Annotated in this window: 57 protein-coding genes (2 of these 57 running past the window's edge); 32 read left to right on the top strand and 25 right to left on the bottom strand. The window is 52.5% G+C overall.

The window, feature by feature from the left end; genetic code table 11:
- A protein-coding gene (locus tag Q3O06_RS02620; protein WP_301817517.1) for an ABC transporter ATP-binding protein/permease crosses the window boundary here: on the bottom strand, positions 1–194 show its beginning. It extends 1,576 nt beyond the left edge of the window; only the first 194 of its 1,770 coding nucleotides appear in the window; it begins with the start codon at positions 192–194; its stop codon lies beyond the left edge, outside the window.
- A gap of 21 nt (positions 195–215) precedes the next feature.
- Here Q3O06_RS02620 and Q3O06_RS02615 point away from each other — a divergent pair, with 21 nt between their 5' ends.
- Positions 216–341 (top strand): hypothetical protein, encoded by a 126-nt coding sequence (locus tag Q3O06_RS02615; RefSeq protein WP_301817516.1) that lies wholly within the window; start codon positions 216–218, stop codon positions 339–341.
- 141 nt (positions 342–482) lie between these two features.
- Here the strand turns inward: Q3O06_RS02615 and Q3O06_RS02610 are convergent, their stop codons facing one another.
- Genes Q3O06_RS02610 through Q3O06_RS02600 form a run of 3 tightly spaced genes read right to left on the bottom strand, consistent with a single transcriptional unit; the run spans position 483 to position 2,176 of the window.
- On the bottom strand, positions 483–1,130 hold the full coding sequence (locus tag Q3O06_RS02610) for a DUF799 domain-containing protein (protein WP_301817515.1): 648 nt from the start codon (positions 1,128–1,130) through the stop codon (positions 483–485).
- Positions 1,127–1,495: a DUF4810 domain-containing protein gene (locus tag Q3O06_RS02605; RefSeq protein WP_164731519.1), complete on the bottom strand. Its 369-nt coding sequence runs from the start codon at positions 1,493–1,495 to the stop codon at positions 1,127–1,129. The genes Q3O06_RS02610 and Q3O06_RS02605 overlap by 4 nt, the downstream gene beginning before the upstream one ends.
- A 9-nt stretch (positions 1,496–1,504) precedes the next feature.
- Entirely contained in the window at positions 1,505–2,176 is a 672-nt protein-coding gene (locus Q3O06_RS02600; RefSeq protein WP_301673703.1) for a CsgG/HfaB family protein, read from the bottom strand.
- 462 nt (positions 2,177–2,638) lie between these two features.
- Here Q3O06_RS02600 and Q3O06_RS02595 point away from each other — a divergent pair, with 462 nt between their 5' ends.
- From Q3O06_RS02595 to Q3O06_RS02580, 4 genes are read left to right on the top strand one after another with little or no spacing between them, the layout of a single operon-like run.
- Positions 2,639–2,935: a hypothetical protein gene (locus Q3O06_RS02595; protein ID WP_301817512.1), complete on the top strand. Its 297-nt coding sequence runs from the start codon at positions 2,639–2,641 to the stop codon at positions 2,933–2,935.
- A gap of 17 nt (positions 2,936–2,952) precedes the next feature.
- Positions 2,953–3,195 carry a peptide ABC transporter permease gene (locus tag Q3O06_RS02590; RefSeq protein WP_301817511.1) on the top strand — a complete coding sequence of 81 codons (243 nt, stop codon included), beginning with the start codon at positions 2,953–2,955 and terminating at the stop codon, positions 3,193–3,195.
- On the top strand, positions 3,189–3,467 hold the full coding sequence (locus Q3O06_RS02585; RefSeq protein WP_301817510.1) for a hypothetical protein: 279 nt from the start codon (positions 3,189–3,191) through the stop codon (positions 3,465–3,467). The genes Q3O06_RS02590 and Q3O06_RS02585 overlap by 7 nt, the downstream gene beginning before the upstream one ends.
- Positions 3,468–3,483: 16 nt before the next feature.
- Positions 3,484–3,786 (top strand): hypothetical protein, encoded by a 303-nt coding sequence (locus tag Q3O06_RS02580; protein WP_301817508.1) that lies wholly within the window; start codon positions 3,484–3,486, stop codon positions 3,784–3,786.
- A 79-nt stretch (positions 3,787–3,865) separates the two neighbouring features.
- Here Q3O06_RS02580 and Q3O06_RS02575 read toward each other — a convergent pair whose 3' ends face one another.
- From Q3O06_RS02575 to hpnD, 3 genes are all read right to left on the bottom strand, one after another.
- Positions 3,866–4,585 carry an SDR family oxidoreductase gene (locus Q3O06_RS02575; RefSeq protein WP_301817506.1) on the bottom strand — a complete coding sequence of 240 codons (720 nt, stop codon included), beginning with the start codon at positions 4,583–4,585 and terminating at the stop codon, positions 3,866–3,868.
- 83 nt (positions 4,586–4,668) lie between these two features.
- Positions 4,669–5,982, bottom strand: coding sequence for a hydroxysqualene dehydroxylase HpnE (gene hpnE / locus Q3O06_RS02570; RefSeq protein ID WP_301817504.1), 1,314 nt, complete (start codon positions 5,980–5,982; stop codon positions 4,669–4,671).
- A gap of 78 nt (positions 5,983–6,060) precedes the next feature.
- Positions 6,061–6,933, bottom strand: coding sequence for a presqualene diphosphate synthase HpnD (gene hpnD, locus Q3O06_RS02565; protein ID WP_301817502.1), 873 nt, complete (start codon positions 6,931–6,933; stop codon positions 6,061–6,063).
- A gap of 170 nt (positions 6,934–7,103) precedes the next feature.
- Here hpnD and hscA point away from each other — a divergent pair, with 170 nt between their 5' ends.
- The 4 genes from hscA to fdx all read left to right on the top strand — a co-directional run bounded on the left by hscA (position 7,104) and on the right by fdx (position 10,891).
- Positions 7,104–8,966, top strand: coding sequence for a Fe-S protein assembly chaperone HscA (gene hscA / locus Q3O06_RS02560; protein WP_301817500.1), 1,863 nt, complete (start codon positions 7,104–7,106; stop codon positions 8,964–8,966).
- A 75-nt stretch (positions 8,967–9,041) separates the two neighbouring features.
- On the top strand, positions 9,042–9,698 hold the full coding sequence (locus Q3O06_RS02555; RefSeq protein WP_002244130.1) for a GIY-YIG nuclease family protein: 657 nt from the start codon (positions 9,042–9,044) through the stop codon (positions 9,696–9,698).
- A 35-nt stretch (positions 9,699–9,733) separates the two neighbouring features.
- A complete protein-coding gene (locus Q3O06_RS02550) occupies positions 9,734–10,495 on the top strand; it encodes a DUF2314 domain-containing protein (RefSeq protein ID WP_301817499.1) in 762 nt (253 codons plus the stop codon).
- Positions 10,496–10,549: 54 nt separating this feature from the next.
- Positions 10,550–10,891: an ISC system 2Fe-2S type ferredoxin gene (gene fdx / locus Q3O06_RS02545; RefSeq protein WP_002219289.1), complete on the top strand. Its 342-nt coding sequence runs from the start codon at positions 10,550–10,552 to the stop codon at positions 10,889–10,891.
- A 183-nt stretch (positions 10,892–11,074) separates the two neighbouring features.
- Here fdx and Q3O06_RS02540 read toward each other — a convergent pair whose 3' ends face one another.
- Entirely contained in the window at positions 11,075–11,662 is a 588-nt protein-coding gene (locus Q3O06_RS02540; protein ID WP_301817497.1) for an amino acid permease, read from the bottom strand.
- A 197-nt stretch (positions 11,663–11,859) separates the two neighbouring features.
- On the opposite strand from Q3O06_RS02540, the gene iscX reads away from it, so the two are divergent.
- On the top strand, positions 11,860–12,057 hold the full coding sequence (gene iscX / locus Q3O06_RS02535) for a Fe-S cluster assembly protein IscX (protein ID WP_118792638.1): 198 nt from the start codon (positions 11,860–11,862) through the stop codon (positions 12,055–12,057).
- Between the two features lie 67 nt (positions 12,058–12,124).
- On the opposite strand, the gene Q3O06_RS02530 is transcribed toward iscX, so the two are convergent.
- On the bottom strand, positions 12,125–12,526 hold the full coding sequence (locus tag Q3O06_RS02530) for an RNA-binding S4 domain-containing protein (protein ID WP_014582432.1): 402 nt from the start codon (positions 12,524–12,526) through the stop codon (positions 12,125–12,127).
- A 212-nt stretch (positions 12,527–12,738) separates the two neighbouring features.
- Here Q3O06_RS02530 and Q3O06_RS02525 point away from each other — a divergent pair, with 212 nt between their 5' ends.
- From Q3O06_RS02525 to bioB, 7 genes are all read left to right on the top strand, one after another.
- On the top strand, positions 12,739–13,698 hold the full coding sequence (locus Q3O06_RS02525; RefSeq protein WP_301817496.1) for an acetyl-CoA carboxylase carboxyltransferase subunit alpha: 960 nt from the start codon (positions 12,739–12,741) through the stop codon (positions 13,696–13,698).
- 67 nt (positions 13,699–13,765) lie between these two features.
- Complete coding sequence (gene tilS / locus Q3O06_RS02520; protein ID WP_301817495.1) at positions 13,766–15,076, top strand: tRNA lysidine(34) synthetase TilS; 1,311 nt, start codon at positions 13,766–13,768, stop codon at positions 15,074–15,076.
- Positions 15,077–15,149: 73 nt separating this feature from the next.
- Positions 15,150–15,935: a TrmH family RNA methyltransferase gene (locus tag Q3O06_RS02515; protein WP_301817493.1), complete on the top strand. Its 786-nt coding sequence runs from the start codon at positions 15,150–15,152 to the stop codon at positions 15,933–15,935.
- Positions 15,936–15,944: 9 nt separating this feature from the next.
- On the top strand, positions 15,945–16,142 hold the full coding sequence (locus Q3O06_RS02510) for a hypothetical protein (protein WP_301817491.1): 198 nt from the start codon (positions 15,945–15,947) through the stop codon (positions 16,140–16,142).
- A 12-nt stretch (positions 16,143–16,154) separates the two neighbouring features.
- The gene (locus Q3O06_RS02505; protein ID WP_301817489.1) at positions 16,155–16,457 is read left to right on the top strand and encodes a DUF4124 domain-containing protein; all 303 of its coding nucleotides are present in this window, start codon (positions 16,155–16,157) and stop codon (positions 16,455–16,457) included.
- Positions 16,458–16,518: 61 nt separating this feature from the next.
- Positions 16,519–17,895, top strand: coding sequence for a UDP-N-acetylmuramate:L-alanyl-gamma-D-glutamyl-meso-diaminopimelate ligase (gene mpl, locus Q3O06_RS02500; RefSeq protein ID WP_301817487.1), 1,377 nt, complete (start codon positions 16,519–16,521; stop codon positions 17,893–17,895).
- A 206-nt stretch (positions 17,896–18,101) separates the two neighbouring features.
- Positions 18,102–19,154 carry a biotin synthase BioB gene (bioB, locus tag Q3O06_RS02495; RefSeq protein ID WP_301817532.1) on the top strand — a complete coding sequence of 351 codons (1,053 nt, stop codon included), beginning with the start codon at positions 18,102–18,104 and terminating at the stop codon, positions 19,152–19,154.
- 96 nt (positions 19,155–19,250) lie between these two features.
- Here bioB and Q3O06_RS02490 read toward each other — a convergent pair whose 3' ends face one another.
- The 4 genes from Q3O06_RS02490 to Q3O06_RS02475 form a co-directional block, all read right to left on the bottom strand.
- Positions 19,251–20,483 carry a CapA family protein gene (locus tag Q3O06_RS02490; protein ID WP_301817485.1) on the bottom strand — a complete coding sequence of 411 codons (1,233 nt, stop codon included), beginning with the start codon at positions 20,481–20,483 and terminating at the stop codon, positions 19,251–19,253.
- Between the two features lie 47 nt (positions 20,484–20,530).
- Positions 20,531–22,390 (bottom strand): dihydroxy-acid dehydratase, encoded by a 1,860-nt coding sequence (gene ilvD, locus Q3O06_RS02485; RefSeq protein WP_301817531.1) that lies wholly within the window; start codon positions 22,388–22,390, stop codon positions 20,531–20,533.
- Positions 22,391–22,482: 92 nt separating this feature from the next.
- Positions 22,483–22,605, bottom strand: coding sequence for a hypothetical protein (locus Q3O06_RS02480; RefSeq protein ID WP_301817484.1), 123 nt, complete (start codon positions 22,603–22,605; stop codon positions 22,483–22,485).
- Positions 22,606–22,617: 12 nt separating this feature from the next.
- Positions 22,618–23,274 (bottom strand): cytochrome b/b6 domain-containing protein, encoded by a 657-nt coding sequence (locus Q3O06_RS02475; RefSeq protein ID WP_301817483.1) that lies wholly within the window; start codon positions 23,272–23,274, stop codon positions 22,618–22,620.
- Positions 23,275–23,338: 64 nt separating this feature from the next.
- On the opposite strand from Q3O06_RS02475, the gene Q3O06_RS02470 reads away from it, so the two are divergent.
- From Q3O06_RS02470 to Q3O06_RS02455, 4 genes are all read left to right on the top strand, one after another.
- Positions 23,339–24,229, top strand: a complete 891-nt coding sequence (locus Q3O06_RS02470; protein WP_301817482.1) for an NAD(P)H-hydrate dehydratase — start codon at positions 23,339–23,341, stop codon at positions 24,227–24,229.
- A 268-nt stretch (positions 24,230–24,497) separates the two neighbouring features.
- On the top strand, positions 24,498–26,309 hold the full coding sequence (gene typA, locus Q3O06_RS02465) for a translational GTPase TypA (protein WP_003751895.1): 1,812 nt from the start codon (positions 24,498–24,500) through the stop codon (positions 26,307–26,309).
- A 462-nt stretch (positions 26,310–26,771) separates the two neighbouring features.
- Positions 26,772–27,806 (top strand): phosphoribosylformylglycinamidine cyclo-ligase, encoded by a 1,035-nt coding sequence (gene purM, locus Q3O06_RS02460; protein ID WP_301817530.1) that lies wholly within the window; start codon positions 26,772–26,774, stop codon positions 27,804–27,806.
- Positions 27,807–27,997: 191 nt separating this feature from the next.
- The gene (locus tag Q3O06_RS02455; protein ID WP_301817481.1) at positions 27,998–31,345 is read left to right on the top strand and encodes an autotransporter family protein; all 3,348 of its coding nucleotides are present in this window, start codon (positions 27,998–28,000) and stop codon (positions 31,343–31,345) included.
- Positions 31,346–31,480: 135 nt separating this feature from the next.
- On the opposite strand, the gene Q3O06_RS02450 is transcribed toward Q3O06_RS02455, so the two are convergent.
- Positions 31,481–32,137, bottom strand: coding sequence for a response regulator (locus Q3O06_RS02450; RefSeq protein WP_301817480.1), 657 nt, complete (start codon positions 32,135–32,137; stop codon positions 31,481–31,483).
- Positions 32,134–33,903, bottom strand: a complete 1,770-nt coding sequence (locus tag Q3O06_RS02445; RefSeq protein ID WP_301817479.1) for a histidine kinase — start codon at positions 33,901–33,903, stop codon at positions 32,134–32,136. The genes Q3O06_RS02450 and Q3O06_RS02445 overlap by 4 nt, the downstream gene beginning before the upstream one ends.
- 205 nt (positions 33,904–34,108) lie before the next feature.
- Between Q3O06_RS02445 and Q3O06_RS02440 the strand changes: the two genes are divergently transcribed.
- From Q3O06_RS02440 to Q3O06_RS02430, 3 genes are all read left to right on the top strand, one after another.
- Positions 34,109–34,723, top strand: coding sequence for a molybdenum cofactor guanylyltransferase (locus Q3O06_RS02440; RefSeq protein ID WP_301817529.1), 615 nt, complete (start codon positions 34,109–34,111; stop codon positions 34,721–34,723).
- A 161-nt stretch (positions 34,724–34,884) separates the two neighbouring features.
- Positions 34,885–35,502, top strand: a complete 618-nt coding sequence (locus Q3O06_RS02435; RefSeq protein WP_301817478.1) for a riboflavin synthase subunit alpha — start codon at positions 34,885–34,887, stop codon at positions 35,500–35,502.
- Positions 35,503–35,509: 7 nt separating this feature from the next.
- Positions 35,510–36,373 (top strand): ATP-binding protein, encoded by an 864-nt coding sequence (locus Q3O06_RS02430; protein WP_118792623.1) that lies wholly within the window; start codon positions 35,510–35,512, stop codon positions 36,371–36,373.
- A gap of 12 nt (positions 36,374–36,385) precedes the next feature.
- Here the strand turns inward: Q3O06_RS02430 and Q3O06_RS02425 are convergent, their stop codons facing one another.
- Entirely contained in the window at positions 36,386–36,820 is a 435-nt protein-coding gene (locus Q3O06_RS02425) for a Spy/CpxP family protein refolding chaperone (RefSeq protein WP_118792622.1), read from the bottom strand.
- A 259-nt stretch (positions 36,821–37,079) separates the two neighbouring features.
- Between Q3O06_RS02425 and rpe the strand changes: the two genes are divergently transcribed.
- Complete coding sequence (gene rpe / locus Q3O06_RS02420; protein WP_301817476.1) at positions 37,080–37,763, top strand: ribulose-phosphate 3-epimerase; 684 nt, start codon at positions 37,080–37,082, stop codon at positions 37,761–37,763.
- Between the two features lie 82 nt (positions 37,764–37,845).
- Here rpe and Q3O06_RS02415 read toward each other — a convergent pair whose 3' ends face one another.
- From Q3O06_RS02415 to leuC, 8 genes are all read right to left on the bottom strand, one after another.
- A complete protein-coding gene (locus Q3O06_RS02415) occupies positions 37,846–40,131 on the bottom strand; it encodes a TonB-dependent receptor (protein ID WP_301817474.1) in 2,286 nt (761 codons plus the stop codon).
- Between the two features lie 115 nt (positions 40,132–40,246).
- A complete protein-coding gene (locus Q3O06_RS02410; RefSeq protein ID WP_301817473.1) occupies positions 40,247–40,810 on the bottom strand; it encodes a YceI family protein in 564 nt (187 codons plus the stop codon).
- Between the two features lie 348 nt (positions 40,811–41,158).
- A complete protein-coding gene (gene leuB, locus Q3O06_RS02405) occupies positions 41,159–42,229 on the bottom strand; it encodes a 3-isopropylmalate dehydrogenase (RefSeq protein ID WP_301817471.1) in 1,071 nt (356 codons plus the stop codon).
- 33 nt (positions 42,230–42,262) lie between these two features.
- A complete protein-coding gene (locus Q3O06_RS02400; RefSeq protein ID WP_118811655.1) occupies positions 42,263–42,994 on the bottom strand; it encodes an NgoBV family restriction endonuclease in 732 nt (243 codons plus the stop codon).
- A 15-nt stretch (positions 42,995–43,009) separates the two neighbouring features.
- Positions 43,010–44,281 (bottom strand): DNA cytosine methyltransferase, encoded by a 1,272-nt coding sequence (locus Q3O06_RS02395; RefSeq protein WP_003688809.1) that lies wholly within the window; start codon positions 44,279–44,281, stop codon positions 43,010–43,012.
- Between the two features lie 173 nt (positions 44,282–44,454).
- Entirely contained in the window at positions 44,455–45,096 is a 642-nt protein-coding gene (gene leuD / locus Q3O06_RS02390; RefSeq protein ID WP_118792721.1) for a 3-isopropylmalate dehydratase small subunit, read from the bottom strand.
- A 61-nt stretch (positions 45,097–45,157) separates the two neighbouring features.
- The gene (locus tag Q3O06_RS02385) at positions 45,158–45,412 is read right to left on the bottom strand and encodes a hypothetical protein (protein ID WP_118792617.1); all 255 of its coding nucleotides are present in this window, start codon (positions 45,410–45,412) and stop codon (positions 45,158–45,160) included.
- 95 nt (positions 45,413–45,507) lie between these two features.
- The gene (leuC, locus tag Q3O06_RS02380) at positions 45,508–46,917 is read right to left on the bottom strand and encodes a 3-isopropylmalate dehydratase large subunit (protein ID WP_118792616.1); all 1,410 of its coding nucleotides are present in this window, start codon (positions 46,915–46,917) and stop codon (positions 45,508–45,510) included.
- 259 nt (positions 46,918–47,176) lie between these two features.
- On the opposite strand from leuC, the gene gshA reads away from it, so the two are divergent.
- Positions 47,177–48,526 (top strand): glutamate--cysteine ligase, encoded by a 1,350-nt coding sequence (gene gshA / locus Q3O06_RS02375; protein WP_301817464.1) that lies wholly within the window; start codon positions 47,177–47,179, stop codon positions 48,524–48,526.
- Here gshA and Q3O06_RS02370 read toward each other — a convergent pair.
- Positions 48,500–48,622: a hypothetical protein gene (locus tag Q3O06_RS02370; RefSeq protein ID WP_255294323.1), complete on the bottom strand. Its 123-nt coding sequence runs from the start codon at positions 48,620–48,622 to the stop codon at positions 48,500–48,502. The genes gshA and Q3O06_RS02370 overlap by 27 nt on opposite strands.
- Positions 48,623–48,649: 27 nt before the next feature.
- On the opposite strand from Q3O06_RS02370, the gene radC reads away from it, so the two are divergent.
- The 6 genes from radC to Q3O06_RS02340 form a co-directional block, all read left to right on the top strand.
- Positions 48,650–49,327 carry a RadC family protein gene (radC, locus tag Q3O06_RS02365; protein ID WP_301817458.1) on the top strand — a complete coding sequence of 226 codons (678 nt, stop codon included), beginning with the start codon at positions 48,650–48,652 and terminating at the stop codon, positions 49,325–49,327.
- 70 nt (positions 49,328–49,397) lie between these two features.
- A complete protein-coding gene (locus tag Q3O06_RS02360) occupies positions 49,398–50,117 on the top strand; it encodes an epoxyqueuosine reductase QueH (protein ID WP_301817456.1) in 720 nt (239 codons plus the stop codon).
- Between the two features lie 152 nt (positions 50,118–50,269).
- Complete coding sequence (locus tag Q3O06_RS02355; protein WP_301817454.1) at positions 50,270–51,550, top strand: CAP domain-containing protein; 1,281 nt, start codon at positions 50,270–50,272, stop codon at positions 51,548–51,550.
- 4 nt (positions 51,551–51,554) lie between these two features.
- Positions 51,555–52,733, top strand: a complete 1,179-nt coding sequence (gene hflX, locus Q3O06_RS02350; protein WP_301817453.1) for a GTPase HflX — start codon at positions 51,555–51,557, stop codon at positions 52,731–52,733.
- Positions 52,730–55,210 (top strand): heavy metal translocating P-type ATPase, encoded by a 2,481-nt coding sequence (locus Q3O06_RS02345; protein WP_301817452.1) that lies wholly within the window; start codon positions 52,730–52,732, stop codon positions 55,208–55,210. The genes hflX and Q3O06_RS02345 overlap by 4 nt, the downstream gene beginning before the upstream one ends.
- A gap of 676 nt (positions 55,211–55,886) precedes the next feature.
- A protein-coding gene (locus tag Q3O06_RS02340; protein WP_002244108.1) for a hypothetical protein crosses the window boundary here: on the top strand, positions 55,887–56,019 show its 5' portion. It continues 11 nt past the right edge of the window; the window shows 133 of its 144 coding nt (coding positions 1–133); the start codon lies at positions 55,887–55,889; the stop codon falls past the right edge of the window.

Below are 56,019 nucleotides of genomic sequence, written 5' to 3'. Positions count from 1 at the left end.
ATCGCCGTAATCAGCAGCAAGACTTTGACCGCGCTTTTGGGTGTCAGGCAAAGGCGCAGGATATAGGCAAACTCGCGACCGAAGCGCGTTTTCCGTGTCAAAAACAGAATCACCGCCGAAGCGGCGGAAATTATCAAGAGAGTCTGTAAAAGCCAAAGCGGTGTGGAATAAAGCTCGGTTTGCCATTTTTGCATGGAAAATCTCTTACGGTATCAATGCCGTCTGAAAAAGACGGGTACAGTCGATTTTTTGATGAAGTTTGGGGAAGTTTTGCCGGTCAGGGCATATTGCGTGTTAATTTACCATACAACCACGCCGAAATTAAGTTTAAATTTGAATAAAAGGTTCGGGTTCTGCAAAATACAGAACCCGAACCTTGTTCGGATATTGAAACCGGCCGCCCGATTTTGGGCGGTGCGGCTTGCAAGTATCAAGATTCGCATATGCCGTCTGAAGCTCGGAGAGGTTCAGACGGCATATGCTTATTTAGGCTGCTCTTCGACGAATCTCGGACCTTTCAAGATGCCGTTGTGGGAATAGGGCGACAGCAGGTTGTATGCGGCGGTTTTGGAAACCTGATAACCGCGGTCGGTCAGGCTGTTGGCAATCTGATTGACCACTGCGCCGACCAAAGCCCCCAATAGGCCGCTGTTGCTGTTGTTGCTGCCTTCGCGGATGCTGACCGAACCTGACCACAACTCTTTTCCGTTGCGGGAATCGACCAGCCGTGCTATGGCGGATACGGTGGTTACGCTGTCTAAAATTTGATATGAAGTGCCGTATTCGGTAACCGTAATGTACAAAACTGCATCATTGCCGAAAATCTGATGCAGTTTTTCCGGCCGGACGGCGTGAATATCGGCGGCATTGGTCAAGCCGTTTTGTTTGAAGGTTTCCTCTACGACTGCGGCGGGGAAGACGTAATAGCCGGCTTCGGAAAGCGGCTCGGCGGTCGAAGCCAGCATCCCCCAAGTGCCGTTGACATCGGGCGACTCGTTCAGCGGCGGAACCACCAAAATTGAAGCCGGTTTGCTTTCCTTGAATGACGTGTAGTCGAAATCGGGCGCTTTTTGAACTTGGCAGGCAGACAGCGTCAACACGGCGGCAAGCCCTAAAATCAAAGGTTTCATCGCTTGCCTCCTTTACCGGTTTTCATCAGGAAGTCCATAAATACGCCCGATTCGGGAAACAGCCTTTTCTCTTCTTCAAACTGGCGGAACGCGCCCTCTTTGTCTCCGGAACGGGAAAGCAGCAGTCCCAGATGGGCGTGCGCACCCGGGGCGGCATTCATTTTTTTGTTGCCGGCTTCCACAAAGTATTTTTCCATCTTTTCGGTCTGCTTGCCCAACGAAGTGTCGTCGTTTTTCAAACCTTCATAGACGGTGTCGGGATAGCCGCCGTAATAATACAGGGATTTTTGCCCGTTGCCGCCGCAGGCGGTCAGAGCCAAGACCGCCGCACACAGCGACAAACGGCTCAAGGTTTTCAGATTCATCATTTGTCCTTAACGGTTGGGTTGCCATACGCCGTTGTCGACAGCCTGAACCAGATTGTTGACGGCTTCGCGGATTGCCAAGTCCAAAACTTTGCCGTTCAAAGTCGCATCGTAGCCGGAAGTGCCGCCGAAACCGATGATTTCACGGTTGGAAAGTGCGTATTCGCCCGCGCCCTGTGTGGAATAGACGATTTCGGAAGTATTGACGTTGACGATATTCAGAGCCACTTTTGCATAGGCGATTTGCGATTTGCCGCGACCCAAAATGCCGAAGAGCTGATGATCGCCGACATCTTTGCGTCCGAATTCGGTTACATCGCCGGTAACGACATAATCTGCTCCTTTCAGGTTTTGCATTTTGCCGGAAATGCCGGATTCCTGTTTCAATGCGCTAAGGTTGGTGCGGTTCAGTACGTTGAAGCGGTTGGTTTGTTGCAGGTGCGTTACCAGAATGGTTTTCGCCTGGCTGCCCAAACGGTCTTCCCCGTCGGAGAAAATGCCTTTTTGGAAACTGGAGCGGTTGTCGAATGTTCCAACGGAAATCGGGGTGCGAACACCGTGATATTGCGTATTGTAGGAGGCGACTTTTGCTACCTCGAGGCTGCGTGAGGATTCGGTCGCACAGCCGGTCAGTGAAACGGCAGCGGCGGCAAAAGCGATGGCGGCGGAAATTTTCTTCATGAAAACTACTCCAAAATTGTTAGAGGAATAAAGAGGTTGTTATTATTATTTGCATGTAATTTTTAGTCAAGGTGTTTTTGTCTGTCGGGGTGTCGAAAGATTTGCCTGTGTCGGCATATTGGCGGATATAGCGTGCTTTTTGATGCCGTCTGAAAAGAAGGGCGGGTGTGGAACCTGCCCTTTGATCGCAGGGCACATGGGGCGCGATTATCTACCGCCCGTTCTGCATTGCTTCCATGACGGTTAGCTAGGCTGCCTGAAAAACAAGGCCGTCTGAAACAGGCGGCTTTCCCTGCACCTGAAAAGGCGTGTTTCTGCCGCAGGCAGGCGGTTTTTTTGTTCTATCGGGATATTGAAATATGTTTCAACACACAGGACGACACATAAAGCGTCGCCCTATGTGTTGCCCTGATTTGGGGTGGCGGTGTCGCATCAAACCGCCCCGAGAACATTACTCCGGAAGTGGCTGCCGTAGTAAGCGATGCGGTAAACCAAATCAAAACCTGCTCCAAGCGTCTGTTGGCAGTAGATATTACCTATAACTTTCTCTATACTGCTCCCGGTACGATTTGGGAAGTGATTGAGGGTATGGCTGCCGATATGATTGCAAACCTACGCTATGATGATAAGCGCAATCCGCTTGCCACCTATATCGGTTGGATCAGAGTGCTGCGCGGCCGGCGGCAGTATGCCGCCTGCGTGAATACCGCCGCACTCAACTACCGCTCGCGTTTGGAGCTGGCTTTTCTCGATCTTTGATTCGTCTGGGAGGGCGTATGTCGGACAGGCTGAAACATATTTGGATGCTGTATCGCAAACCGATACTTTTGAATGTTGTTACCGTCATCATCTATATTTTGCTTGACGGGCCGACCAGTGATGGCAGCCGAACGCCTATGCCCCCTATGAACGCTTGGGAAAAAATCCTGTTTATGGCAGCCGGTGTCAGCGGATTTGTCAGCCTCCTGTGGATAATGCTGATTGCCCTGTCCGAGCATTACAGGGACAAGAATTGGTAAACGCGTCCCTTGACCGTCATTACTTGCAAAACCTTTTAAGGCAGCCTGAAACCGTCCGAACCGGCTTTCAGGCTGCTTTTACTTTATCCCTTAGAAAGGAAGCCCTATGGTACAATAAAGCAGTCGGCCTTAACAACGCGCTCAAAGTATTGGAGGCTTTTATTGAAAGCTGGATTAAATACAGCGCGGCAGACCGAAAATTAAGAATGTGTATTGTTACGGCACAAGCCCGCTGGCGTTCAAAAGTCGAAATCGAACTGCTGGGCTTATAACCGCAGGGGGGCAGGTATGAGGGGTAAGTGGTCTCTGCTGTTTTTGCATTGGATATGGGAAAAAGTGGTACCGGAAAGCATCCGCAACAGCAAGCCGGTGCGGTGGGTAGCCAACCATAGAAAGCTCACTATCTGGGTAATTGTGACAGTATGGATCAACTTCTTCCCCGCTACTTACGAATACGACATTATTCCTCGTGGGAGATACAGCTATTGGCATGTCGATCATCCGTGGTATCCCTATGCCCGATTTCTGCTTCCCCTTATTCTCGGTGCGGCTTTTCTTTTCATTCCGCCCGATCCGCCCGAAAAGAAATAGTAACCTGCATATAAGCAGCCTGAAATCTTTCAGGCTGCTTTTTTATTGGAGAACCCAAATGGCAAAACAAAAAGGAGATTTAGAGGTAAACGATTTCGCCGCTCCGCCCTTTGCTTTCGGAACTTGCCCACCAGACAAATTGCGGGAGTACGTCTTCGTAGTTTTTACGTTCGCTTTTGGCTTCACCCGGATGGGATTTGATGCGTTGGGGGGAATTGATGGGGCCGGGGACGAGGACGTTGGCGCGCAGGTTGCCGAAGCGTTCCCATTCATCGGCGGCAACTTTGCACAGATAGTTCAGTGCGGCTTTTGATGCGCCGAAACCGCCCCAGTAGGCTTTTGGGGTTTCCCCGTGGCTTTCGCCGACGAAGATAACGGATGCGTCCGGCGACTGTTTCAGCAGGGGAAGGAGGGCGCGGGTCAGCCCCATCGGGGCGACGGTGTTGATACGGTATTGGTTGACCCATTCGGCGACGGTCTGGAAATCCAGCGGCGAGAGGGCGTAGAAATAGCTGGCGCAATGGACGATACCGTCTAGTTTGCCTTGAGTGGCTTCGGCAATAGTGGCGGCGAAATGTTCAAATTCTTTTTCTTCCGCGCTAATAAGGTCAAAGCAGATGGCGAATGGTTCGGGGTATCCGGCTTCGACAATCGCATCATACACTTTTTCCAGTTTTTTCTGATGACGGGCAACCAAAATCACAGTCGCGCCTGCTGCCGCATAGGCTTTGGCAACCTGTTCGCCCAGCCCTTGTGATGCGCCGGTAACTAATATGGTTTTGTCGGTCAGTGTCGCCATACTTTTTCCTTTTTGGTGGTCGGTCGGGGGTATTTTAGCGTTTTGCTGCACCTTGTAAAGCGTCCCGATGCCGGCCGGCGTTTTCAGACGGCATCGCTCAGGCTTTGCAGGCAGGCTTCCACCGACGCGAAACCTGATTGTACGGCGGCTTCGAGTGTGGCGGGGTAGTGCGGGTGGAGGTAGTCGCCGGCGGGGAAGATGCGGTGCCGGTGCAGCCACGACAAATCCGGCGGCGGGGCATCGGCTGCGGTTGTGGCACGTTTTTCGGTAATGACGCGCACGGCTTCGGGTTCGCCCAAATGCGGAAGGATGCGTTTGAGGTCGGCGTGGACTTTGTCCGCCCACGCCCGGTTTGCAAACGCGCCGACGCGGTCGGAAACGCTGATGACGGCGGAGACTTCGTTTTCCGGCAAGCCGAGCCTGCCCCGGCAAAGCAGCCATTGTGCCGTACCGTCGGCAAGTCCAGTCAGCGGGGCGGGCAGGCGGACGGGTTCGGCGTAGCGCAGATAGACGGTGGTGATGGCGTGGTAGCGAAGGTTTTGATATGCCGTCTGAACGTGTTCGGGCGTGCCTTCGGGCAAGAGTGCGGCGGCGTGGTAGGGCGCGGTGGCGAGTATGGCGGCATCGAAGGCTTCGCCGTTGACGAGGACTTTTCCGTCCGGGAGGGTGTTCAGACGGCATACGCGCGTTTCGAGGCGGATGTCCGCGCCGAGCCGTTGAAGCTCCGCCAAGGCGGGTTCGGCGACGATTGCACCCAAATCCTGTTTGGGTAGGAGATAGTCGCTGCCGGATTTTTTCGTCAGCACGCCGTCGGACAAAACGTTGCACAACACGCGCAGGCTTGCGGTTTCCAAAGGCGTGTTGAGCGCGCCCCAGACCAAGGGCTGCCAAAACTGCATCACGGCGGCACGTGGCACGTTCCGCTGTTTCAGCCATTGCGCCACTGTCGCGTTGGGCTGTCCGATGCGTGCGGACTTCTGCAAATCGGACATATCGGCAAGCAGTTTGGCTTTGAATGCGGACGGTACGCGCCTGGCAAGCAGCACGCCGCCCAAAATATGCAGCGGTGCGGGTAGGGGGAGGGTGCGGAACTGCAAACCGCCGTGCATATGCCAGTGCAGCGGTACGCGCAAAAAGGCGGCACGGGGGTCTGAACTGATGGTTTTCATCAGGCGCAACACGCCCCGGTATGCGCCGAGCAAAATGTGCTGCCCGTTGTCCAAAAAACCGAAACCGTCGGTATTTCCGGTCAGTGTGCGCGCCCTGCCGCCCGCCTGTCGGCCGGCTTCAAACAGGGTAACGTCGGCGTGCCGCGCCAAGGTGACGGCGGCGGACAAGCCGGCCCAGCCTGCGCCGATGACGGCGATTTTCGGGCGCGGATGCGGCGTGTTCATCATTTATTCCTCCAATGGTTGAAACCCCGTTTTTCGGGGCGGCGGGGGTTGGGTTTTCCTGAAGGGCGGGCGGTATGCGCCTTATGCCCGTTCCGGCGTGCCGGGGCGCGGTTTGAATCCGAATAACCAGGTTTTCAGGGCAATGCGTTTTTTGCGCAGCGAAGGGAGGGCGATTTTGTATTTGAGGACGTTTTGCGCGCCGTCTCGGTCGATTTCGTTCAACAGCGCGTAATAAACCGCCGCCATAACCAGTCCGACTTTTTGGGCTTTTTTGTCGGCATCGGGCAGCAGTGATACGGCTTCGCGGTAGGTTTCGCGGGCGCGTTCGATTTGAAACGCCATCAGTTTGGCGAAATTTTCTGTCGGGCTGCATTGCAAAATCACGCCCGCAGGTACGTCAAACCGCCGCATTTCCTCCATCGGCAGGTAAATCCTGCCGTTGCGTGCGTCTTCGCCGACATCGCGGATGATGTTGGTCAGTTGCAGCGCAAGCCCCATCTTGTCGGCGTATTGCAGTGTTTTGCCGTCTGAAAACCCCAAAATCCGCGCAATCAGGCAGCCGACTACGCCCGCGACGCGGCGGCAGTACAGTTTCAATTCTTCAAAACTGCCGTAACGCGCCCGAATCAAATCCATCTGCATCCCGTCGATTAAGGCTTCCAGTTCATATTTCGGCAGCTTGAAGTTTTCCTTAACCTGCCGCAAAGCCTGATTGACGGGGTGTTCCGGCATCTCACCGCCGAATACTTTGTCCAAATCGCCGCGCCACCAGTTCAATGTCGCCTGTGCAACATCCGGGTTGGAACATTCGTCAACCACATCGTCCAATTCGCGGCAAAAGGCATACAGAACCGTTACCGCATCCCGTTTTTCCTGCGGCAGGAAACGGAAGCCCGACAAAAAACTGGAGCGGCTTTCTTCTGCTTTTTGGCGGCAATAGTCGAGTCCTTTCATGATTTATATTCCTAATGATGGGCGGGAAAGGCGGATTTTATCGGTATTTGGCGGCAGAGGGCAATTTCGGCGGCACGGACCAATCCTTAGCGGTTTGCTCAACTATCGGCGCAAATTCTGTTAAAATGCCGCCTTCCTTCCTTTACACACCGCACCGACAGGCAGAATTTATGGCTCTTTTGCAGATTTCAGAACCGGGTATGTCCGCCGCCCCGCACCGGCACCGTTTGGCGGCAGGCATCGATTTGGGTACGACCAACAGCTTGGTCGCCACCGTCCGCAGCGGCAGTGCCGCCTGCCTGCCCGATGCCGACGGGCGCGTTACCCTGCCTTCCGTCGTCCGCTATTTGGAAAACGGCGGCATTGAAGTCGGCAAAACCGCCCTGTCCGCGCAAAAATCCGACCCGCTGAACACCGTCAGCTCCGCCAAACGCCTAATCGGGCGGACGCTTGCCGATCTGCATCAAAATACGCATTACTTGCCTTACCGTTTCGGCGACAATCAACGCGTTATCGAACTGCATACGCGGCAGGGGGTAAAAACGCCTGTCGAAGTGTCGTCTGAAATCCTCAAAACCCTCAAAGCGCGTGCCGAAGAAACCTTGGGCGGAGATTTGGTCGGCGCGGTGATTACCGTTCCCGCCTATTTCGACGAGGCGCAACGCCAAGCCACCAAAGATGCCGCGCGTCTGGCGGGTTTGAACGTATTGCGCCTGCTCAACGAGCCGACCGCCGCCGCCATCGCCTATGGGCTGGACAACGCCTCGGAAGGCACGTTTGTCGTGTACGACTTGGGCGGCGGCACATTCGACGTATCCGTATTGCAACTGACCAAAGGTTTGTTTGAAGTCAAAGCCACCGGCGGCAACAGCGCGTTGGGCGGCGACGATTTCGACCATCGTTTGTTCTGCCACCTGCTCGAACAAAACGACCTTTCCAAACTCAACGAACAAGACAGCCGGCTGCTGCTTTCCCTTGTCCGTAGTGCCAAAGAGAAACTGACTACACAAACCGAAGCCGTCATCGAAGCCACGCTTTCAGACGGCCATAAAGTTCATACCGTCATTACCCGCCAAGAGTTTCACAACCTGACCCAAAATTTGGTGCAAAAAACCATCGAGCCCGTCAAACAGGCTTTGAAAGATGCGGGCGTGAGCAAGGCGGATGTCAAAGGCGTGATTATGGTCGGCGGTTCGACCCGTATGTTGCACGTCCAACAAGCGGTTGCCACATTCTTCGGACAAACCCCGCTGAATAACCTTAACCCCGACGAAGTGGTCGCGCTCGGCGCAGCCATACAGGCGAACGTCCTCGCAGGCAACAAGGCCGACGGCGAATGGCTGCTGCTGGACGTTACTCCCTTGTCGCTCGGTTTGGAAACCTACGGCGGGCTTGCCGAAAAAATCATCCCGCGCAATTCCACCATCCCTACCGCGCGCGCGCAGGACTTTACCACGTTCAAAGACGGTCAGACCGCGATGACGATACACGTCGTACAAGGCGAGCGCGAACTGGTTGCCGACTGCCGCAGCCTTGCCAAATTTACCTTGCGCGGCATTCCGCCTATGGCGGCGGGTGCGGCGCGTATCCGCGTAACCTTCCAAATCGATGCGGACGGGCTGCTGTCCGTTTCCGCCCAAGAACAAAGCACCGGCGTACACGCGCAAATCGAAGTCAAACCTTCCTACGGCTTGGACGACGGCGCGATTACCCGAATGCTTAAAGACAGTATGGACAACGCCGCCGAAGATATGGCGGTCCGCGCCCGCGCCGAAGCCGTAGTCGAAGCCGAAAGCCTGACCGATGCCGTCAACGCCGCTCTCGAGTTGGACAGCGATTTGCTGGAAGCCGAAGAATTGCAACAGATTCGGCAAGGCATCGCCGCTTTGCAAGGCAGTCTGAAAGACGGAAAAGCCGAAGACATCCGCGCCGCCGTTGCAAAACTCAGCCACAGCACCGACAATTTCGCCGCCAAACGTATGAACCGCAACATCCAACGCGCGCTGACAGGGCAGAGTGTTGATAATATTTGATGGTTAAACGGTTTCAGACGGCATAGATATAACTGATGCCGTCTGAAGGATCGAAAACACTTGAAAAACATCGATATGGAAAAGTCAGGCATTGTCTATCTGATGAAGACTGTCATCAAGGGCGTGTATAAAATCGGCATTTCGGACGTAAGCAATTTTGAAGGCAGAATGCGCCATTTGGAAAACAACGGCTATGCGAACGTTGCCGGATTGGAACGCATCCTCGCCGTCAAAACCGACAATTACAAAGAAAAAGAAAACCTGCTCCATGAAATTTTCAGCAAAAGCAGGATCGGCGATACCGAATTGTTCGCCGTGGACGAAAACCTTGTGAAACGTTTGTTTTTATCGCTTCGCGGCGAAATCGTGTTTCCGAAAAACGAAACGGCGGAATCGGAATTTGAAAAAAGCGTCCACGAACGCAGGCAGGAAGGGAATGCCGGGTCCGGCCGCAAACAACTGCTTGATTTGGTACGGCGCGGACACCGTGAATATCCTTACGCGCTGCCCCGGCTTTTGGCGGGCGCGGCATCCTACAAGCCGAAAAAATCGAAAATCCGCCTTTTTAAAGAAGCATATTTCGGCAAAAGCGGCACGAGGCTGACGGACGAAATTGCAGACGGCATCCATATTTACACCTGTTTTTCGCGGGCGGATTTGGAAAAAGCCTATTCCGAATATTTGGAACTTTTCAAATCCGAATCGGATGCCGAAGGCAGAAAACCGCAGTAAGGTGCAAACAGATACCGTACACGTTGAGGAGCAGTATGATGGGCGATTCCGTCATTTATTATGTAGAACAGGCAGACGAACCGGTAAACCGTGCCGGCGAACGCGCCCGTAAAACATTCAAATATTTCTGGCGCGAGCTTTTTTGGGAACGCCGCCGCATCATTCCCGCCTTGGATTTTGCCATGGTCAAAGCCCCTTTTTTCGAAGAAGGCACGGACGGCGAAATTTGCGAACATATGTGGATCGACGATATTTATTTTGACGGTCTTTACATTTATGGTGTGCTGAACAATGAACCCGGCGAACTGACCAATGTCGAACAAGGCGAAAGCGTTTGCGTTCCGGTTGGCGACATCAGCGACTGGATGTTCGTGTGCAACGGCATCCCCTACGGCGGCTTTACCATACAGGCAATGCGCGGGCAGATGACGGAAGAGGAGCGCGCAGAACACGATGCCGCATGGGGAATCGATTTCGGCGATCCCGGGCAGGTATTGCTGGTGTATGAAGAAAAAGAACACCCCGAAAATCTGGAAGAGCATCCGATGTCACGGAACTGTATTGACGATTTTCGGCAACAGTTGTCCCAAAATCCGGATTTTCTGCATGAGCAGGACGAAGACGGCTATACGCCGCTTCATCATGAAGCCATCGCAGGAAATGCACTTATGGTTCAAGCCATGCTTGAATACGGCGCAAATCCTGCCTCAAAGACATCGGAAGGCTATACCGCCCTCGATTTTGCCCGCCTGATAGGCTGGCAAAATGTTGCCGACCTGCTCGAACCGCGACATTAGGCAGACAGTTTTCCTAAAAACGGACACAACCACTTTTACAGAAAGACAATAAAAATGCCCAAAATCACCGTACTTCCACACACGACATTATGCCCCGAAGGCGCGGTTATCGAAGACGCGCCGGAAGGCAAAACCGTCCTCGACGTACTGCTCGACCACGACATCGAAGTCGATCACGCCTGCGAAAAATCCTGCGCCTGTACCACCTGCCATGTCATCATCCGCAAAGGTTTCGACAGTTTGGAAGAACCGACCGAATTGGAAGAAGACCTGCTCGATCAGGCTTGGGGTTTGGAAGCCGATTCGCGCCTGAGTTGTCAGGCGGTTGTCGCCGGCGAGGATTTGATTGTGGAAATCCCCAAATACACCATCAACCACGCGCGCGAAGAACACTGAAAACAGGCCGTCTGAAGCCGGTGCGCTTCAGACGGCATTGTTGCGCGGATAAGGCGCAATCGCCCGAAAACAGGCATTCGTACAGGTGGAACTTTCGATTCTATATTGATTTTTATCGGTTTTCTGACAGAACGGATTGGTGCGGCATCCGAGACGGATTACTCGGGCGCGATGCACGGGTATTTACCGGTTTTGCAGCCGGAAAAACCGTCGGCAGGTTACTTTCAGGGCGGCGGTCGGGCGGTATGCAGGATAGCGTTCCACTTTCGCTTCTATATTGATTTTAATCGCTTTTCTGACGGAGTAGCCCGATGCGGCATCCGAGACGGCTTGCGTTTCTTCCTGTCTGCCTGCCGGATTTTCCCATCCTTGCGCGAAACCGAAAGAGGCGGCGGTACGGCGAACAAGGTCGAGATAGCGTCCTTCAAGCTCGGGGCAGGCGGCGGACACGCTTTCTGCCGTAACCGTGAAGCCTCCGCCCGACCCGGAAAGGCGTTCCGCAATCTGCGTGTAGATGCGCCAACGCCGGGCGCGCAACATTGCTGCATCGCAACCGGCAGCCGCTTTATCCAAGGCAATCAGACCGCGCCTGTTCCGGTAGTGAAGGCAAACCGTTACTCTGTAGAGGGTATGTTGTCCGTCCAATATTTGATACAGTTTGCGTATCAGCAGAATCAGACGGTCAAACTCCTCCATCTCCGACAGGGAGTCGGGATGGTCGGAAGCGGTATAAACCAGTTTGGACAATTTTGCGGCCAACGGATTGTTCATCAATCTTCCTTGTCGGTTGAAACCCCGCTCTTCGGGGCGGTAGAATCAGATTTGTTTGGGAGGGGCAACTCCTCCCAGATCAGGACACATAGGGTGGTGTCCGGCGAGTTGAAACATTCAGCCATCCTCAAAGGGCGGCAGTTTTGCCGAAACATATTCTACACGGCTTCAATGCCGGACGATAAAAGGAAATTCATATGAAATGGACCGACACCCGGCGCATCGCCGAAGAACTCTACGACCTGCACGGCGAAACCATCGATCCCAAAACCGTGCGCTTTACCCAACTGCGCGACCTGATTATGGCATTGCCCGAATTTGACGACGATCCTGCCCGTTGCGGCGAACGCATCCTCGAGGCCGTCCAGCAGGCATGGATAGAAGAGACGGAATGAGTTTCGGCAATGCAGTCTGAAATGCGGCGGTACGCGGCTCGTGCTTCTGTTTACGGCGTGAACGGTTTTACCAGTCTCCTTTTTTCAGCCTGTCCAGTTGGCGGCGGTCGCGCTTGGTCGGTCTGCCGTCGGGATAGGCGGAAGTGATGCGGCTGAATTGGTCGAGCTGTTTGCGCTCTTCCCTCAATGCTGCCGTTTTTGCGTCCTCTTCATACAGAAGCCGCGCCTCGGATGCAGGGCGGCGTTGGTGGTTCAAACCTTTAACCTTGATTTTATAGGGAAGGGAATTGAGCGTCAGGTCGATAATATCGCCGATGTCTATGGTTTTACTGTTTTTGACCTTCGAGCCGTTTACTTGAACCCTACCCAGTTCGATGTGCTTTTGCGCAAGGGAACGGGTTTTAAAAAAACGTGCCGCCCAAAGCCATTTGTCCAGCCGCATGGCGGAAGAATCGTGCTTGTCTTTCATACGATTTTGTTTGAAATAATTGAATTTGTTTCGAGTTTAGCATAAGATACGCCGCCTTATAACTAGTATATATGCACTAATCCCCCTGTTTCCCATGCTGCCCGAACACAAAAAGAGGGTGTGGAAAAGCCGTTTTGGACAATAAATTAACTGCGGAATATGCACAAATAGCGTATGATAGCGGCAGAATCTGTTGATGAGAGCTTCATTCTATGAAACCTGTTTTTTTGGATTTTGAACAACCCATAGCCGAACTGACCAACAAAATCGATGAGCTGCGTTTCGTCCAAGACGAGTCTGCCGTCGATATTTCGGACGAAATACACCGTTTGCAGAAAAAAAGCAACGATTTGACCAAGTCTATTTTCGGCAAACTTACGCCCGCCCAGATTTCACAGGTTTCCCGGCATCCGCAGCGTCCCTATACTTTGGATTACATTGACGCGCTGTTTACCGATTTTGAAGAGCTGCACGGCGACCGCCACTTTGCCGACGATTATGCGATTGTCGGCGGATTGGCACGTTTCAACGGACAAAGCGTGATGGTCGTCGGGCATCAGAAAGGGCGCGACACCAAAGAAAAAATCCGCCGCAACTTCGGTATGCCGCGCCCCGAAGGCTACCGTAAAGCCCTGCGCCTGATGAAAACGGCTGAGAAATTCGGCTTGCCTGTCATGACCTTTATCGATACGCCGGGTGCGTATCCGGGCATCGGCGCGGAAGAACGCGGGCAGTCGGAAGCCATCGGCAAAAACCTGTACGAACTGACGCGCCTGCGCGTTCCCGTTTTGTGTACCGTCATCGGCGAAGGCGGTTCGGGCGGCGCATTGGCGGTTGCTGTAGGCGATTACGTCAATATGCTGCAATATTCGACCTATTCCGTTATTTCCCCCGAAGGCTGCGCGTCTATTTTGTGGAAAACCGCCGAAAAGGCGGCTGATGCGGCACAGGCTTTGGGCATTACTGCCGACCGCCTGCAAAAGCTGGACTTGGTCGATACCGTCATCAAAGAACCATTGGGCGGCGCGCATCGGGATTTCGGGCAAACCATGAAAAACGTGAAAACCGTTTTGGAAAAACAACTGCACGAAGCGCAAAGTATACCGCTCGCCGATCTGCTTTCACGCCGTTTCGACCGCATTATGGCTTACGGCAAATTTTCGGAACAATAATTCGGGTAGAACAAGCAGCAAGCAGTTTGTCTGAAACTGCTTGCTTTTTCTTTATCGGGACGGAGCCGTGCTGACTTTAGATGCGTTTGAGCAATGCTTGAAGGATTGTTTCCCTCAAGGTCTGAATGGAAAAAAAACAGCAGTGGCATTAAGCGGCGGATTGGATTCCGTCGTTTTGCTGCACCTGCTTGTCCGCGCCGGGAAACGGGCAGGATTTGTGCCGGAGGCATTGCACATCCATCACGGCTTGAGCCCCCGTGCCGACAATTGGGCGGATTTCTGCCAAAACTATTGCGATATGCTCGGGGTGGGGCTGGAAACGGTTAAGGTCTGCGTGGAAAAAAACGGTTTGGGCATCGAGGCGGCGGCGCGGCAAAAGCGTTATGCCGCGTTTGCCGAAAAAGGCTTTGACGTTTTGGCGTTGGCGCACCACAGGGACGACCAAGTCGAAACCTTTATGCTGGCGGTCGCGCGCGGCGGCGGTTTGCGCGCTTTGGCGGCTATGCCCGCCGTCCGTCCTTTTGGGGAAAACGGCATCATCTGGCGGCCTTTGCTGCCTTTTTCACGGCAAGATGTGCAGGATTATGCAAAAAAACACGGTTTGCCGAATATCGAGGACGAAAGCAATAGCGATACGGCTTATTTGCGAAACCGCTTCCGACACCGTATTTTGCCCGAACTTTCCGCGCAGATTCCCCATTTCGGGCGGCATGTGCTGAACAATGTCCGCGCTTTGCAGGAAGATTTGGCTTTGCTGGACGAGGTCGTCGTTCAGGACTGCCGTTGGGTCTGTGAGGAAGGCAGTTTCGATACGGTGCGTTGGCAGGCGTTTTCCCCGCGCCGGAAAACCCATATTTTGCGGCATTTTCTGAAGGAAAACGGCATTCCCGTGCCGAATCAGAACGCACTTGCCGATATCGCCCGTGTTTTGACGGAGGCGAAGACAGGCCAATGGACGCTGTCCGGTTTTGAGCTGCATCATTATGCGGACAGGCTGTTTGTGTTCCGATTGGAAAAAACGGATAAATTACGGTTTTTGAAAGACAGGCAGGTGAGCGGAAATTTAAGGGAAATATTGACGGATCAGGGATTTGTTTTAAAACGCCATCCGTTCGGGCTTCCCGGGCATCTTTTGGAACAGGACGGGATTTTGAGGACGGTAGCGGCATCGGATACGTTGACCGTGGGCCGCATCCATAAAAATGTGAAAAAAATCCTTCAGGGGAAACGGGTTTTGCCCGCCCTGCGCCCAATCTGGCCGCTTGTTGCCGACAGCGGAAACCGTCCATTGGCGTTGGCAAACTGTTGTGCGGATTTTCAAATCTCGGTTTCAGACGGCATTTTGCCCGTCCATCCTGACTTTCCCATTTTATTTTGATAATATCGCAAACAGATTTCGGCGGCGTTCAGTCGGGTATTGTCCGGTTGCATATTTCTAAAAGGCTTGTGAAGTGAAACACATCAGTTCGACCAATAATGAACACATCAGACACCTGCACCGCCTGTTGTCGCAAGGAAAGTTCAGACGGCAGTATGCCCAAACCGTTTTGGAGGGCGTGCACCTGCTTCAGGTTTTCCTACAATCCGGCGGGATGCCGCTCGGGGTATATATTCCCGGGGGCAAAATGCCGTCTGAAGAAGTCCGTAAATTGACGGCGGTTTTGCCGGAAGACAGGATTTTTTCCGTTTCAGACGGCATATTGAAAAAAATCAGCAGCTTGACTTGTGCGGATGATGTGCTTGCGCTGATTGATATTCCGGATGCGGGTGCTTTGCCGGCCGGCGGCGACTGCGTGGTTTTGGACGGCGTGCAAGACCCGGGCAATGTCGGCACGGTGTTGCGGAGCGCGGCGGCGGCAGGAATCGGCGCGGTCGTTTTGGGCAAAGGTTGCGCGGACGCGTGGTCGCCCAAGGTATTGCGCGCGGGGATGGGCGCGCATTTCCTGTCGGACATTTATCCGCAGGCGGATTTGGAAATATGGTTGGCAAGCTATAAAGGCCGTGTGTTTGCCACCGCCTTGCACGAGGAAAAGCAGGCGGTTTTGTACGGCGAAGATTTGTGCGGACCGACAGCCTGGGTGTTCGGCAACGAAGGCGCGGGCGTCGGCAAAGCGGTTTTGGACAGGGCGGACAAGTGCGTCAGGATTCCGATGCACGACGCGACCGAGTCTTTAAATGTCGCGATGGCGGCGACCGTCTGCCTGTTCGAGCAGATGCGGCAGCGGTCGGCGTATTGAGGAAAAGAAATGCCGTCTGAAAAAATCTATTACGGCGTATTGATTTTCTTATGTATCGCTTCTATGCTGCTGTCGCCGTTTTTTTATGGCGGCGTTTTGAAGCCGAGAAGGGCCGTGCCGCATAAGGCGGGACAGTGGAAACTCATCTTATTGTCCAATGCCGTGGCGGCGGCGGTTTTGGCTTGGGTGTGGTGGAAATGGTTTTGAAGGAGTCTTGATATGAAAACATCTAAAATTATTGCGGGGCTGATGCTGGCTGCGGCGGTTCAGACGGCATCTGCGGCAGTGTACGAATGCCGTCAAAACGGCAAGGTCAGTTACAGCCAAACTCCGGGAAAACACTGTTCGGGTGTGAATCTGGGGCGGGACCGGGTGTACAGTTCGGTCAGGCCTGCCGTGAAAGACAGGGCGGAAGACACAGGGACCGGTGATTATTCGGACCCGGTGAGGGACGAAGCCGCCCAAAATCCGAAAGGAAATGCACAGAAAGACGGTTCGGCTGCCGGCATCAAGCCGCACTGATTGAAGCCGAATCAGCCCTTGCGCTGTCGGACGGCAAAATTTGAACGATTGGGGAACTTTGATGAAACACATCCATATTATTGGTATCGGCGGCACGTTTATGGGCGGGCTTGCCGCCATTGCCAAAGAAGCGGGGTTTGAAGTCAGCGGTTGCGACGCGAAGATGTATCCGCCGATGAGCACCCAGCTCGAAGCCTTGGGTATAGACGTACACGAAGGCTTCGATGCCGCGCAGTTGGACGAATTTAAAGCCGACGTTTACGTTATCGGCAATGTCGCCAAGCGCGGGATGGATGTGGTTGAAGCGATTTTGAACCGCGGCCTGCCTTATATTTCCGGCCCGCAATGGCTGTCGGAAAACGTGTTGCACCATCATTGGGTACTCGGCGTGGCGGGGACGCACGGCAAAACGACTACCGCGTCCATGCTCGCCTGGGTCTTGGAATATGCCGGCCTCGCGCCGGGCTTCCTCATCGGCGGCGTACCGGAAAATTTCGGCGTTTCCGCCCGCCTGCCGCAAACACCGCGTCAAGACCCGAACAGCAAATCGCCGTTTTTCGTCATCGAAGCCGACGAATACGACACTGCCTTTTTCGACAAACGCTCCAAATTCGTGCATTACCGCCCGCGTACCGCCGTGTTGAACAATTTAGAATTCGACCACGCCGATATTTTTGCCGACTTGGGCGCGATACAGACCCAGTTTCACCACCTCGTGCGCACCGTGCCGTCTGAAGGCTTAATCGTCTGCAACGGACAGCAGCAAAGCCTGCAAGACACTTTGGACAAAGGCTGCTGGACGCCGGTGGAGAAATTCGGCACGGAACACGGCTGGCAGGCCGGCGAAGTCAATACCGACGGCTCGTTCGACGTGTTGCTTGACGGCAAAAAAGCCGGACGTGTCAAATGGGATTTGATGGGCAGGCACAACCGTATGAACGCGCTTGCCGTCATCGCCGCCGCGCGTCACGCCGGAGTTGATATTCGGACGGCCTGCGAAGCCTTGAACGCGTTTAAAAACGTTAAACGCCGGATGGAAATCAAAGGCACGGCAAACGGCATCACCGTTTACGACGACTTCGCCCACCATCCGACCGCCATCGAAACCACGATTCAAGGTTTGCGCCAACGTATCGGCGGCGCGCGTATCCTCGCCGTCCTCGAGCCGCGTTCCAACACCATGAAACTCGGCACCATGAAAGCCGCCCTGCCCGCAAGTCTCAAAGAAGCCGACCAAGTGTTCTGCTACGCCGGCGGTGTGGACTGGAACGTCGCCGAAGCCCTCGCGCCTTTGGGCGGCAGGTTGCACGTCGGCAAGGATTTCGATGCCTTCGTTGCCGAAATTGTGAAAAACGCCCGAACCGGCGACCATATTTTGGTGATGAGCAACGGCGGTTTCGGCGGAATACACACCAAACTGCTGGACGCTTTGAGATAGCCCGGGCAATGCCGTCTGAAAGCCCTTCAGACGGCATTGCCCGGCTGCGCGGCACAAAGGCGGAAAAACCGTTTGCCCCGTATTTTCAAACGCGTTACACTTGCCGCCGCTGTTTTCAGCCATTTGATTACCCGCAACCGCCGTCATTGCGCCGGCGGTTTGCCTGTCAGCGTCATTGCGCCGCTGTAAATACGAAAGAACACATTATGACCGTATCCCCCGTCGCCTTGCGCCGTAAGACCGAGTGCAAGCCTCATCCCACCGCGCGCTATTGGAAAAAATGCGATGTCGAGGCACTTTTCGGACTGCCGTTTTTAGAACTTGTCCATCAGGCGGCAGAAGTCCACCGCCAAAATTTCAACCCGCGCGAAATCCAGCTTTCCACGCTGTTGTCCATCAAAACCGGCGGTTGTCCCGAAGATTGCGCCTACTGTCCGCAATCGGCGCACCACAACACCAATCTGGGCAAAGAGCAGATGATGGATGTGGATGAAATCGTCGAAAAAGCCAAAATCGCCAAATCGCGCGGCGCAAGCCGGTTTTGTATGGGCGCGGCATGGCGCGGTCCCAAACCCAAAGACGTGGAGACGGTTTCCGCAATCATCAAAGCCGTCAAGGGCTTGGGTATGGAAACCTGCGGCACGTTCGGTATGCTCGAAGAAGGTATGGCGGAAGACTTTAAAGAAGCAGGATTGGATTATTACAACCACAACCTCGACACCGACCCCGACCGCTACAACGACATCATCCACACACGCCGGCACGAAGACCGTATGGACACCTTGGGCAAAGTCCGCAACGCCGGTTTGAAAGTCTGCTGCGGCGGTATCGTCGGGATGAACGAAACCCGCGCCGAACGCGCAGGGCTGATTGCCAGCCTCGCCAATCTCGACCCGCAGCCCGAAAGCGTGCCGATTAACCGGTTGGTCAAAGTGGAAGGCACGCCGCTTGCCGATGCCGAAGATTTGGACTGGACGGAATTTGTCCGCACCATCGCCGTGGCGCGGATTACGATGCCGCAAAGTTATGTCCGGCTGTCGGCAGGGCGCAGCAATATGCCGGAAGCAATGCAGGCGATGTGCTTTATGGCGGGCGCGAACTCGATTTTTTACGGCGACAAGCTGCTGACCACGGGCAATCCGGACGAAGACGGCGACAGAATCCTGATGGAAAAGCTCAACCTGTATCCCTTGCAGTTTGAAGCGGAAGGCGGTGCGGGCGGAGCGGAAAAAGCCTCGGGGATTAAAGTGGATTATTGACGGATTGAAAAACGCCGTCTGAAACGCGGATGCCGTCTGAAGCCCGAAAAAAGGCTTTCAGACGGCATTTGTTCGGACGGCATTTCCAATATTTCTTTACCGGCGCGTGATGTCGCCGTCGGGCGAGACATCCAGCCCGTTCCCCTTGGGGAAATCGCTGCGGTTCAGATAAATAATCCGCCCGATAACGGTTTTCTCGGGGTCGATTTTGGGGATTTTATCGCCGACTTGAGTGATGGGGATAATGTTGCCGGAAACGAACCGCCCCTGTTTGTCGGTGATGATTTTGAAAATCGGCGCGATGCCGCTGATGCCGGAGGTGTTGATTGCGCCGTAGGTGGCAAAGTTGCCGCCGCTGTAGGAGATGAAGCGGTCGCGGTAAAGTTCGACGGCGCGAGTAACGTGCGGCCCCTGCCCGAATACGACATCCGCGCCGGAATCGACGGCAAGCCGCGCAAACTCGACGACGTTGCCCCTGTTTTCCCCATAGAAGATTTCGGTATCGAACGGCAGATGTTCCGCCTGTTTCCCTTCCGCGCCGCCGTGGAACATCACAATGACGATGTCGGCTTTTTGTTTGGTTTTCCGAATCAGTTTTCTGACTTTGGCATAATCGTTCAGTTTGACGGCGGCAAGGTTGGGGGCGAAGGAGACGAAGCCGTATCTCACGCCGTTTTTCTTCAGGATGGCGGTTTCAAACCTGTTTTCGATGCCCGAATATTTGATGTTTAATTCGTCAAGGTTGCCTGCCGTTGCCGTGATGCCTTGCGCGCCGAAGTCGTTGCTGTGGTTGTTGGCGAAGCTGAGGTAGTCGAATCCTGCGTCGGCAAGGTATTGCCCGTATGCGGAGGGCGTTCGGAATGCATAGCATATTTTGGGGTTTGCACATTTTTTCGGCGTACCGCCTTCGTCAAACAGTGTGCCTTCAAGGTTGCCGACGGTAATGTCTGCGTCTTGCAAGACGGATTCGACGTTTTTCAGAATATTGGTGTTGGGCAGGTAATCGACCGGATAATTGCTGCCGAGCATAATGTCGCCGACACCGATGATGGAAACGGTATCGGCTGTCTTTCTGTCAGGCGCGTCCTGTCCGTCCGCATCAGCAGTGTTTGAAACGAGCGCGGGGTTTGAACCGTCAATCGGCAGCACGGGGGATTCCGTTCCGGCAGGATGTGTCGGCGGTTTGATTTCGGCGGTTTGCGGTGTGGAAACGGCATAAGGGGCGGTCGGCAGCGGCTCTTTCACATATTCGAGGGCGGTAAAGCCGCTACCGATAACGAGGGCCAAAATTGCGGCAAATACCGCCATCGCCCAGATAAATTTGTCCATAATCAGACCTTTACTGTTCAGACGGCATTTGCCGCACGTTTTGGGGCTTATCTTTCGATTTGCGATACGTCGCGTACTGCGCCTTTGTCGGCGGAAGTCGCCATCGCGCCGTAGGCACGCAGGGCGGCGGAGACGTAGCGGTCGCGGTTTTCCGGCTTCCACGCTTTGCTGCCGCGTGCTTCCATTTCGGCGCGGCGTGCGGCAAGCTCTTCATCGGAAATGGCAAGGCGGATGCTGCGGTTGGGGATGTCGATTTCAATCGTGTCGCCTTCGTGTACCAAACCGATTGCGCCGCCTTCCGCCGCTTCGGGCGAGGCGTGTCCGATGGACAAACCTGATGTGCCGCCGGAAAAGCGTCCGTCGGTCAGGAGGGCACAGGCTTTGCCCAAACCTTTGGATTTCAGGTAGGAGGTTGGGTACAGCATTTCCTGCATACCCGGGCCGCCTTTAGGGCCTTCGTAGCGGATGATGACGATGTCGCCTGCCACGATTTGGTTGCCCAAAATGCCTTCGACGGCGGCTTCCTGGCTTTCAAACACGCGCGCGCGGCCGGTGAATTTGAGGATACTCTCGTCCACGCCTGCGGTTTTTACCACGCAGCCGCGCTCGGCGATGTTGCCGAACAAGACCGCCAAACCGCCGTCTTGCGAGTAGGCGTGTGCCACGTCGCGGATGCAGCCTTTTTCGCGGTCGAGGTCGAGGGTTTCCCACATACGGTTTTGCGAGAACGCTTGGGTGGTGCGTACGCCGCCGGGCGCGGCTTTGAAGCGTTCGATGGCGCGGGTGTTTTCAGGGTTGGTTACGTCCCATTTTTCAATCGCGTCTTTCAGCGTCGGCGCGTGGATGGTGTATACGTCGGTGTGCAGCTTGCCCGCCTTGTCCAATTCTTTCAGGATGGCGAAGATGCCGCCGGCGCGATGCACGTCTTCCATATAGTAGTCGTGGTTGTTGGGCGCGGTTTTGCAGATGCAGGGCACGACGCGGCTTAAGCGGTCGATGTCGGCCATTTTGAAATCCACGCCCGCTTCGTTGGCGACGGCAAGCAAATGCAGGATGGTGTTGGTAGAGCCGCCCATCGCAATGTCCATCGTCATAGCGTTTTCAAACGCTTTTTTGGTGGCGATGCTGCGCGGCAGTACGGTTTCATCGTTTTGCTCGTAATAGCGCTTGGTGATTTCGACAATCATACGGCCTGCTTCGAGGAACAATTCTTTACGGCCTGCGTGGGTCGCCAAATACGAACCGTTGCCGGGTAGGGACAGACCGAGTGCTTCGGTCAGGCAGTTCATTGAGTTTGCCGTAAACATACCCGAACACGAACCGCAGGTCGGGCAGGCGTTTTGTTCGACTTCTTCGACTTGCCGGTTGCTGACATTGTCGTCCGCCGATTCGATCATCGCGTCAATTAAGTCCAAGCGGCGTTCGGGCTGGATGTTGGCCACGCCGATGACCTTGCCCGCTTCCATCGGACCGCCGGAGACGAAGATGGTCGGGATATTCAGGCGCATGGCGGCAATCAGCATTCCCGGGGTGATTTTGTCGCAGTTGGAAATGCACACCAGCGCGTCGGCGCAGTGGGCGTTGACCATGTATTCGATGGAGTCGGCAATCAAATCTCGGCTGGGCAGGGAATAGAGCATACCGCTGTGTCCCATAGCGATGCCGTCGTCGATGGCGATGGTGTTGAATTCTTTGGCGATTGCGCCGGCTTTTTCGATCTCGCGGGCAACAAGCTGGCCCATATTGTGCAGGTGGACGTGGCCTGGCACGAATTGGGTGAATGAGTTGGCAACGGCGATGATGGGCTTGCCGAAGTCGGTTTCCATCACGCCGGTGGCGCGCCACAATGCGCGTGCACCCGCCATATTGCGGCCGTGTGTGGAGGTTTTGGAGCGGTATTCTGGCATAGTGTGTTTCCTTGTTTTCATGCCGTCTGAAAAGCGAAGGGTTTCAGACGGCATTTTATACAGTGTTAGAGAGCTGGAAAAAAGAGGGTATTTTATACCAAGTATCGGTATTGTGTGGAAGTTGCGGAATGGTGGGATATTCTGTGCAACGGTATTTTTGAAGCGGCAATGTTTGGAGTGCCGTCTGAAAGGCAGAAAAGGGCTTCAGACGGCATTGATGTCGGGTTTCAGGACAGGAGCAGGATGGCGGCTGCGGCAAGCGCGGCAACCGATAATGCGGCGGCAAGCGCGGCTTTGCCTGCAAAGCGGATTGAGGTTTTGCCTTCGATGTATTTGAAGCCGGTTATCATAGGAAGGATGAGGTTTTTCTTTTTAAATAGGCGGTAGGCGGCGACGGCGGCGATGTGGACTGCGGAAAAAACGGCGAGCAGCTTGAAAAAGTTGAGGTGGATTTTCCGCATAAGGCTGCCCGTATGTTCGGAAACCAAATGGTTGAGGTAGCCGTTGGTGTTGAAGGTGTTTTCATCGGCGGCAAAAAGCCCCGTGCCGACTTGGAACGACACGGCGACCAGAAGCGCGACGACCATCAGTGCGCCCAAGGGGTTGTGTCCGGGCTGGATGTGTTCGGGAATGCCGTTTTTCAGATAGCCGCGTATGCCTGCCCAACTTCGGACGAAACGGGAGAAACGGGCGGTATCGCTGCCCCAAATGCCCCAGCAGAGGCGGAATACGAGCAGGAAAAGGACGAGCAGCCCGACGCGCGTATGCCATTGCAGCATATCGCCGCCGGCTTTCGCGCTATACCACATAAAGGGCAGGGACGCGGCAAGCAGCCAGTGGAAAAGGCGGGTGGGGAAGTCCCAGACTTTGGTTTTGTTTTTCATAATCGGTTTCCGGCGGTAGAATCGGTTTGTTTTCGAGCCTTAATTTTAACCGATTGGAGGGGCAATGTTTCCCGTTTTTCATCTTTCAGGTGAAAGCCGCCGCCGTATGCTTCAGACGGCATTGCGTTTTCCCCATGTTTTCAAAGCCCGTTCGGAAGATTCGCACAAAGGGACTTTCGGCACACTCGCCGTAGTCGGCGGATCGGCAGGGATGAGCGGCGCGCCCATATTGGCGGCATCCGCGGCGATGTATCTCGGCTGCGGAAAAGTGTGGGCGGGTTTCAATCAGGAAACGCTGCCTTTCGCCGTCATTGCCGGTTTTCCCGAAATTATGTTGGACACGGCAGACGGTTTGACCAAGCGTCAAGGCATAAACGCCTGGGTTGCCGGTTGCGGCTTGGGTACGGATAAAGCGGCGGTCGGAACGCTTGCCGGAATTTTGGCGGAACACACGGACAAGCCCGTCCTTTTGGATGCGGACGCGCTGAACATATTATCAACCGATGCCGAAACCCGAAATCTGGCGCGCGGGTGTAAAAACCTGATTTTAACGCCTCACCCTGCCGAAGCCGCGCGCCTGCTTGGAACGACGGTTGCACAGGTTCAGGCGGATCGGACGACGGCAGTGAGGAAGATAGGGGCAATTTTCGGCGCAACCGTGGTTTTAAAGGGGCACAAAACACTGGTTGCCGCACCGGATACGGAAATCTATGTCAACGAAAGCGGCAACGCAGGATTGGCAACGGCGGGCAGTGGCGACGTATTGGGCGGCATCATCGGCAGTCTGCTCGCACAGGGCGTGCCGGTTTTTGAAGCCGCCTGCGCGGGTGCGTGGCTGCACGGCGCGGCGGCTGATGTCATAAAAGAATCGGCAGGCATTGCGGCGGGGCTGTTGGCGGGCGAAATCGCCCCTGCGGCAAGGTGGCTGCGCAACCGGATAACTGAAAGTATGTAAGAAGATATAGTGGATTAGCAAAAACCAGTACGGCGTTGCCCCGCCTCAGCTCAAAGAGAACGATTCTCTAAGGTGCTGAAGCACCAAGTGAATCGGTTCCGTACTATTTGTACTGTCTGCGGCTCGCCGCCTTGTCCTGATTTTTGTTAATCCACTATACCGTCCGAAAGGCAAGGGCTTCGGACGGCATCTTCATTTCCCAAATACTGTCCGGTAAAGCGTGGTATAATGCGCAGTTATCTCTTACAGTTTTTGAAAAACATTAATTATGAAACAAATCCGCAACATCGCCATCATCGCCCACGTCGACCACGGCAAAACCACATTAGTTGACCAACTGCTGCGCCAATCCGGCACATTCCGCGCCAACCAGCAGGTTGACGAGCGCGTGATGGACAGCAACGACCTTGAAAAAGAACGCGGCATCACCATCCTCGCCAAAAATACCGCCATCGATTACGAAGGCTACCACATCAATATCGTCGACACGCCGGGACACGCCGACTTCGGCGGCGAAGTGGAGCGCGTTTTGGGGATGGTGGACTGCGTCGTCTTGTTGGTGGACGCGCAGGAAGGCCCGATGCCGCAAACCCGTTTCGTGACCAAAAAAGCCTTGGCTTTGGGGCTGAAACCGATTGTCGTCATCAACAAAATCGACAAACCGTCCGCCCGCCCGAGCTGGGTCATCGACCAGACTTTCGAGCTGTTCGACAACTTGGGTGCGACCGACGAGCAGTTGGATTTCCCGATTGTTTACGCTTCAGGGTTGAGCGGTTTCGCCAAATTGGAAGAAACCGACGAGAGCAACGATATGCGCCCGCTGTTCGACACCATCCTAAAATACACGCCCGCACCGAGCGGCAGCGCGGACGAGCCGCTGCAACTGCAAATTTCCCAACTCGACTACGACAACTACACCGGCCGCCTCGGTATCGGCCGCATCCTGAACGGACGCATCAAGCCCGGTCAAACCGTTGCCGTCATGAACCACGAGCAGCAAATCGCCCAAGGCCGCATCAACCAGCTTTTGGGCTTCAAAGGCTTGGAACGCGTACCGCTTGAAGAAGCCGAAGCCGGCGACATCGTGATTATTTCCGGTATCGAAGACATCGGCATCGGCGTAACCATCACCGACAAAGACAACCCCAAAGGCCTGCCGATGTTGAGCGTGGACGAACCGACGCTGACGATGGACTTTATGGTGAACACCAGCCCGCTGGCGGGCACAGAAGGCAAATTCGTAACCAGCCGCCAAATCCGCGACCGCCTGCAAAAAGAATTGCTGACCAACGTCGCCCTGCGCGTGGAAGATACCGCCGATGCCGACGTGTTCCGCGTATCCGGGCGCGGCGAGCTGCACCTGACCATTTTGTTGGAAAATATGCGCCGCGAAGGCTACGAACTCGCCGTCGGCAAACCGCGCGTCGTGTACCGCGACATCGACGGTCAAAAATGCGAACCTTATGAAAACCTGACCGTGGACGTACCCGACGACAACCAAGGCGCGGTAATGGAAGAACTCGGCCGCCGCCGTGGCGAACTGACTAATATGGAAAGCGACGGCAACGGCCGTACCCGTCTCGAATACCATATTCCTGCACGCGGCTTGATCGGTTTCCAAGGCGAATTTATGACCCTGACGCGCGGTGTCGGTCTGATGAGCCACGTGTTCGACGACTACGCGCCCGTCAAACCCGATATGCCTGGCCGCCACAATGGCGTACTGGTGTCCCAAGAGCAGGGCGAGGCGGTCGCTTACGCCTTGTGGAATTTGGAAGACCGCGGCCGTATGTTCGTATCGCCCAACGACAAAATCTACGAAGGTATGATTATCGGCATCCACAGCCGCGACAACGATTTGGTGGTCAATCCGCTAAAAGGCAAAAAACTCACCAATATCCGCGCCAGCGGTACCGACGAAGCCGTGCGCCTGACCACGCCGATCAAGCTGACGCTGGAAGGCGCGGTTGAGTTTATCGACGATGACGAACTCGTTGAAATCACGCCGCAATCCATCCGCCTGCGTAAGCGTTACTTGAGCGAACTGGAACGCCGCCGCCACTTTAAAAAGTTGGATTGATGTTTACTGGATTAATGTTTAAATGATATGCGATGCCGTCTGAAAAAAGTTCAGACGGCATTTTATTGGCCGGTATCGGGAAACGGGTTGTCCGATAGGTCATATATTTTCTTAAATAAAATCATTGTATGAACAATAAAAAAGTTTGTACCGGATTATCTGCGGACAGGTAATGCCCGTACTTCCGGTCTCGGAACGGTTGCCGTTTCGGGAAAGCCGCATTTTTAATTTTACGGGGCAATCCGTCAAAATCCGGCGGGCTTGTTTTTCCGGACAATTTTTCAAATATCGAACCTGATATTGTTTGGCTCATCAACATCCTTGCACGGTTTGTCAAAAAATCTGCCATACAAAGAATATTGTTTACAATATTGCCCAAAAATCTGAACCGGCAAACGAGAAATAAGGTAGAATACGCCCCGTTATTTTTAACGTCCAATCCCCATTTACCAAGGAAAAATGATGAATACTTCATTGAGTTACCGCGATGCAGGCGTCGATATCGACGCAGGCGACCAACTGGTCGAAAACATCAAACCGTTTGCCAAACGCACGATGCGCCCGGAAGTATTGGGGGATTTGGGCGGTTTTGGCGCGTTGGTCGAAATCGGCAAAAAATATAAAAATCCCGTATTGGTCAGCGGTACGGACGGCGTGGGTACCAAGCTCAAGCTTGCCTTCGATTGGGACAAACACGATACGGTGGGCATCGACCTTGTTGCAATGAGTGTCAACGATATTTTGGTTCAAGGAGCTGAGCCCTTGTTTTTCTTGGATTATTTCGCCTGCGGCAAATTGGATGTTCCGCGCGCGACCGATGTGATCAAAGGCATTGCACAAGGTTGCGAAGAATCCGGCTGCGCCCTGATTGGCGGGGAAACTGCTGAAATGCCGGGTATGTATCCCGTTGGTGAATACGATTTGGCGGGTTTTGCCGTCGGCGTGGTGGAAAAAGAGAATGTCATTACCGGCCGAAGCATCGGAGCGGGCGATGTGGTATTGGGTTTGGCTTCCAACGGCGCACATTCAAACGGCTATTCCCTTATCCGTAAAATCATCGAACGCGACAATCCCGATCTGGATGCCGAGTTTGATAATGGCAAAACCTTGCGTGAGGCCGTTATTGCGCCGACACGTCTGTATGTGAAACCGATTCTTGCCGCTTTGGAAAAATTTACCATTAAAGGTATGGCGCACATTACCGGCGGCGGCATTACCGAAAACGTGCCGCGCGTGTTGCCTGAAAACACGGTTGCCCAAATCGATGCCGAATCGTGGGAATTGCCCAAGCTTTTCCAATGGCTTCAAAAGGCGGGCAATGTGGAAACCCAAGAAATGTACCGGACCTTTAACTGCGGTATCGGTATGGTCGTCATCGTCGCTGCCGAAGATGCCGATGCGGTTCAGTCATTCCTGAGCGGGCAGGGCGAGACAGTTTACCGTTTGGGTTGCATCCGAGAGCGTCAAGGTAACGAGCATCAAACCCAAGTTGCCTGACTTCCAAGCATCAAATGCCGTCTGAAAGCTAATGCCGTCTGAACCTGTTTCAGACGGCATTTTTATTATGCGAGCATTCTTTTTGCTTGCCATATTCGGGGGGGGGGTAAAATTTTAGTAAGTTCATTCTTATTAAAATGATTGACATCAATTTTTACTTATCTTTATGTTCTGAAATTACGGGCTCCCTTATGAAACCATTTCCCTATCGCAAAACGCTTTTGAGCATTTTGATTTCTTCTCTTTCTGCAACAGCTTTTTCAGCTCAATATTCCAGTATTAACGAAAATAAACAAATTTCCGGTGAAGGTCCGGTTCACGAAGTGAGCGATACCGAGAACACCGTTACCGGTGATGTAAATATCACGGTTACGCCTGCAAATCCTTCAATACACACTTATCCTAAAGCCATTATCATTCGTGGCGATCGCAGCGAAGAAATTCAAGGAAAAACCGATATTGCTGTTACTTTAGCCAGTGAAGGAAATCCTAATAAGTCCCCAGATTCCAATGCTGCTTATGGCATTGCGGTTGGGTATGATCATAATGGTAGTGGTAAAAATGAGACTGTTTTAACATTAAAAGATAATGCAACAATTACAGTAGATAATACCTCGGGTACTATTCTTGGTTCTATGAGCTATAACGGTGCTACAGCTAACACCGGTCATCAACTTTCAGGGATTAGGATCTATCGAAAAGACTCCGCTCATTCAATCCCTATTTTAAATTCTAAAGAATTATTAACCATTAGCGTTGAAGATAAATCAACCAAAAAAATTGGCGATTATTTAGTGGGTATCTACATTGCAGGCGACGGCGCGGAAGCCAATTTAAAAGACAGCAAAATCACTGTAAAAGCGAATGGCAAACATTCCGCAGCACTGAAAATCGGCAAACCGGAATTACCTAACACAGATAAACCTAATGATTACAAAGGTGCGGTAATCAACTCGACAGGCAAAATGGAGCTGGATACTTCCGAGACGAAGGATTCGGCTACAGTGCGTTTATTCGGCACAAAATCTCGTTTAATCGCGGATAGTAAAACCAGCACAGGAACAATCAAGTCGGGTAATTCCGCTGTTGTATTTGATACGCAAGACTATGAAACGAGAGTAACTTATCGTGGTTTCGGTTTTCCGATTAGTGATGACGTATCTCGTAACGAACCAAACAAAGATCAAGAAGTGCGGTTAAATAATACTAAAATTTCAACCGCTTCTGAAAATGCCTCATTGATTGTCGCGGATGCCAAGCATGTAAACAGCATTGCGGTATCTGTTGCAGGAAGCCGCGTCGCCAGCTGGTTTAACAATGGGGAATTTGTTGCTGAAAATGCAAAATTCTTATTAAAAGGTGAGCAATCTGAAGCAAGGGCGGCAAACAAAGGTTGGTTGGCTGAAACAAAATTAGCAAAAACCAAAGCCTCAGATCTCACTTTTACGCTGGATAATCAGGCAAAAGCAGTCGGCCTGACGCATCAGCATTCAAGGGCGGGCTTAAGCTCTAAGCTTAATGTTGTCGTTGATCATAAAGCAACTTGGGAATTGGCACCGAAAGCCGATGAAGCTGTCCAACGTGCGACCGCTTATGATGTGAATCTTGCCAATGGTGGGGTACTGGATGCTTCAAAAAATGCGGCAGGGGCAGGCACCGACTATAAAATTCAATTAATACATAATCACAGCAATGCAAGCATCAGTAAAAAAATTACCGATGGAACCATTACCGTTCCGGAAGGATTATTATTTAACGCATCCGGCACACTCATTAAGCCTGATGGGACAGAAAAACCATTTAAGTTGACACTCCCTATTACAGACGGCGTGCTAAAAATTGCGAACGGGACAATAGAATACACATCGGATATTGGAACGGTAAAACTGACAAAGGCAAAGTTTAACCTTGAAAAAGGCACGTCATTAACAACCCCCGAAGGGACTACATTGCTATCAGGCGGCACGCTGACCCTATCTGATCAAGTCATTTCTTTATCTGGTACAACTTCTGTATTTGAAAAGGGAACATTCACCAATGGCGGTATCATCACCCTCGCGAATCAATCCTATGCAGACAAACTGACCATTGAAGGGGATTATGTTGGTAATAACGGCGTGTTAGAAGTAAACACCAAATGGAATACCCCGGGAAATTATCTCGGTGCAAATTCAGAATCAGATTTATTAACGATTACGGGTGATGCCTCCGGTAATACGACTGTTAAAGCCGTTAAAACAGATGGTACTGAAAATGTTATTGATGGCTCAATCGGCGAACTTGCCGATCGCTACAAACGTAGTGTCCCTGTTATTAAAGTTTTAGGCGATGACAAAGGAACAGCAAACGGTGAAATAAATTCTACGGATGCAACCAAACCTTACGCTTACAATACGCGCTCAACCTTTACCGGTACAGCAAAAACCACAGGGGCGGGGGAATTGCAATTGGTTTCACGCAAAGATGAGGCAGGCGCGACAGAATACTTCTGGACTTTAACCACGCCGAATCAAGATAAAACCATCATCACGCCAAGCGCGCCGGCTTATACGCTCGTTCCGCGTCAAAACTTGGAATCAGGCTATGTGATGCTGGATACGCTCCACCAACGCCGTGGCGAAAACCAAACCCTTTCTTGGGACAAGCAAGGCAGTTATTGGCAAGATGTGGAAAAACAATCTTGGGGGCGCGTAATCGGCAAACACCTCAAACTCGATGGAAAAGAACGTTTTGGTTTCAAAACCAATATGTACGGCTTCCAAGTGGGACACGATTTTGATGTTAAAACCAAACAAGATGATGAGGGCAAACTTACCCGGCGTTTTACCGGCTTGTATTTCGGCGCATTACGTTCTCACAGCAAATTCTATGATGAATACCGCGCGAAAAACGGCATCGTGATTGCAGATAAATTAACTTCCCACGTAAAAACTACCGCACTTAATCTTGGCGTAACCGATACGCGTTACAATGAAAATGGCACTTACATCGACTGGGTGGGGCAATTCTCTTGGTTAAATAACCGTTATTCTGCGGTTGACGGCACAGGTGCGAGAAATCACGGCTGGGGTGCAGCCCTTTCAGTGGAAACCGGCCGCCCTTACGCCTTAGGTAAAGATAAAACCAACAACGGGGATAGCTGGATTTTAGAGCCGCAAACGCAACTGATTGCACAATATTTGCGCTTAGGCAACTTTAACGACGGCACCCGTTCCGTTTCGCAAAAAGGTTACGGTTTGCGCGGCCGTGTCGGTTTCCGTTTGGCGCATAACCAACCGAACGATAAGCAACGCACGCGCACCTATTATTTTACCGGCAATATTTGGCACGATTTTAAAGCAAGGGGCAACGCATTAATCGGGTCGGACAAATTAGCCGGGAAGTTTGCCCGCACTTGGTGGGAATTAGGCTTGGGCACTCAATTCTCCTTAAGTGAAAATACTTACCTTTATGCCGATGCCCGTTGCGGAAAATCATTCGGCAGCAACAAACATCACGGCTGCCAAGGCACTGCGGGGATGAAATATTCTTGGAAATAAACCGCCTGCCATCCCGTTCGGGGCGGCGGTAATGGCGTACTTAAAGGGACGGCACACCGGATGCCGTCCCTTATATATTGCACCCCGTCAAAGGGGCGCATTGCTTTCCTTCCGGACCCGATGCCGTCTGAACGCCTATTCCAGCACAGGTTGGGGGACGTTGTGCCGGATGGCGTAAACGGCGGCCTGTACACGGCTGCTGAGGTTGAGTTTGCGGAGCAGGTTTTGAACGTGGACTTTGACGGTGGATTCGGCAAGATCGAGGTGGCGGGCGATGATTTTGTTGCTGTGTCCTGCGGCGAGATAGCCCAAGATTTCCAGTTCACGAGGGGTAAGTGAGGAGAGCGGCTGCGTCCCGTGGGCGGGTTGCGGGGAAATCAGGCTTTTGACGAGTTTGGCGGTCATCTCGGGCGAGAATACATTATCGCCTTCTGCGGCTTTGCGTATGCTTTCGAGCAGAAAGTCGGCGTTGATGTTTTTCAGCAGGTAGCCGCGCGCGCCGATGCGCATACATTCGGTCAAATCGTCGTTGTCTTCGGAAACGGTCAGCATAATCACTGCCTGTTGCGGATTGATGCTGATGATTTGGGAGAGTGCTTCGCGTCCGTTCATACCGGGCATATCAAGGTCAAGCAGGACGACATCGGGTTGCAGCCGGCTGATCATTTTGATGCCTGAAAGGCCGTCTGCGGCTTCGCCGATGACTTCAAAACCGTGTTGGCGCGACAAAAGGGCTTTGATGCCGCTGCGGAAGAGGGTGTGGTCGTCTATCAGGATGATTTTGATGGTCATAGTAGGCTTTCTTTGGGTGCGCCCGTCAGTGAGACGGTGGTTCCCTGTTGGGCTTGGGAACGGATTTCTAAAACGGCACGGATGCGCTTGGCACGCTCCTGCATGATGTGCAGCCCGACATGGCTGCCCGTAGGTTCTCCTATTTTCTCCGTGTCGAAACCTTGTCCGTTGTCTTGGATGGTCATGGTAAAGCGTCCGCCGTGTTCGGAAAGGGTGAATTTTACATGGGTGGCGCGGGCGTGTTTGCGGATGTTGGACAGGCTTTCTTGAAGGATGAAAATCATTTGGAGCTGCTCGTCCTGTGTAGGCAGGTGCGTGCCGTTTTTCCAAGCGGTTTCGATAGTCGTGCCGGTCTGTTGCGTGAAGCGCGCGAACAGGTCGGCAACGGCTTCTGGAAATTCTTTGTTGCTGATTTTGGTACGGAAGTTGAGCAGCAGTTCGCGGACATCTTCATAACATTCCTGCACGCCTGTTTTGATGAAGCCGATGTTTTCTGCGGCTTCCTCCCGTTTGTTTTCGGCAAAGGCGGTTTCCAGCATCTGTACCTGTAGGTTCAGGAACGTTAATGCTTGTGCGATGCTGTCGTGCAGCCCCTGTGCAATCAGGCTGCGTTCCTGCAATACCGCAAGTAGGCGTTTTTCTTCTTCCTGTTTCGCACCGGCAAGCGATACACCCAATTGCCGAATCAGTGTTTGAAGCAGTGTGCGGTCGTCTCCGGTGAGGGAAATGCCGTCTGAAAAGCTGAGCGAAAGCATACCCAGTTTCTCGTTTTGATATTCGATGGGGAAGGTTTCGTCATGGTATTTTTCCAAAGGGGGCTTTTTGCCGTGTTCGGCCGTATGGACGGAAATGTCTGTGTCTGAACCGTTTTCCAGGTAGATGCTGCCGGATTGCGCGCCGACGGCGGGCAGGATGTGGTTCAAAAATTCTTCCGCCGCCTGTCGCGGCGTATAGGATTGATGCAGGTCGCGCGTGGTCCGGTACAGCAGGGTCAGGTTGCGGTTTTGCTTTTCAAGGTTGTGGGTTTGTTCGGCAACCTGCCCTTCCAAATTGTCGTACAGGGCTTTGAGTTTGCCGCCCATTTGGTTGAAACAGCGGCCGACCTGTTTGAATTCGGGCGTACCGTCTTCGGGAACAGGGATGTCGAAATGCCGCTGACCGATACGTTCCGCACCTTCTCCCAATGCCTGAAGCGGGCGGATAACCCAGATTTGATGCCAAAAAAGCATCAGTACAGACGACACCAGCGTCATCAGCATAATCGCCCATTGAAACCGCCTGAGCCACCATGTGTTTTTTTCGTTGGCATTTTCCAATGCCTGCAAAAACAGTTCGATATTGCCGGCAAAGCGGTAAAGTTCGACTTGTGTCGGGCGGCGGTAGGCCTGCAGCGAGGGAAGGATGTTTGCCTGCCAGTCGATAATCAGCATGGATTGTATCAAATCGTAGGCAAGGGGGGTGTCGGAGGGAATCAGCGGATGGATGGCATCGCTTTGGGCAATGCGTTTTAAACTTTTTTCAAATTCGGCAATCTGATTGTCGATTTGTGCGCGGGGCGAGCCTTCACCCGCCATGTATGCCAGACGGTATGCCTGCATTCTCAAGTTGCCCGCCTCTTCGATGACGGAGGCCGCGTTTTCCAAGCGCAAAGAGAGCAGCAGTGTCAAAACGACAGACAGTGCCGCCAACCCGACCCACAGTCCGGTCAGGAGTTTCAGGCGAAGGGAAAGGCTGATGCCGTCTGAAAAACGGGCTGGCAGTATCATGCTCGGCGAAAAATTGTTCCAAATAATGCAAACAATATCATTCTTTGGGATTAGATACAACTGCTCAGAAAGAATTGGTTAAGGAAAACTTAATCCGTACCGCTTCAGTGTTAAATCATGTTATGATAAAATTCAAATAATATGAATTTATTTGCCGTCTGCTTCAGACGGCATTTTGAACTATTGGAAACAGCAGACTGCAATCATGAAAACCTCGAACTTTTCCAAGAGAACATCCGCAATGAAAACTTTTGCTCTGATACTGGCCGGTGGGCAGGCGAGCCGTATGGGAGGCGAGGACAAGGGGCTTGCTCTTTTGGGCGGTAAGGCACTGATAGACCATGTCATCGACAGGGTCAGGCCGCAGGTCAGCCATATCGCCATCAGTACCAACCGGAATTTGGAAGAATATGCCCGCCGCAGCCCGCACGTTTTTCCCGATGCGCGGCAGTGGCAGCATTTCGGCCCGCTTTCGGCATTGTGTACCGCAGCCAACGATTTGCAGTTGGCGACTGCCGACTGGCTTTTGGTTGTGCCGTGCGATATGCCGTATCTGCCGGACGATTTGGTCGCGTGCTTTGAAAGCGTCTCCAAACGCACACCGTTGTGCAATGCGTTTTATGTGGAAACGCCGGTAACGATGTACTACAACATTATGTATATCCGTCCGCAAATTCTGCAAAGCGCGATTCCTTATCTGTTTTCGGGTATGAAAACATTGAGGAGCTGGTTGCAGCAGCAAAGGGCGCGGCCGGTCAGATTCGAGTTTGACGGGCATTTTGCCGACTTGAACACGCAAACCGATTTGCAGGAGGGATAAGGGCAACACTGCCGACCGGCGCTGAAAGGAAAAGTCAGGCCGTACTGGGCGGTTTTTGCCCGAACCGGAGGCACAATGCCGTCTGAAGGCGTTTCAGACGGCATTTTTCGCGGGGAAATGCTACAATTTGCACTATTTTACCGACATAGGGAAACAGGATTATGTTTACAGGCATTGTTCAAGGATTGGGAAAACTGACGGCAATCCACCGCCCGTCGGAGGCGTTTCAGACTTATGTCGTCGAGCTTCCGCAAGAGGCGGCGGACAATCTGCAACGCGGCGCATCGGTCGCCAACAACGGCTGCTGCCTGACGATTACCGAAATCGAAGGAAACCGCGTCAGCTTCGATTTAATGGCGGAAACTTTGGCAAAAACCAATTTGGGGCTGTTAAAGGAAGGCGATTGCGTCAACATCGAACGGGCGGCGCGTTTCGGCGACGAAATCGGCGGACACGTCATGAGCGGACACATTATGGCAACCGTGCCCATTGTCGAAATTGAACAGGACGGGTTCAACCGCACGGTTTGGTTTGCGCTCCCGTACGAACTCAAACCCTATATCCTGACCAAAGGGTTCGTCGGCTTGGACGGTTGCAGCCTGACCATAGGCAAAGTCGAAGACAGCCGTTTCAATGTCCATCTGATTCCTGAAACTTTGGAACGGACGCTGTTCGGCAGCAGAAAGGCCGGAGACAGGATCAACATCGAAATCGATCCGAATACGCAGGCAATCGTCGATACCGTCGAACGGCTGATGGCGCAAAGATATGCAAAGTGAGGTAGAGATGGAATTGAACGAATTTCTCGATAAAGCCTATGCCGTTTTGCGGCGTTTGGATGCCGTGCTTCCGCCCGAACCCGGGCATACGGATTGGAACGCGCTTGCCTTCCGCTGGCAGAGTGCGGGCAAAAAAGGTTTTTTGGAACACTTGCCCGATCCGCACGTTTTCCCTTTGTCGCGGCTTGCCGGCGTCGGCAGGCAGACCGAATTGCTGGTGCGTAATACCGAACAGTTCATAGCCGGCAGACCCGCGAACAACGTATTGATGAGCGGCGCACGCGGAACAGGCAAATCCTCGCTGGTCAAAGCCCTGCTGCACGAATATGCGGATAAGGGGTTGCGCCTGATCGAAGTCGATAAAAGCGATTTGATCGGCCTGCCGTATCTGTTGACGCTTTTGAAGGAACGCCCGGAAAAATTCATTGTATTTTGCGACGATTTGTCATTTGAAAGCGGCGACGAAACCTATAAGGCATTGAAAACCGCGTTGGACGGCGGTTTGTCCCAACGTTGCGCCAACGTGCTGGTGTACGCGACTTCCAACAGACGGCACCTGATGCCGGAATATTTTGATGAAAACGCAGGTACGACAGGCGTGCGCGGAGAAATCCATCAGAAAGAAGCGGTGGAAGAAAAAGTATCTTTGTCCGACCGTTTCGGATTGTGGCTCAGCTTTTATCCGTTCGATCAAAACGATTATCTGTCGGCAGTGCAAAGCTGGTTGGAAGATTTTGATGTGCCATATGACGAAGCCGCCCGGACGGCGGCGTTGCAGTGGGCGCAGATGCGGGGCAACCGCTCGGGACGTTCCGCTTGGCAGTTTGCCTGCGACTGGGCGGGCAGGCTGCCGGAGCAACGTGCGCCGTGAGCGTTTCGGGGATTATTTGAGGCAGGAAGAAAGCCACATTTGCTGCTGTTGAGGTGTGAGGATATGGAAGAAACGGTGTTGGATTTCCAACTCGTCCACCGCAAAATCCATGCTGGAGTGGTATCGGCTTTCGACATAACCGCGTGCTTCGCTGCGGTCGAAAGCATCTGAAGAGATGATTCCGACAATGGCTTGGCGGCGGCTGCGTTCGGAGCGTATGCCTTTGAGTTTGGCTTTGTCGTTTGCCAGCTTGAAAGCGGCGCGGATTTTACGCAGGTCGTTGCGCTGCTCTTGGCTAAGCTCAAGCCGGCGTATGTCGCAGTTCGGTTGGAAATCGGTTAGGGAAATATAAGACGGCGCGGCGTAGGAAATCTGACAGGAAAGCAAAGCCATACCGAAAAAAGAGGCAACAGGTTTGGCAAAATGGCTGGAAACGGGCAGTGGCACGGCTTTTCCTCTTGTTGGAAATTTTAGGAAATATACTAGATTGACGTGTGAAAGATGGTATTATCGCGGTTAACTTTTGTTAATAATGCGTACGTATGTCCGGCAGGCAGACATAACGGCGGAATCGGAACGTATAGTGGATTAACAAAAACCAGTACGGCGTTGCCTCGCCTTGCCGTACTATCTGTACTGTCTGCGGCTTCGTCGCCTTGTCCTGATTTTTGTTAATCCACTATAAAAGGATATTGAAGGAAAAAACATGACTACTTACCGTATCGCACCCAGCATTTTATCGGCAGATTTTGCACGGCTTGGCGAAGAGGTGGAAAGCGTCATTGCGGCGGGTGCAGATCTGATCCATTTTGACGTGATGGACAACCATTATGTGCCGAACCTGACTTTCGGCCCTATGGTTTGCGCGGCATTGAAGCCTTATGCGGGCGTGCCGATCGATGTGCATCTGATGGTCGAACCCGTTGACGACCTGATTCAGTCGTTTGCCAAAGCAGGAGCATCGATCATCACGTTCCATCCCGAAGCGAGCCGCCATATCGACCGCAGCTTGAGCCTGATTCGGGATATGGGCTGTCAGGCGGGGCTGGTGTTGAATCCGGCAACGCCCGTATATGTGTTGGAAAACGTGTTGGACAGGCTGGATATGGTTTTGCTGATGTCGGTCAACCCCGGGTTCGGCGGTCAGAGCTTCATTCCGCACACTTTGGAAAAAATCAGACAGGTTCGCGCCATGCTTGACCGCTATGAAGAGAAAAGCGGCAGACGTATTGCCATTGAAGTGGACGGCGGCATCAAAACCGACAATATCGCCGCCGTTGCTCAAGCCGGCGCAGATACCTTTGTGGCAGGTTCTGCGATTTTCGGCAAACCGGATTACAAGGCGGTTATCGGTGATATGCGTGCAGAATTGAAAAAAGTGGCAGATTAAACGCCGTATCGGTGTTTGAAATAAATCAATGCCGTCTGAAGAATGTTCAGACGGCATTTCGTTTACAGGCGGTATTTGATGTTTACAGCGAAATTTTCACACCGGTGCGGATGGAACGTCCGGGCAGCGGCGCAATGTATTTGAGTATGGAGTTTTGCGCGCGCGCGGTACGGTTGGTCAGGTTTCGGCCGTCCAAGAACCATTCTGTGCTGTATCTGCCGTGTTTTTGCGTATGGCTGACATAGGCATCGAGCAGGGCGTAGGAGCCGAGTGAGGGTTCTTTGTATGCTGCAGCCATGTTTCCAGTGTGTTTGGCAGCGGCGTAGCGGGTCAGGCTGCTGCCGATTTGCCATGCTCCTTTGTTCCAGCTTGCACCCAGCCCGTAGCGGGAAACAGGCAGGTTGGGCATATAGTAGCCGTCATTGCGCAGGCGGTTTGAGTCCGCATTCCTACTGTCTTTGTCGTCGGCATGATTGCGGACCCTGTCGGCAAACAGGCGCAGTTCGAGTTGTCCGTATTGTTTCAGGTCGAAAAGTTGGGTCAGCTCGATTTCCAAACCTTGGATGCGGGTATCTGCCGCACGCCAGTATTTGGTCGGCAGGTGGTCGCCGCCGTCATGTGCAGAGTCAGACAGATAAATGTAGTCGTTGAATCGGGTTTGGTAATAGTTGGCGCGGAGTTTGCCGCCGTTCCACGCGAATTCGTTGCCGAATTCCCATGTTCTGGCAGTTTCCGGACGTAAGACGGAATCGGAAAAATGATTTTCCGAAGCAAGTTGCGCATAATGGCTGCCGCTTGCATAGAGTTCGTTAATTTCCGGCGCGCGTTGGGAGCGGCTGTAACGGGCATTTATTTTCCAAAACGAAAGGGGTTTCCAACCGGTTGACGCATGGAAGCTGTTGAGGCTGTATTTGAGGCTGCTCCGTTGCTCAGATCCTTTTTTGGAACCAGTATTACGGGCTGTTTTGTAGCTGCCCAAGTCAAGGCCGTGGCGGACATTGCCATAACGCCAACCGAGCGAGGCTTCATAGTTGCGGTATTTGAGGTTTTCCAAGACAAATATGCCGTATTCACGACTGTTCGTATCGGGCAGGTAGGAATAATTGCCGGTACGTTTGCCGTTCAAGCCCGAAGATTCGGTATGGCGGCGTTTGTAGTCGGCCCCTATGCTACCGTTAAACAGGGAGGAGAAGTGGTGGTTCAGCTCGATACGGTTTTGGAGGGTACGGCTGTCGAGGCTGTTAACCTTGGTCGAGCCCAAGAGTTCGGTATTCGGCGTATCGGTGTATGAGGTCAGGAAGCTGACGTTGTCCACCCAAGAGGATTGCGGACGGTAAAGTGCGTCCACAAGCCAGCGTGTTTGCTGAGAATAGACGGATGCGGGTTCGGCGGCAAGTTTGCGGTTGCCGTTGCCGTCGATATTGTAATAGGAGAAACCGGGAATACCGGAATGGTACAGGCTGCGGCTGACAGCGGCACCGATGTGGCCTCTCTCGCCGATATAGCTGCCGCCGAATGAAACGCTGCGGTTTTTCAGGCTGCTGTTGCCCAGGCGGCCTTCGCGGACGGGCGTATCGTCGCGCATGGCGTGGACGGTGGTTTTACGGAACTCTTTCGAACCGTCGTAAAGCGGATTGTCAATCCAATCTGCAGAATTGCCCCATGAAGGTTTGTTCAACTTGTACATTTCTGAATCATCGAGGTGTTCGCCGTACTTTTTCTCCAACTCATTCAGCCATGCTCTGCCACCTTTGTGAACATATCGGTAATAGCCCGGGTTCAATTCTTCAGTAATAACGGGAGTAATCTGGCAAGACCACATCAGGCGCGAGTTGAGGCGGTTCGCCGGGTCGTAGCACAAGTCGGGCTTGCTTGAGCCGGGGATGCGGTAGCCTGAAATTTGGCTGTTGGAAGCATCAAGATGCCATGCGAAATTACCGGTCTTGCCGTCGAAACGGAAGGCTTCGTTGTGCGGGGTGTTGTAGCCGCCGCTCAATTCGATTTTGCCGCCGAAGTCTTGTTCCGGCAGTTTGTGCGGGATGATGCCGGTATCGACATCAACCGCTCCGCCGATGGCGTTGCCGCCGTACAGGACTGCCGCTGAGGATTTCAAAACCGTAATTTTATCTGCTAAAAACGGGTTGACCATGGTCGGCAGGTTGCCGCTGATTGCGGCCATATCGGACACACCCATGCCGTTTTCGCTGATATAGACGCGCGAACCGCTCAAGCTGCGGATTTGAGGCAGACCGGTGTTGGGGCCGAAACCGGCGTTTTGTACGCCGCCGACTTTTTCCAAAGTCTGACCGAGTGAGACGGCGCGTTTGGTTTTCAAATCATGGGCGGTCAGCACGTCGCCGTCGCCCAAAACGTCTTTGGCCTGCAGGTCGCGGCTGCTTATGATATAGCAAATTTGTTATGATGAAAATAAAAATGCCGTCTGAAATATTTCAGACGGCATTTTTATTGACTCGTATCAAGATTTATTGTTTGGCTGCCTCGATTTGGATGTCGATGCGGACGCTTTTGGTCATACCGGCGTTAACGAGGTAGTCCACGCCCCATTTGGTGCGGTCGATGGTGGTGCTGAAATCGCCGCCGCAAACTTCGGTTTTCAACATCGGGCTTTGGTAGCAGTTGAATTTTTCGGCTTTGAGTTTGACGGGAGCGGTTTTACCGTGCATGGTCAGGTTGCCGTCAACGGAAACCAGTTTTTTGCCGTTGAAGTTGAATTTGGTGGAAACGAAGCGGATGTTAGGATATTGGGCGGCATCGAAGATATCGGCTGATTTCAGGTGGTCGGTAAAGTGTTGCGAACCGCTTTGCAGGTTGGCAACGGGGATGGTGATGTCGATTTTACCGTCGCGTTTTGCTTGGTCGAACTCAACGGAACCGGTCAGACCGTAAAAACCGCCGACGTTGGTGCTGGTGTTGAAATGGTCGATGGAGAAACGGGCGTTGGCGTGATATTCGTCTACTTTGTAGGTGGCGGCGGAGACAGTACCGATGGTTGCTGCTGCGAGCGCGGCGAAGATGATTTTTTTCATGATTCTTTCCTTTGTGTGAGGCTGTAAAGATGCTTATCTTAACATAGGAAAGAATGCATATCATTTCTTAAGGGCGAACGGTGGATTTACCTTGATTTGATGATGGGGTCGTCTGAAACCTGAGAAGGGCAATACTGGGAGCTGTCGATATTCAATCGTTTCAGTGTTTTTTTATCCCTAAAGCGACATCTTCTGCGTTGGAAATTCTTACCAGGTATCCAACCTTGTTACGGTTTACGCCTTGAATCTTCCGCGTTGCAAACAAAAATCCACCGGGAAAATTAAATGTCGACAGCCCTAATGAAAAAAGCGCGGAGTCGTCCGCGCTTTGGGTTTTCAGACGGCCTTTTACAAGGCGGCGAGTACTGCATCGCCCATTTCGGAGCAGGAAACGAGTTTCGTGCCTTCTTCGTAAATGTCGCCGGTGCGCAAGCCTTGTTGCAGCACTTTTTGGACGGCGTTTTCGACTTGTTGCGCGCGGACTTCGTCGTTCAGGCTGTAACGCAGCAGCATGGCAAGTGAGAGGATGGTGGCCAGTGGGTTGGCTTTGTTTTGTCCGGCGATGTCGGGGGCGGAGCCGTGAGACGGTTCGTACAGGCCTTTGCCGTTTTCGTCCAAAGAAGCGGAAGGCAGCATACCGATGGAGCCGGTCAGCATGGAGGCTTCATCAGACAGAATGTCACCGAAGATGTTGCCGGTGGCAATCACGTCAAATTGTTTGGGCGCGCGTACGAGCTGCATGGCGGCGTTGTCGACGTACATATGGGAAAGCTCGACATCGGGATATTGTTTGCCGATTTCTTCAAAGATTTCACGCCACAGTTCGGTGGTTTCCAAAACGTTGGCTTTGCCTACGGAGCAGACTTTTTTGCTGCGTTTTTGGGCGGATTGGAAGGCAACGTGGGCAATACGGCGGATTTCGCTTTCGCTGTATTTCATGGTGTTGTAGCCTTCACGTTCGCCGTTTTCCAGAACGCGGATGCCGCGCGGTTCGCCGAAATAAATATCGCCGGTCAGTTCGCGCACAATCAAAATATCCAAACCGGCAACGATTTCAGGCTTGAGCGTGGAGGCGTTGGCTAGCTCGGGATAGAGGATGGCGGGGCGCAAATTGGCAAACAGGTTCAAATCCTTACGAATCGCCAACAGACCGCGCTCAGGACGCAATGGACGGTCTAGATTGTCGTATTGCGGGCTGCCGACCGCGCCGAGCAGGACGGCATCGGCTTTGCGGCAGAGGTTTTGCGTAAATTCGGGATAAGGATGGCCGTATTCGTCATAGGCTTCGCCGCCCAAAGGTGCGTATTCGTAGTTGGCATCCAAGCCTTGGGCGATCAGTTTGTCGAGTACGCGGACGGTTTCGGCGACGATTTCAGGGCCGATGCCGTCGCCTCGGAGGATGGCGATATGTTTGGTCATTTCAAGTTTCCTTATGGGTTGATGGTTGAAGGGTTATTTCTTTTTGTATTTGTGTGCAATTTCGTGCCAACGGGGTATGGAAATCGATCGGTTGTAGTGTTTTTTATAGGCTTCCTCAAATTTCTTTTTCCATAAGGATGCGTTATGCCGTGTTGCCGGGTTTTGATAAACGGTTTCTTCAATTGCGGAAACAAAATCTTCCAAGCATTCAAACATAGGCATATTCTTTTTATTTATGCTGTACCAAACACCCGGGCGGATTTTATGCACCACGCCTTTTTTGACTTGAAGATTAATTGCCCACCCATCCATGCTTCTGGTAATTTGCCATACTTTTTTAAGCCATAAATCCTTGATGGTTACATTGCCGTTGTCATCCATATCGTAACCGAATATTAAATAATCTACATCCAGCATATAGGGCTTATGAATGATTTCATCAGAATACATTTTAAAATCTGCAATATCAAAACCCGGGCTGGCATTTCGGTTGAACGCCTTTACTTCCAACAATTCTCTGCTGCGGTCTTTTTTATTTAAAAAGAAATCGGGAGGCATTTGGGTATTGGTTGAAACATCAAATTCAATTTCCCTTTTTCTCAACCATCCGCCGAGCCATTCCTGAATGATGTTGCCGACAACATCTTTTTGTTTGACGATAATATCCACATCGCCTAAGAAAAATCTAATTTGACCATTAGCCGATAAGATTTTTTCTTCATCCAGCAACTTATCAAATATTTGTTGTGCAGTAAGTTTTATCATTTTATCCCTGTCGGTTTATAAAGTATGCAGGAGTCTTTCAGATACCGCCTTAATCACAGGGACGGCAACGGTATTACCCAATAAATCGCATCTGTCTTTTTTGGGAATATCAAACGAATAATCGTCCGGATAGCCGAATAAGCGTAACCCTTCTTTTCCGGTAAGTGTACGCAAACCGCCGTTGTCAACGACGAAAAGGTGCTCCATATCCATTGCAACCAAGGTTGGCGCAACATCGTTTGGATCTAATATTTTATTGATTTCAAAAGATTTTTTACCCGAAACAATATTGTAGCCTTTGGGCAGGGATTCATCTTTGATTCTTTGCCCGCCAATTTTTTGTTTCGGATGCTCTAAAACCAAATAGCCTTTATCTGTCAGGCTGTCCAAAATATTTTGGAGATCGGGGTGTTTATAGAAAGTTGAAATTTGCGCTTTTGTCAAAGGCATCCCATCCATCCAATCTATGCCGATTTCTGAAGCCCATTTTTTTTTCCTCCGTTCTTTTAGAAGGATATTTAACAATTGCTTCTCTTCTTCGGTTACTGCGCCTTTTAATTCAATATCCCAACTGTGAATATTGTTTTTCCCTCCCCGTTTGTCTTTTACTGATTTTCCGTACAGTTCGGACGGGGGAAATTTTTTTAGCAATTTTTTGATGAAAGGGCTGCTTTCAGTAGGCAGTCCCGATTCCAAAATATTTTTTAATTTCGGACTTGGGCTTGTTTCGAAAGATAAGTCGGGTTTGGATTTCAAACTGCCTGTCAGATAAATGCGCTTCCTGTTTTGGGGAATGCCGAAATCTTTTGCATTTAAAACTTTCCAAGAAACATAGTAGCCCAATGCTTCCAAGGTTTCCAAAATAACGGTCAGGGTGCGCCCTATTTTTTGTGTTGAATCTTTTCTATCGTGTGTCACCAATCCTTCCACATTTTCCAAAATAAAACCTTTTGGTTTTTTTGCCTTTAAAATCCTTGCCACATCAAAGAAAAGCGTTCCCCGTGTATCTTCAAAGCCTAATCTTTTTCCGGCGAAAGAAAAAGCCTGACAAGGGAAGCCTGCCAACAGGATGTCAAAATCGGGAATATCCCCTGTTTCAATTTTCGTTATATCTCCATACGGCACTTCATCAGGGTAGTTTTGCTTCAATACTTCCAAAGCTGCCGGTTTGATTTCTGAAGTAAAAACACATTCGCAAGCAACCGACTGTTTCCGACAAGCTTGTTCAAATCCTTTCCTGATGCCGCTCATTCCGGAAAATAAGTCAATAAATTTAATTTGTTGCATATTAAAAATCTAAAAATTTATTTGAAATGGAGAGTTGCATTATTGCATTAATTTAGAGTGTTGCTAAGCCAGCTTAAAAGATGAAAGCAATTTATCGCCCCTCTGTTTACATTAGCCGCAGCAATTATTGTTATCAGGAATGCCGTCTGAACGGCCTTCAGACGGCATAGGTTTTAACCGTTAAACAGCCAAGGCTGGCTTTGGCGGCGTTTTTCTTCAAAGGCGTGAATTTCGTCGGCGTGTTGCAGGGTCAGTCCGATTTCGTCCAAGCCGTTTAAGAGGCAGTGTTTGCGGTGTTCGGTAATGTCGAATGTGAATGTTTCGCCGCTAGGGGTGGTCAGGGTTTGTTCGGCAAGGTCGATGGAGAGCCGATAGCCTTCGTTGGCTTCGACTTCTTTGAAAAGCCAGTCAACCTGTTCTTCGGTCAACACGATGGGCAAAAGTCCGTTTTTGTAGCAGTTGTTGAAGAAGATGTCGGCAAAGCTGGGGGCGATGACGGCGCGGAAGCCGTAGTCGTCCAATGCCCAAGGGGCGTGTTCACGTGAAGAGCCGCAACCGAAGTTTTTACGCGTCAACAGGATTTGCGCGCCTTGATAGCGTGGTTGGTTCAGGGAGAAATCGAGGTTCAGCGGGCGTTTGCTGTTATCCATGCCCGGTTCGCCGTGGTCGAGGTAACGCCATTCGTCAAAGGCATTAGGGCCGAAGCCGCTGCGTTTGATGGATTTCAGAAATTGTTTGGGGATGATGGCGTCGGTATCGACGTTGCTGCGGTCGAGCGGGGCGACGATGGCGGTAATTTTGGTAAAGGCTTTCATGGGTTTGCGTCTTGTGCTGACGATGCCGTCTGAAACGGTTTCAGACGGCATCGCGAATCGGTTATTCGGTGGCGTTTTCGATTTTTTCGCCAATATGGGAAATGCCGCGTCCGACGGCATTGCCGCCTTTTTTGACGGCTTCTTTGGTTTTGTCCCAGCCTTTTTCGACGGCGTTGCCTGTTTGTTCGGCGGCGCGTTCGGCGGCGGCCTGTGTTTTGTCAAGGTTGCGGGCGGTGTCTTGTTTCGCGCCCTGCCAAGTGCCGGCGCAGGCGGACAAGGCGAGGGCGGACAGGGCGGTAACGAAAAGTTTGTTCATGGTTAAACTCCTTGGTTTGAGTATTAAGGCGTTTCTGCCTTACGGGACATATTTCAGACGGCCTCGTCAAATTCTTAAAGACCGCCTGAAAATACTTATGCCATCATGCGGATGTCGGTAAAGTGTCCGGTAACGGCGGCGGCGGCTGCCATAGCGGGGCTGACGAGGTGGGTGCGCCCGCCGTTGCCTTGGCGGCCTTCAAAATTGCGGTTGGACGTGGAGGCGCAGCGTTGACCTGGCGCGAGGCGGTCGGCATTCATCGCAAGGCACATCGAACAGCCCGGTTCGCGCCATTCAAAGCCGGCTTCGATGAAAATTTTGTCCAAGCCTTCTTTTTCGGCTTGTTCTTTAACCAAACCGGAGCCTGGGACGATCAACACGCGCTGTACGTTGGCGGCTTTTTTGCGGTCTTTGGCGATGGCGGCGGCTTCGCGCAAGTCTTCGATGCGGCTGTTGGTGCAAGAGCCGATGAATACGATGTCGACGGGGATTTCGTTCAGCGGCGTGCCGGCCTTCAAACCCATATATTCGAGGGCGCGCTCCATACCGCTGCGTTTGACCGGATCGGTTTCTTCGGCGGGATTCGGCACTTTGCCGCCGATGTTTAAAACCATTTCGGGCGACGTGCCCCAAGTAACTTGCGGTTCGATGTCTTCGGCGTTGAAACGGTATTCTTTATCAAAAACCGCGCCTTCGTCAGACACCAGCGTGCGCCAGTACTCGACGGCTTTGTCCCATGCCTCGCCTTTGGGTGCGAAAGGTTTGCCTTTGACATAGTCGATGGTGGTTTGATCGACGGCGACCATACCGGAACGTGCGCCTGCCTCAATCGCCATATTGCACAGGGTCATCCTGCCTTCCATCGAAAGGCTGCGGATGGCTTCGCCGCCGAACTCAACGGCGTAACCCGTGCCGCCCGCCGTGCCGATTTGCCCGATGATGTAAAGCGCCACGTCTTTGGCGGTAACGCCCGCTTTTAATTTGCCGTCAACGGCAATCAGCATGGATTTGGATTTTTTCGCGGTAATGCACTGGGTCGCCATCGTGTGTTCGACTTCGGAAGTGCCGATGCCGTGCGCCAGCGCGCCGAATGCGCCGTGGGTGGAGGTGTGCGAATCGCCGCAGACGACGGTCATACCGGGCAGGGTCGCGCCTTGTTCGGGCCCCATAACGTGGACGATGCCCTGACCTTTGTCCATAAACGGGAAGTAGGCGAGTGCGCCGAATGTTTTGATGTTTTGATCCAAAGTATCGACTTGCAGCTTGGAAATCGGGTCTTGGATGCCTTTGTCCCAATCGCCGGTCGGGGTGTTGTGGTCGGCGGTGGAGACGACGCTGTCGATGCGCCACAGCTTGCGCCCCGCCATTTTCAGACCTTCAAACGCCTGCGGGCTGGTTACTTCGTGAACCAGATGGCGGTCGATGTAAAGCAGGACAGTGCCGTCTTCTTCTTCGCGGACGACGTGGCTGTTCCAGAGTTTGTCGTAAAGGGTTTGTGCTGTCATGATGTTGTTCTTTTGGATAAATGGTGATGCGGATTGGGCGGATTTTAGACGTATTCTTTACACCGCGCAACAGATTTTGTCTAATTTTTGAGTCGGTGTTATTTTGTAAACAATTTTAACGAAAAAATTAGACATATTGTCCATTTTGGTAAACAGTTATATCTAAAGAATGATCCGATATGAAAGAATACTTGTCGTCATTCTTTCAAAGGCATTATTATCTGTACCTTGTCAAAAAACACACAGAGGCAGACGAAAGATGAAATTACCGGTTATGTCGCCCGAACATTCGGCGCAACTTCAGGCGTTTGAGGCAAAAATCCTGTCCAATCACGCCAAAATCGAAGCGTGGTTCCGCACGCAGTGGAACACGCACCGCCCGCCGTTTTATGGTTCGGTCGATATCCGCAACGCCGGTTACAAAATTTCGTCTATCGATATGAACCTGTTTCCGGGCGGCTTCAATAATTTGAATCTCAACTTTATCCCGCTGGCGGCGGTTGCTGCGCAAGATGCGGTGCAGCGTGCCTGCGAAACGGCAAAGTCCGTATTGATTATTCCTGAAAACCATACGCGCAATACGTTTTACCTGCAAAACGTTTACGCCCTCAGCGAGATTTTGCGTTCGGCAGGGTATGAAGTGCGCTTGGGCAGCTTGAATCCGGAAGTAACCGAACCGGCCGAATTTGAAACCGCATTGGGCGACAAAATCCTGTTGGAACCTTTATTGCGTACCCGTGAGCGCGTCCATCTTGCAGACGGTTTCTCGCCTTGCGTCGTCTTGTTGAATAACGACTTGTCCGCAGGTGTTCCCGACATTCTCAAAGACATCAGCCAAACCGTATTGCCTCCGTTGCACGGCGGTTGGACGACGCGTCGCAAAACAGATCATTTCGGCGCGTATAACCAAGTTGCCGCCGAATTTGCCAAGTTGATTGACATCGACGAATGGCAGATTAACCCTTATTTTGAAAAAATCGGTGGTTTGGATTTCCAAGGGCGGGAAGGCGAAGATGCGTTGGCAGGCGCAGTAGAGCGCGTATTGGCGAAAATTCAAGCCAAATACGACGAACTGGGTATTACTGACCAGCCTTTCGTGATTGTCAAAGCCGACGCGGGTACTTACGGCATGGGCGTGATGAGCGTCAAGTCCGCCGACGAAGTACGCGGCTTGAGCCGTAAAAACCGCAACAAAATGGCGAAGGTGAAAGAAGGCTTGGAAGTCAGCGAAGTGATTGTCCAAGAAGGGATTTATACCTATGAAACCTTAAACGGCGCGGTGTGCGAACCCGTCGTCTATATGATGGACCGCTTCGTCATCGGCGGCTTCTTCCGCGTGCACGAAGGGCGCGGTGCGGACGAAAACCTCAACGCCGGCGGTATGGTGTTTGTGCCGCTGTCCAACAGTATTCCTACCGGTAATGGCGATAATTCGCAAGAAGCCCCCGAAGCCTGCAAGCGCGTATTCGAGCAGTGGGATTCGCTGGGTATGCCGCGATCCGAAAAAGACTGCGATGTCGATAATGTCCACAACCGCCTCTACGTTTACGGCGTAATGGCACGCCTGTCGCTTCTGGCGGCTTCAATCGAGTTGGAAGAAACGGCGTAAGACTGTTTTGAAATACAGATGCCGTCTGAAGCGGAAATCCGGTTCAGACGGCATTTCGGATATTTGGCGTGTGGGAACATCTGTTTCAGACGGCATCTCAGACTATTTTAAAAAAGGGAAAACATGAGCATCAAGCAATGGCCGGAAGGCGAAAGGCCAAGGGAAAAGCTGTTGGAACGCGGGGCGGCGGCGTTGAGCGATGCCGAACTTTTGGCAATCCTTTTACGCGTCGGGACGCGCGGAATGAGCGCGGTCGATTTGGCGCGTTATTTGCTGCAGGAGTTCGGCAGCTTGGGGAAGCTGATGAGCGCGGAGGTCGGCAAACTGTCGGCATACAAGGGTATGGGGACGGCAAGTTTCACACAGTTCGCCGTAGTCAGGGAAATCGGGAGGCGGATATTGGCGGAAGAATTGCAAGAAGAAATTACCTTATCCGATCCCGATACCGTTGCTGATTATTTACGCTTTCATTTGGGGCAGGAAAAAGTCGAAGTCAGCGTCGCGCTGCTGTTGAACCGCCAAAACCAACTGATTGCGGTCAGAGAGTTGTCGCGCGGTACGGTTGCGGAAAACACGATTTACATCCGCGAAATCGTCAAACTGGCTTTGGACGAGTATGCGGACAGCCTGATTATCGCGCACAACCATCCGGGCGGCTCGCCCGAACCTTCGCAGGAAGACATCATGTTCACAAGGCGGCTGGCACAGGCCATGTCGCTGGTTGATGTGTCGCTGCTCGACCATTTTATCGTAACGGCGCAAAGCATCTGTTCGTTCAGGCAGCTCGGGCTGATGCCCTGACACCCTGTTTTACATGCGGCGGCTCTGATAAAATAGCCGTTTGCACCAAACAGAACATCTATTTGAAACTATGGACACAACACGCATCGTTACCGATATAGCCCGCCCGATTCTCGTTCCGCCCGGCGGCAACAAAAAGGTCCTGCTGCATTCCTGCTGCGCCCCGTGCAGCGGCGAAGTGATGGAGGCGATGCTCGCCAGCGGCATCGACTACACCATTTATTTCTACAATCCCAACATCCATCCGCACAAAGAATATATGCTCCGAAAAGAGGAAAACGTGCGCTTTGCGGAAAAGTTCGGCATCCCCTTCATCGACAAAGACGACGATTACGAAAACGACCGCAAAGAATGGTTTGCCAAAGCCAAAGGCATGGAATTTGAGCCGGAACGCGGCATCCGCTGTACGATGTGTTTCGATATGCGTTTTGAAAAAGCGGCACAATACGCGCATGAACACGGGTTCCCCGTCTTCACCAGCTCGCTGGGCATTTCACGCTGGAAAAATATGGCGCAAATCAACGACTGCGGCCGCCGCGCCGCCGCGCCTTACGATGATGTGGTGTATTGGGATTTCAACTGGCGCAAAGGCGGAGGCAGCGCGCGCATGATTGAAATCAGCAAACGTGAAAACTTCTACCAGCAGGAATATTGCGGCTGCGCCTATTCCTTGCGCGATTCCAATGCCCACCGCAAATCGCAGGGACGCATCCCCATCAAACTCGGCGTGCTGTATTACGGCGACGAATCGACACAATACGAACCTGCACCCATCCGGGTGGACAAATAAGCACCCGATGCCGTCTGAAGGTTCAGACGGCATTGGGTTCGGCATCGGCACGATGAAAGGTTTGCCGGTTTGGCAATCGGCAAGCGGAAACGTGATTTTCAAGTTTGCCGTTTTCATGAAATATCCCGTTGCCGGGGTGAAAGTGCGACATCATGAAATCCCTTGTTATCTGGCTGCTTCTGTTGGGTTCGGCGGCAGGCGTTTTCTACCATACCCAAAACCAATCCGTGCCGGCGGGCGAACTTGTCTATCCGTCCGCACCGCAAATCAGGGACGGCGGCGATGCACTGCACTACCTCAACCGCATCCGCGCCCAAATCGGGTTGCACGAGCTGGCACACGCGCCGGTTTTGGAAAACTCCGCCCGCAGGCACGCACGCTATCTCACGCTCAATCCCGAAGACGGACATGGAGAATATCATCCCGATAATCCTCACTATACCGACCGAAAGCTGACCGAACGCACACGTCTTGCCGGGTATCTCTACAACGGCGTGCATGAAAACATCAGCACGGAAGAAGAAGCCGTCGAATCGTCCGACAGCGACATCCGCACGCAGCAACGCCAGGTTGACGGATTGATGAGCGCAATCTACCACCGCCTTTCCCTGCTTGACCGCCATACGGATGAGGCAGGAGCGGCATTTGTGCGCGAAAACGGTAAAACCGTCGTCGTATTCAATCAGGGCAACGGCAGGTTTGAGCGGCATTGCGCCCAAGGCAGAAATCAGCCTGAAGCGGGACGGCACTATTACCGCAACGCCTGCCACAACGGTGCGGTCGTGTACACCGACGAAGTCATGCCCGCACAAGAGCTGCTTTATACAGCCTATCCGGTTGGCAGCGGCGCACTGCCTTATTTTTACGGGGAACGTCCCGACCCCGTGCCGGGATATGAAATGACGGGCAATCCTGCCAGCATTGATTTTTCCGAGGCGGCAGGCAAAATTACGATGAAAAGTTTCAAGCTGTATCAGGGTAAAAACGAAATCCGCCCCGTCAGGGTTTTAACCGCCGGCAACGACCCCAACGGCAGGCTGACCACGTACCAATTCGCGCTTTTCCCGCTCAAGCCTTTGGAATACGGCACGCTTTATACGGCGGTATTCGACTATGTCCGCAACGGACGGCGCGCGCAGGCGAAATGGCAGTTTAAAACCCGAAAACCCGATTACCCTTATTTTGAGGTAAACGGCGGCGAGACGCTTGCCGTCAAAAAAGGCGAAAAATATTTCATCCACTGGCGCGGACGCTGGTGTTTGGACGCGTGTACCCGTTATACCTACCGGCAGCGGCTCGGCAGCCGCCTGTCCATAGGAAGGCACGAGGCGGGCGGCATCGTCTTCAGCGTTGGCGGAATGACGGGCAGCCGCATCACGCTTGCCCCGGAAGACAGCCCGGGACGCGGCGTTACCCTTTATTTACAGGATTGAATACATGACAGGCAGAACAGGCCGCAACGGCAGTACCCAAGCGCAACCGGAACGCGTCATGCTGGTGGGCGTAATGTTGGACAAAGACGGTACGGGCAGCAGTGCCGCCCGTCTGAACGGTTTTCAGACGGCATTGGCGGAGGCCGTCGAGCTGGTCAAGGCGGCAGGCGGCGATCCCGTCATCGTGGAGACAGCCAAACGCGACCGTCCGCACACCGCGCTGTTTGTCGGCACGGGCAAGGCGGCGGAGCTGTCGGAAGCAGTTGCCGCAGACGGCATCGATTTGGTCGTATTCAACCACGAACTCACGCCCACGCAGGAACGCAATTTGGAAAAAATCTTCCAATGCCGCGTATTGGACAGGGTAGGGCTGATTCTGGCGATTTTCGCCCGCCGCGCCCGTACGCAGGAAGGCAGGCTGCAAGTCGAGTTGGCACAATTAAGCCATTTGGCGGGACGCTTGATACGCGGTTACGGACACCTGCAAAGCCAGCGCGGCGGTATCGGCATGAAAGGCCCCGGCGAAACCAAACTGGAAACCGACCGCCGATTGATCGCCCATCGGATTAATGTCTTGAAAAAACAGCTTGCCAGCCTCAAAAAACAGCGCGCCCTGCGCCGCAAGTCCCGAGAATCGGGCAGAATCAAAACGTTTGCGCTGGTCGGCTATACCAATGTCGGCAAATCCAGCCTGTTCAACCGGCTGACCAAGTCGGGCATATATGCGAAAGACCAGCTTTTCGCCACACTCGACACGACGGCGCGGCGGCTGTACATCAGTCCCGAATGCAGCATTATCCTGACCGATACCGTCGGATTCGTCAGCGATTTGCCGCACAAGCTGATTTCGGCATTTTCCGCCACGCTGGAAGAAACCGCGCAAGCTGATGTGCTGCTGCACGTCGTCGATGCCGCCGCCCCGAACAGCGGACAGCAGATTGAAGACGTGGAAAACGTACTGCAAGAAATCCATGCCGGCGATATTCCGTGCATCAAGGTGTACAACAAAACCGACCTGCTGCCGTCTGAAGAACAAAACACGGGCATATGGCGCGACGCTGCGGGAAAAATTGCTGCCGTCCGCATTTCCGTTGCTGAAAATACCGGTATAGACGCACTGCGCGAAGCCATTGTCGAGTATTGTGCCGCCGCACCAAACACAGACGAAACCGAAACGCCATGAAAAAAACCTGTTTCCACTGCGGGCTGGACGTTCCCGAAAACCTGCATCTGACCGTCCGTTACGAAAACGAAGACCGAGAAACCTGCTGCGCCGGTTGTCAGGCGGTCGCACAAAGCATTATTGACGCGGGCTTGGGCAGTTATTACAAACAACGCACCGCCGACGCGCAAAAAACCGAGCTACCGCCCCAAGAAATCCTCGACCAAATCCGCCTGTACGACCTGCCCGAAGTCCAGTCCGACTTTGTGGAAACCCACGGCGGCACGCGCGAGGCGGTTTTAATGCTCGGCGGTATCACCTGCGCCGCCTGCGTCTGGCTGATCGAACAGCAGCTTTTGCGTACAGACGGCATCGTCCGCATCGACCTCAATTACAGCACGCACCGTTGCCGCGTCGTCTGGGAGGACGGCAAAATCCGCCTTTCCGACATTCTGTTGAAAATCCGGCAGACAGGCTACACCGCCGCACCCTATGACGCGCAAAAAATCGAAGCCGCCAACCAAAAAGAACGCAAACAATACATCGTCCGCCTCGCCGTTGCCGGACTGGGGATGATGCAGACGATGATGTTCGCGCTGCCGACCTACCTTTACGGCAACGACATTGAAGAAGATTTCCTACAAATCCTCCATTGGGGCGGCTTCCTGATGGTGTTGCCGGTTGTCTTTTACTGCGCCGTTCCGTTTTATCAAGGCACGCTGCGCGACTTGAAAAACCGCCGCGTCGGTATGGACACGCCGATTACCGTCGCCATCATCATGACCTTTATTGCCGGCGTTTACAGCCTTGCGACCAATGCGGGACAGGGGATGTATTTCGAATCCATCGCCATGCTGCTGTTTTTCCTGCTGGGCGGACGTTTTATGGAACAAATCGCCCGCCGTAAGGCAGGAGATGCCGCAGAGAGGCTGGTCAAGCTGATTCCTGCGTTTTGCCATCATATGCCCGATTACCCCGATACGCAGGAAACCTGCGAGGCAGCCGTCGTCAAATTGAAGGCGGGCGATATCGTGATAGTCAAACCGGGCGAAACCATCCCCGTTGACGGCACGGTGCTGGAAGGCAGCAGCGCGGTCAACGAATCTATGCTGACGGGTGAAAGCCTGCCCGTCGCCAAAATGCCGTCTGAAAAAGTAACCGCAGGTACACTCAACACGCAAAGCCCCCTGATTATACGCACCGACCGTACCGGCAGCAGTACGCGCCTGTCCCATATCGTCCGCCTGCTCGATCGCGCACTGGCCCAAAAACCGCGCACCGCCGAGTTGGCGGAACAATACGCCTCGACATTCGTTTTCGGGGAACTGCTGCTTGCTGTTCCCGTATTTATCGGTTGGATGTTTTACGCCGATGCGCATACCGCGCTTTGGATTACCGTCGCCCTGCTTGTCATTACCTGTCCGTGCGCCTTATCGCTTGCCACGCCGACGGCCTTAGCAGCTTCTACCGGTGCGCTGGCGCGTGAAGGCATTTTAATCAGCGGTAAGCAAACCCTGGAAACGCTCGCCCAAACCACCGACATCATCTTCGATAAAACAGGAACGCTGACCCAGGGAAATCCCACCGTCAGCCATATCTCATTGTCGAGCGGTACAGACGAAGCCTTTGTTCTCGCGGTGGCGCAGGCGTTAGAACAACAGTCCGAACATCCCCTTGCCCGCGCCATCCTCAACCACCGTGTTTCAGACGGCATGATTCCTGACATACGGGTCGGACAACGCCTCAATCACGTCGGTGAAGGCGTAGGCGCGCAACTGACCGTCGACGGGGAAACGCAGGTGTGGGCATTGGGCAGGGCGGCTTATGTCGCCAAAATCGCCGGAGAACCTCCGCAGGATGAACAGTCTTTAGAAAGCGGCAGCGCGGTCTATCTCGGCAACCAGCTCGGTTTCCAAGCTGTGTTTTATCTTCAAGACCCGTTGAAAGAGGGGGCGGAGGAAGTTGTCCGCAAGTTGAAGCGGCAAAACCTGACCCTGCACCTGCTCAGCGGAGACCGTGAAACCGCCGTTGCCGAAACCGCACGCGCCTTGGGTATCGGACACTACCGTTCCCAAGCCATGCCGGAAGACAAGTTGGAATATGTCAAGGCTTTGCAGAAAGAAGGGAAAAGAGTGTTGATGATAGGCGACGGCATCAACGATGCCCCTGTTTTGGCACAGGCCGATACTTCTGCAGCCGTGGCGGGAGGAACCGATATTGCAAGGGACGGCGCGGATATCGTCCTTTTAAACGAAGATTTGAATACCGTTCCGCATATGCTGGTACAGGCGGGAAGGACGCGGCAGATTATCCGTCAGAACCTGTCGTGGGCGAGTGCTTACAACATCATTGCCGTACCGCTTGCCGTTTTGGGTTATGTCCAACCGTGGATTGCCGCGCTGGGTATGAGCTTCAGTTCGCTGGTCGTATTGGGCAATGCTATGCGGCTTCACAAGCAGGCGGACATGCCGTCTGAAAAAATGCCGTCCGAACAATGACGGACAGCGTTGCTTTAGACGTATAACAGTAACGGGGGCATTATTAGCACGACAGATACCATATTCCAATCTTTGCATACATGGCTTGATCATCAACCAAGATGATATTTCCCAAGCACAGCATGATACATGCCATTGAAAAATATAGAAAATTAATTGAAAACTTAAATGGATATTGAAATGGATAATCACATAGTACAAATTATAAGAAGGTTCGGGCTAGGTAGGATATTTTTTTATTCGTATAGCAAATCATCTATAATAATTTTTTCTTCATATGTTGTTTATTATATAATTTACAATTATCAATTTAATTACCTTTCGCTTTTAATTTATTTATTACCAATGTTGTGTAGTATATATATGATTATATTTTTTTTAAGAAAAACTAGGGAGATATTAACGATATATCAAAGAAAAAAATTTTTAAATTCTATTTTTTCATCCAGAGTTGAAATAATAATAGGTTCCAAGAAAAGAAAGTTGGGTATAAGCAGTTTTTATTTACTAAATTTAGTATGGCTTATTTGGTGTCTTATGATTTATAGAGAACAAGTCCGATTAAATAACTTAACTCTCTTTTTATCCTTTATATTCTCATTATTTTCTTTATTATATAATTTTGTTTTATTTTTAAATGTTTATGTTAATTTTTTCAAATTAAGAGAAGCTCAATATGGAAAATAACAAAGTCAAGTCTGATTATGCAGCCAAACAGGAAAGTTTAGGAAAAGTTGATGAAAACAAAAATGAGACGATGAAGATTCCCCCGCAAGTGGGAACCCATATGCTTGGTTTTTCTTTTATTT

Source organism: Neisseria maigaei (assembly GCF_958267405.1).
Classification (GTDB): domain Bacteria; phylum Pseudomonadota; class Gammaproteobacteria; order Burkholderiales; family Neisseriaceae; genus Neisseria; species Neisseria bergeri.
The sequence above is the reverse complement of the archived record's forward strand: the minus strand, read 5'-3'. Positions and strand labels throughout refer to the sequence as shown.

What these genes read in the sequence shown, in the direction of transcription:
- Q3O06_RS02510 (WP_301817491.1), top strand. Translation starts at nt 15,945, where the DNA reads ATGCCGTCTGAAAAAATCTATTACGGCGTATTGATTTTCTTATGTATC.
- Q3O06_RS02540 (WP_301817497.1), bottom strand. Translation starts at nt 11,662, where the DNA reads ATGAACAATCCGTTGGCCGCAAAATTGTCCAAACTGGTTTATACCGCT.
- hpnD (WP_301817502.1), bottom strand. Translation starts at nt 6,933, where the DNA reads ATGAAAGGACTCGACTATTGCCGCCAAAAAGCAGAAGAAAGCCGCTCC.
- Q3O06_RS02600 (WP_301673703.1), bottom strand. Translation starts at nt 2,176, where the DNA reads ATGAAGAAAATTTCCGCCGCCATCGCTTTTGCCGCCGCTGCCGTTTCA.
- leuD (WP_118792721.1), bottom strand. Translation starts at nt 45,096, where the DNA reads ATGAAAGCCTTTACCAAAATTACCGCCATCGTCGCCCCGCTCGACCGC.
- Q3O06_RS02355 (WP_301817454.1), top strand. Translation starts at nt 50,270, where the DNA reads ATGAAATCCCTTGTTATCTGGCTGCTTCTGTTGGGTTCGGCGGCAGGC.
- gshA (WP_301817464.1), top strand. Translation starts at nt 47,177, where the DNA reads ATGAAATTACCGGTTATGTCGCCCGAACATTCGGCGCAACTTCAGGCG.
- Q3O06_RS02550 (WP_301817499.1), top strand. Translation starts at nt 9,734, where the DNA reads ATGATGGGCGATTCCGTCATTTATTATGTAGAACAGGCAGACGAACCG.
- Q3O06_RS02490 (WP_301817485.1), bottom strand. Translation starts at nt 20,483, where the DNA reads ATGGACAAATTTATCTGGGCGATGGCGGTATTTGCCGCAATTTTGGCC.
- leuB (WP_301817471.1), bottom strand. Translation starts at nt 42,229, where the DNA reads ATGACCAAACATATCGCCATCCTCCGAGGCGACGGCATCGGCCCTGAA.
- Q3O06_RS02395 (WP_003688809.1), bottom strand. Translation starts at nt 44,281, where the DNA reads ATGCAACAAATTAAATTTATTGACTTATTTTCCGGAATGAGCGGCATC.
- iscX (WP_118792638.1), top strand. Translation starts at nt 11,860, where the DNA reads ATGAAATGGACCGACACCCGGCGCATCGCCGAAGAACTCTACGACCTG.
- Q3O06_RS02575 (WP_301817506.1), bottom strand. Translation starts at nt 4,585, where the DNA reads ATGGCGACACTGACCGACAAAACCATATTAGTTACCGGCGCATCACAA.
- Q3O06_RS02475 (WP_301817483.1), bottom strand. Translation starts at nt 23,274, where the DNA reads ATGAAAAACAAAACCAAAGTCTGGGACTTCCCCACCCGCCTTTTCCAC.
- Q3O06_RS02450 (WP_301817480.1), bottom strand. Translation starts at nt 32,137, where the DNA reads ATGACCATCAAAATCATCCTGATAGACGACCACACCCTCTTCCGCAGC.
- hflX (WP_301817453.1), top strand. Translation starts at nt 51,555, where the DNA reads ATGACAGGCAGAACAGGCCGCAACGGCAGTACCCAAGCGCAACCGGAA.
- rpe (WP_301817476.1), top strand. Translation starts at nt 37,080, where the DNA reads ATGACTACTTACCGTATCGCACCCAGCATTTTATCGGCAGATTTTGCA.
- hscA (WP_301817500.1), top strand. Translation starts at nt 7,104, where the DNA reads ATGGCTCTTTTGCAGATTTCAGAACCGGGTATGTCCGCCGCCCCGCAC.
- Q3O06_RS02400 (WP_118811655.1), bottom strand. Translation starts at nt 42,994, where the DNA reads ATGATAAAACTTACTGCACAACAAATATTTGATAAGTTGCTGGATGAA.
- hpnE (WP_301817504.1), bottom strand. Translation starts at nt 5,982, where the DNA reads ATGATGAACACGCCGCATCCGCGCCCGAAAATCGCCGTCATCGGCGCA.
- Q3O06_RS02445 (WP_301817479.1), bottom strand. Translation starts at nt 33,903, where the DNA reads ATGATACTGCCAGCCCGTTTTTCAGACGGCATCAGCCTTTCCCTTCGC.
- Q3O06_RS02590 (WP_301817511.1), top strand. Translation starts at nt 2,953, where the DNA reads ATGTCGGACAGGCTGAAACATATTTGGATGCTGTATCGCAAACCGATA.
- typA (WP_003751895.1), top strand. Translation starts at nt 24,498, where the DNA reads ATGAAACAAATCCGCAACATCGCCATCATCGCCCACGTCGACCACGGC.
- Q3O06_RS02530 (WP_014582432.1), bottom strand. Translation starts at nt 12,526, where the DNA reads ATGAAAGACAAGCACGATTCTTCCGCCATGCGGCTGGACAAATGGCTT.
- leuC (WP_118792616.1), bottom strand. Translation starts at nt 46,917, where the DNA reads ATGACAGCACAAACCCTTTACGACAAACTCTGGAACAGCCACGTCGTC.
- Q3O06_RS02605 (WP_164731519.1), bottom strand. Translation starts at nt 1,495, where the DNA reads ATGAATCTGAAAACCTTGAGCCGTTTGTCGCTGTGTGCGGCGGTCTTG.
- Q3O06_RS02370 (WP_255294323.1), bottom strand. Translation starts at nt 48,622, where the DNA reads ATGCCGTCTGAAACAGATGTTCCCACACGCCAAATATCCGAAATGCCG.
- radC (WP_301817458.1), top strand. Translation starts at nt 48,650, where the DNA reads ATGAGCATCAAGCAATGGCCGGAAGGCGAAAGGCCAAGGGAAAAGCTG.
- Q3O06_RS02435 (WP_301817478.1), top strand. Translation starts at nt 34,885, where the DNA reads ATGTTTACAGGCATTGTTCAAGGATTGGGAAAACTGACGGCAATCCAC.
- Q3O06_RS02470 (WP_301817482.1), top strand. Translation starts at nt 23,339, where the DNA reads ATGTTTCCCGTTTTTCATCTTTCAGGTGAAAGCCGCCGCCGTATGCTT.
- purM (WP_301817530.1), top strand. Translation starts at nt 26,772, where the DNA reads ATGAATACTTCATTGAGTTACCGCGATGCAGGCGTCGATATCGACGCA.
- fdx (WP_002219289.1), top strand. Translation starts at nt 10,550, where the DNA reads ATGCCCAAAATCACCGTACTTCCACACACGACATTATGCCCCGAAGGC.
- Q3O06_RS02580 (WP_301817508.1), top strand. Translation starts at nt 3,484, where the DNA reads ATGAGGGGTAAGTGGTCTCTGCTGTTTTTGCATTGGATATGGGAAAAA.
- Q3O06_RS02410 (WP_301817473.1), bottom strand. Translation starts at nt 40,810, where the DNA reads ATGAAAAAAATCATCTTCGCCGCGCTCGCAGCAGCAACCATCGGTACT.
- Q3O06_RS02555 (WP_002244130.1), top strand. Translation starts at nt 9,042, where the DNA reads ATGGAAAAGTCAGGCATTGTCTATCTGATGAAGACTGTCATCAAGGGC.
- Q3O06_RS02360 (WP_301817456.1), top strand. Translation starts at nt 49,398, where the DNA reads ATGGACACAACACGCATCGTTACCGATATAGCCCGCCCGATTCTCGTT.
- Q3O06_RS02525 (WP_301817496.1), top strand. Translation starts at nt 12,739, where the DNA reads ATGAAACCTGTTTTTTTGGATTTTGAACAACCCATAGCCGAACTGACC.
- Q3O06_RS02385 (WP_118792617.1), bottom strand. Translation starts at nt 45,412, where the DNA reads ATGAACAAACTTTTCGTTACCGCCCTGTCCGCCCTCGCCTTGTCCGCC.
- Q3O06_RS02615 (WP_301817516.1), top strand. Translation starts at nt 216, where the DNA reads ATGCCGTCTGAAAAAGACGGGTACAGTCGATTTTTTGATGAAGTTTGG.
- Q3O06_RS02440 (WP_301817529.1), top strand. Translation starts at nt 34,109, where the DNA reads ATGAAAACCTCGAACTTTTCCAAGAGAACATCCGCAATGAAAACTTTT.
- Q3O06_RS02505 (WP_301817489.1), top strand. Translation starts at nt 16,155, where the DNA reads ATGAAAACATCTAAAATTATTGCGGGGCTGATGCTGGCTGCGGCGGTT.
- Q3O06_RS02455 (WP_301817481.1), top strand. Translation starts at nt 27,998, where the DNA reads ATGAAACCATTTCCCTATCGCAAAACGCTTTTGAGCATTTTGATTTCT.
- Q3O06_RS02430 (WP_118792623.1), top strand. Translation starts at nt 35,510, where the DNA reads ATGGAATTGAACGAATTTCTCGATAAAGCCTATGCCGTTTTGCGGCGT.
- ilvD (WP_301817531.1), bottom strand. Translation starts at nt 22,390, where the DNA reads ATGCCAGAATACCGCTCCAAAACCTCCACACACGGCCGCAATATGGCG.
- Q3O06_RS02610 (WP_301817515.1), bottom strand. Translation starts at nt 1,130, where the DNA reads ATGAAACCTTTGATTTTAGGGCTTGCCGCCGTGTTGACGCTGTCTGCC.
- bioB (WP_301817532.1), top strand. Translation starts at nt 18,102, where the DNA reads ATGACCGTATCCCCCGTCGCCTTGCGCCGTAAGACCGAGTGCAAGCCT.
- mpl (WP_301817487.1), top strand. Translation starts at nt 16,519, where the DNA reads ATGAAACACATCCATATTATTGGTATCGGCGGCACGTTTATGGGCGGG.
- Q3O06_RS02480 (WP_301817484.1), bottom strand. Translation starts at nt 22,605, where the DNA reads ATGCCGTCTGAAGCCCTTTTCTGCCTTTCAGACGGCACTCCAAACATT.
- Q3O06_RS02345 (WP_301817452.1), top strand. Translation starts at nt 52,730, where the DNA reads ATGAAAAAAACCTGTTTCCACTGCGGGCTGGACGTTCCCGAAAACCTG.